The organism is Paraburkholderia sp. J67 (genome assembly GCF_905220265.1).
Taxonomy (GTDB): Bacteria; Pseudomonadota; Gammaproteobacteria; order Burkholderiales; family Burkholderiaceae; genus Paraburkholderia.
This window is the reverse complement of sequence record NZ_CAJMZK010000026.1, coordinates 57,672-115,342: the sequence shown is the minus strand read 5'-3', so window position 1 is coordinate 115,342 and position 57,671 is coordinate 57,672. Positions and strand designations below refer to the sequence as shown.

At 63.2% G+C, this 57,671-nt stretch carries 45 protein-coding genes (2 of these 45 cut by a window edge); 35 read left to right on the top strand and 10 right to left on the bottom strand.

Going from position 1 to position 57,671, the window contains the following annotated elements; genetic code table 11:
- From U5782_RS32535 to U5782_RS32520, 4 genes are all read left to right on the top strand, one after another.
- Positions 1-1,393: the 3' portion of an amidase gene (locus U5782_RS32535; RefSeq protein ID WP_322047989.1), read on the top strand. 137 nt of this gene lie to the left of the window's left edge; the window shows 1,393 of its 1,530 coding nt (coding positions 138-1,530); its start codon lies beyond the left edge, outside the window; the stop codon is at positions 1,391-1,393.
- A 7-nt stretch (positions 1,394-1,400) separates the two neighbouring features.
- A complete protein-coding gene (gene dsdA / locus U5782_RS32530; RefSeq protein ID WP_322047988.1) occupies positions 1,401-2,762 on the top strand; it encodes a D-serine ammonia-lyase in 1,362 nt (453 codons plus the stop codon).
- A gap of 429 nt (positions 2,763-3,191) precedes the next feature.
- On the top strand, positions 3,192-4,523 hold the full coding sequence (locus U5782_RS32525) for an MFS transporter (protein ID WP_322047987.1): 1,332 nt from the start codon (positions 3,192-3,194) through the stop codon (positions 4,521-4,523).
- Positions 4,524-4,611: 88 nt separating this feature from the next.
- Positions 4,612-5,799 (top strand): porin, encoded by a 1,188-nt coding sequence (locus U5782_RS32520; RefSeq protein ID WP_322047986.1) that lies wholly within the window; start codon positions 4,612-4,614, stop codon positions 5,797-5,799.
- 96 nt (positions 5,800-5,895) lie between these two features.
- Here U5782_RS32520 and U5782_RS32515 read toward each other — a convergent pair whose 3' ends face one another.
- The gene (locus U5782_RS32515) at positions 5,896-6,948 is read right to left on the bottom strand and encodes a LacI family DNA-binding transcriptional regulator (protein WP_322047985.1); all 1,053 of its coding nucleotides are present in this window, start codon (positions 6,946-6,948) and stop codon (positions 5,896-5,898) included.
- Positions 6,949-7,100: 152 nt separating this feature from the next.
- Between U5782_RS32515 and U5782_RS32510 the strand changes: the two genes are divergently transcribed.
- The 10 genes from U5782_RS32510 to U5782_RS32465 all read left to right on the top strand — a co-directional run bounded on the left by U5782_RS32510 (position 7,101) and on the right by U5782_RS32465 (position 21,766).
- Positions 7,101-8,648, top strand: a complete 1,548-nt coding sequence (locus U5782_RS32510; RefSeq protein WP_322047984.1) for an altronate dehydratase family protein — start codon at positions 7,101-7,103, stop codon at positions 8,646-8,648.
- 57 nt (positions 8,649-8,705) lie between these two features.
- Positions 8,706-10,040: an MFS transporter gene (locus U5782_RS32505; RefSeq protein ID WP_322047983.1), complete on the top strand. Its 1,335-nt coding sequence runs from the start codon at positions 8,706-8,708 to the stop codon at positions 10,038-10,040.
- Entirely contained in the window at positions 10,015-10,806 is a 792-nt protein-coding gene (hpaI, locus tag U5782_RS32500; RefSeq protein ID WP_322047982.1) for a 4-hydroxy-2-oxoheptanedioate aldolase, read from the top strand. Before U5782_RS32505 ends, hpaI begins: the two co-directional genes overlap by 26 nt.
- Before the next feature lie 36 nt (positions 10,807-10,842).
- On the top strand, positions 10,843-12,132 hold the full coding sequence (locus U5782_RS32495) for an MFS transporter (protein ID WP_322047981.1): 1,290 nt from the start codon (positions 10,843-10,845) through the stop codon (positions 12,130-12,132).
- A gap of 33 nt (positions 12,133-12,165) precedes the next feature.
- Positions 12,166-13,218, top strand: coding sequence for a cyclase family protein (locus U5782_RS32490; protein ID WP_322047980.1), 1,053 nt, complete (start codon positions 12,166-12,168; stop codon positions 13,216-13,218).
- Between the two features lie 51 nt (positions 13,219-13,269).
- Positions 13,270-16,239, top strand: coding sequence for an FAD-binding and (Fe-S)-binding domain-containing protein (locus U5782_RS32485; RefSeq protein ID WP_322047979.1), 2,970 nt, complete (start codon positions 13,270-13,272; stop codon positions 16,237-16,239).
- A 17-nt stretch (positions 16,240-16,256) separates the two neighbouring features.
- Positions 16,257-17,753 (top strand): NAD-dependent succinate-semialdehyde dehydrogenase, encoded by a 1,497-nt coding sequence (locus U5782_RS32480; protein WP_322047978.1) that lies wholly within the window; start codon positions 16,257-16,259, stop codon positions 17,751-17,753.
- Between the two features lie 146 nt (positions 17,754-17,899).
- Positions 17,900-19,456 carry a methyl-accepting chemotaxis protein gene (locus U5782_RS32475; RefSeq protein ID WP_322047977.1) on the top strand — a complete coding sequence of 519 codons (1,557 nt, stop codon included), beginning with the start codon at positions 17,900-17,902 and terminating at the stop codon, positions 19,454-19,456.
- A gap of 366 nt (positions 19,457-19,822) precedes the next feature.
- A complete protein-coding gene (locus tag U5782_RS32470) occupies positions 19,823-21,037 on the top strand; it encodes an acyl-CoA dehydrogenase family protein (RefSeq protein WP_322047976.1) in 1,215 nt (404 codons plus the stop codon).
- 90 nt (positions 21,038-21,127) lie between these two features.
- Positions 21,128-21,766 (top strand): peroxidase-related enzyme, encoded by a 639-nt coding sequence (locus U5782_RS32465; protein WP_322047975.1) that lies wholly within the window; start codon positions 21,128-21,130, stop codon positions 21,764-21,766.
- Between the two features lie 91 nt (positions 21,767-21,857).
- On the opposite strand, the gene U5782_RS32460 is transcribed toward U5782_RS32465, so the two are convergent.
- Positions 21,858-22,709, bottom strand: coding sequence for an IclR family transcriptional regulator (locus tag U5782_RS32460; RefSeq protein ID WP_322047974.1), 852 nt, complete (start codon positions 22,707-22,709; stop codon positions 21,858-21,860).
- A 184-nt stretch (positions 22,710-22,893) separates the two neighbouring features.
- On the opposite strand from U5782_RS32460, the gene U5782_RS32455 reads away from it, so the two are divergent.
- The 3 genes from U5782_RS32455 to U5782_RS32445 all read left to right on the top strand — a co-directional run bounded on the left by U5782_RS32455 (position 22,894) and on the right by U5782_RS32445 (position 27,514).
- Entirely contained in the window at positions 22,894-24,609 is a 1,716-nt protein-coding gene (locus tag U5782_RS32455) for a thiamine pyrophosphate-binding protein (RefSeq protein WP_322047973.1), read from the top strand.
- A 120-nt stretch (positions 24,610-24,729) separates the two neighbouring features.
- A complete protein-coding gene (locus U5782_RS32450; RefSeq protein ID WP_322047972.1) occupies positions 24,730-26,205 on the top strand; it encodes a carbohydrate porin in 1,476 nt (491 codons plus the stop codon).
- Positions 26,206-26,284: 79 nt separating this feature from the next.
- Complete coding sequence (locus tag U5782_RS32445; RefSeq protein ID WP_322047971.1) at positions 26,285-27,514, top strand: MFS transporter; 1,230 nt, start codon at positions 26,285-26,287, stop codon at positions 27,512-27,514.
- A gap of 154 nt (positions 27,515-27,668) precedes the next feature.
- Here the strand turns inward: U5782_RS32445 and U5782_RS32440 are convergent, their stop codons facing one another.
- Entirely contained in the window at positions 27,669-28,397 is a 729-nt protein-coding gene (locus tag U5782_RS32440; RefSeq protein WP_322047970.1) for a GntR family transcriptional regulator, read from the bottom strand.
- Between the two features lie 165 nt (positions 28,398-28,562).
- Between U5782_RS32440 and U5782_RS32435 the strand changes: the two genes are divergently transcribed.
- The 6 genes from U5782_RS32435 (at position 28,563) to U5782_RS32410 (ending at position 34,555) form a co-directional block, all read left to right on the top strand.
- On the top strand, positions 28,563-28,988 hold the full coding sequence (locus U5782_RS32435; RefSeq protein ID WP_322047969.1) for a heme-binding protein: 426 nt from the start codon (positions 28,563-28,565) through the stop codon (positions 28,986-28,988).
- Positions 28,989-29,001: 13 nt separating this feature from the next.
- Positions 29,002-30,030 (top strand): amidohydrolase family protein, encoded by a 1,029-nt coding sequence (locus tag U5782_RS32430; protein WP_322047968.1) that lies wholly within the window; start codon positions 29,002-29,004, stop codon positions 30,028-30,030.
- A gap of 1 nt (position 30,031) precedes the next feature.
- Positions 30,032-30,943: a VOC family protein gene (locus tag U5782_RS32425; protein WP_322047967.1), complete on the top strand. Its 912-nt coding sequence runs from the start codon at positions 30,032-30,034 to the stop codon at positions 30,941-30,943.
- A gap of 65 nt (positions 30,944-31,008) precedes the next feature.
- A complete protein-coding gene (locus tag U5782_RS32420; RefSeq protein WP_322047966.1) occupies positions 31,009-31,884 on the top strand; it encodes a fumarylacetoacetate hydrolase family protein in 876 nt (291 codons plus the stop codon).
- A complete protein-coding gene (locus U5782_RS32415; RefSeq protein WP_322047965.1) occupies positions 31,881-33,476 on the top strand; it encodes a bifunctional 3-(3-hydroxy-phenyl)propionate/3-hydroxycinnamic acid hydroxylase in 1,596 nt (531 codons plus the stop codon). The genes U5782_RS32420 and U5782_RS32415 overlap by 4 nt, the downstream gene beginning before the upstream one ends.
- 167 nt (positions 33,477-33,643) lie before the next feature.
- Entirely contained in the window at positions 33,644-34,555 is a 912-nt protein-coding gene (locus tag U5782_RS32410) for a LysR family transcriptional regulator (RefSeq protein ID WP_322047964.1), read from the top strand.
- 29 nt (positions 34,556-34,584) lie between these two features.
- Here the strand turns inward: U5782_RS32410 and U5782_RS32405 are convergent, their stop codons facing one another.
- From U5782_RS32405 to U5782_RS32395, 3 genes are read right to left on the bottom strand one after another with little or no spacing between them, the layout of a single operon-like run.
- A complete protein-coding gene (locus U5782_RS32405; RefSeq protein ID WP_322047963.1) occupies positions 34,585-35,496 on the bottom strand; it encodes an alpha/beta hydrolase in 912 nt (303 codons plus the stop codon).
- Positions 35,493-36,770 carry an amidohydrolase family protein gene (locus U5782_RS32400; protein ID WP_322047962.1) on the bottom strand — a complete coding sequence of 426 codons (1,278 nt, stop codon included), beginning with the start codon at positions 36,768-36,770 and terminating at the stop codon, positions 35,493-35,495. The genes U5782_RS32405 and U5782_RS32400 overlap by 4 nt, the downstream gene beginning before the upstream one ends.
- A gap of 35 nt (positions 36,771-36,805) precedes the next feature.
- A complete protein-coding gene (locus U5782_RS32395; RefSeq protein ID WP_322047961.1) occupies positions 36,806-37,972 on the bottom strand; it encodes an MFS transporter in 1,167 nt (388 codons plus the stop codon).
- A 371-nt stretch (positions 37,973-38,343) separates the two neighbouring features.
- Here U5782_RS32395 and U5782_RS32390 point away from each other — a divergent pair, with 371 nt between their 5' ends.
- Complete coding sequence (locus U5782_RS32390) at positions 38,344-40,974, top strand: alpha-L-rhamnosidase C-terminal domain-containing protein (RefSeq protein ID WP_322047960.1); 2,631 nt, start codon at positions 38,344-38,346, stop codon at positions 40,972-40,974.
- Positions 40,975-41,059: 85 nt separating this feature from the next.
- Here U5782_RS32390 and U5782_RS32385 read toward each other — a convergent pair whose 3' ends face one another.
- The gene (locus U5782_RS32385; RefSeq protein ID WP_322047959.1) at positions 41,060-42,211 is read right to left on the bottom strand and encodes a porin; all 1,152 of its coding nucleotides are present in this window, start codon (positions 42,209-42,211) and stop codon (positions 41,060-41,062) included.
- A gap of 393 nt (positions 42,212-42,604) precedes the next feature.
- On the bottom strand, positions 42,605-42,904 hold the full coding sequence (locus U5782_RS32380) for a hypothetical protein (RefSeq protein WP_322047958.1): 300 nt from the start codon (positions 42,902-42,904) through the stop codon (positions 42,605-42,607).
- 370 nt (positions 42,905-43,274) lie between these two features.
- Here U5782_RS32380 and U5782_RS32375 point away from each other — a divergent pair, with 370 nt between their 5' ends.
- The 5 genes from U5782_RS32375 (at position 43,275) to U5782_RS32355 (ending at position 48,831) form a co-directional block, all read left to right on the top strand.
- Positions 43,275-44,366 (top strand): porin, encoded by a 1,092-nt coding sequence (locus U5782_RS32375; RefSeq protein ID WP_322047957.1) that lies wholly within the window; start codon positions 43,275-43,277, stop codon positions 44,364-44,366.
- 8 nt (positions 44,367-44,374) lie between these two features.
- On the top strand, positions 44,375-45,748 hold the full coding sequence (locus tag U5782_RS32370) for a glycoside hydrolase family 1 protein (RefSeq protein WP_322047956.1): 1,374 nt from the start codon (positions 44,375-44,377) through the stop codon (positions 45,746-45,748).
- Positions 45,749-45,979: 231 nt separating this feature from the next.
- Complete coding sequence (locus tag U5782_RS32365; protein WP_322047955.1) at positions 45,980-46,789, top strand: SDR family oxidoreductase; 810 nt, start codon at positions 45,980-45,982, stop codon at positions 46,787-46,789.
- Between the two features lie 40 nt (positions 46,790-46,829).
- A complete protein-coding gene (locus U5782_RS32360; protein ID WP_322047954.1) occupies positions 46,830-47,801 on the top strand; it encodes a fumarylacetoacetate hydrolase family protein in 972 nt (323 codons plus the stop codon).
- Between the two features lie 139 nt (positions 47,802-47,940).
- On the top strand, positions 47,941-48,831 hold the full coding sequence (locus U5782_RS32355) for an acetoacetate decarboxylase family protein (RefSeq protein ID WP_322047953.1): 891 nt from the start codon (positions 47,941-47,943) through the stop codon (positions 48,829-48,831).
- A gap of 74 nt (positions 48,832-48,905) precedes the next feature.
- Here the strand turns inward: U5782_RS32355 and U5782_RS32350 are convergent, their stop codons facing one another.
- On the bottom strand, positions 48,906-50,123 hold the full coding sequence (locus U5782_RS32350) for a GntR family transcriptional regulator (RefSeq protein ID WP_322047952.1): 1,218 nt from the start codon (positions 50,121-50,123) through the stop codon (positions 48,906-48,908).
- A 317-nt stretch (positions 50,124-50,440) separates the two neighbouring features.
- On the opposite strand from U5782_RS32350, the gene U5782_RS32345 reads away from it, so the two are divergent.
- The 4 genes from U5782_RS32345 to U5782_RS32330 are packed head-to-tail and all read left to right on the top strand — an operon-like array spanning position 50,441 to position 54,662.
- The gene (locus tag U5782_RS32345) at positions 50,441-51,658 is read left to right on the top strand and encodes an acyl-CoA dehydrogenase family protein (RefSeq protein WP_322047951.1); all 1,218 of its coding nucleotides are present in this window, start codon (positions 50,441-50,443) and stop codon (positions 51,656-51,658) included.
- Positions 51,659-51,687: 29 nt separating this feature from the next.
- Positions 51,688-52,662, top strand: a complete 975-nt coding sequence (locus tag U5782_RS32340) for a hypothetical protein (protein ID WP_322047950.1) — start codon at positions 51,688-51,690, stop codon at positions 52,660-52,662.
- Positions 52,659-53,783, top strand: coding sequence for a 3,4-dihydroxy-2-butanone-4-phosphate synthase (ribB, locus tag U5782_RS32335; RefSeq protein ID WP_322047949.1), 1,125 nt, complete (start codon positions 52,659-52,661; stop codon positions 53,781-53,783). Before U5782_RS32340 ends, ribB begins: the two co-directional genes overlap by 4 nt.
- A gap of 18 nt (positions 53,784-53,801) precedes the next feature.
- Entirely contained in the window at positions 53,802-54,662 is an 861-nt protein-coding gene (locus tag U5782_RS32330) for a hypothetical protein (RefSeq protein WP_322047948.1), read from the top strand.
- Between the two features lie 58 nt (positions 54,663-54,720).
- Here the strand turns inward: U5782_RS32330 and U5782_RS32325 are convergent, their stop codons facing one another.
- The gene (locus U5782_RS32325; protein ID WP_322047947.1) at positions 54,721-55,743 is read right to left on the bottom strand and encodes a VOC family protein; all 1,023 of its coding nucleotides are present in this window, start codon (positions 55,741-55,743) and stop codon (positions 54,721-54,723) included.
- Here U5782_RS32325 and U5782_RS32320 point away from each other — a divergent pair.
- Complete coding sequence (locus U5782_RS32320; protein WP_322047946.1) at positions 55,742-57,310, top strand: carotenoid oxygenase family protein; 1,569 nt, start codon at positions 55,742-55,744, stop codon at positions 57,308-57,310. The two genes, U5782_RS32325 and U5782_RS32320, sit on opposite strands and share 2 nt — an antisense overlap.
- A gap of 27 nt (positions 57,311-57,337) precedes the next feature.
- A protein-coding gene (locus U5782_RS32315; protein WP_415914441.1) for an aldehyde dehydrogenase family protein crosses the window boundary here: on the top strand, positions 57,338-57,671 show its 5' portion. Its footprint extends 1,160 nt past the window's final position; only the first 334 of its 1,494 coding nucleotides appear in the window; the start codon lies at positions 57,338-57,340; the stop codon falls past the right edge of the window.

The following is a 57,671-nucleotide window of genomic DNA, read 5'->3' as shown; positions in this document are numbered from 1 at the left end:
CATCACGGCAACGAGTTTCGAGCGCGCGCGCATCGAGGCACGCGCCGCCGACGCGGCCCTCGCTCGCGGCGATTCGGTGGGCGCGTTGCACGGCTTGCCCATCGGCATCAAGGATCTCGAAGAAACCGAAGGCTTGCTGACCACGTATGGCTCGCCGCTTTATCGCGCGAACGTGCCGGCGCAGGACAACACGCTGGTGCGCCGCCTGCGCGCGGCGGGCGCGATCGTCGTCGGCAAGACCAACGTGCCGGAAATGGGCGCGGGCGCGAACAGCTTCAATCCCGTGTGGGGCGCAACGGGCAATCCGTTCGATCCGCGTCTGAACGCGGGTGGGTCGTCGGGCGGCTCGGCCGCCGCACTCGCGCTCGATATGGTGCCGCTCGCGAGCGGTTCCGACACGGGCGGCTCGCTGCGCATTCCGGCGGCGAAATGCGGCGTGGTCGGTTTGCGCACCTCGCCGGGCCTCGTGCCGAGCGACCGCAAGCCGCTCGGCTGGACGCCGATTGCGGTGGTGGGGCCGATGGGCCGCAATGTCGAAGACACCTGGCTGCAACTCGCGGCAACGGTCGGGCAGTCGGGCAGCGATCCGCTCGGTTATCCGTTCGCGATGAACGCCACGATGGAAGGCCGCGCGCCGACGGACCTCTCGAAACTGCGCATCGGTTACACGGAAGATTTTGGCGTCTGCGAAGTCGACGACGATATCCGCGCCGTGTTCCGCCGCAAGATCGATTTTCTGCGCCGCGAAGTGGCCGTGTGCGAGCCGATCGAAGTGGACTTCGAAGGCGCGCATGGTTGCTTCGATGTCCTACGTGCCGAGGCCTTCGTCGCGGGCCTGCAAAAAGCCTACGAAACCGATCCCAATCTGCTAGGGCCGAATCCGCGCGCGAACTATGAAATGGGCATTGGTCTGGGGCTGGCCGATTGCGTGCGCGCCCATGCCGACCAGACGCGTTTGTTCCGCCGCTTCCAGACGCTGTTCGAGCGCTACGACGTGATTCTCTCGCCGACGACGCCGGTTTCGCCGTTCCCCTGGGCGCAGCCGTATCTGAAATCGGTGAACGGCGTCGCGCTCGAAAACTACTATCGCTGGCTGTCGCTCACGTATGTCGTGACGCTCGCGACGAATCCGGCCTTGTCGTTGCCGTGCGGCGTCGATCATTGCGGCATGCCGTTCGGCTTGCAGATGATCGGCGCGTTCCGCGGCGATCTCGCGCTGCTCGATGCGGCGCGCGCGTTCGAAGCGCTGTTCGAGTCGTCCGACGAAACGCGCCGACCGATTCCCGATGCCGATAAATTGCGCGCATCGGATGTGGATCTGAAGTCCATCGTCACGCATCCGCCTGTGCTCGATGCCGTGTCGTCCCCCAATGCTTCCGCTTCTGCTGTCTGACTGAAACATGATCGAATCTATTTACGGCAAGCCGCTCGATGCGTGGCTTCGCGACTATCCTCTGCTGCGCCCGCTCATGGCGCTTGAACCGGTCGAGTGGTTCAACCCGGCCGTCGCGCCGTTGGCCGAAGCGCGCCACGATATTGCGCTCGACGCCTCGCATATCGCCGATGCCAGCGCGCGCCTGCAACGATTCGCGCCGCTGCTCGCGGAGTGCTTCGCCGATGTGCGCGAGGCGGGCGGCATCATCGAATCGCCACTGACCGAGGTGCCAGATTTCGCACAGGCGTTGAGCCAACGCTACGACGTCGAGACACCGCAGCGTTTGCTGCTGAAGCAGGACAGCCATCTGCCGATTTCCGGCTCGATCAAGGCGCGCGGCGGCATCTATGAAGTGCTGTTTCAGGCCGAACAACTCGCGATGCGTCACGGTCTGCTCAAGGAAGGCGACGACTATCGCGTGCTTGCAAGCGACGCATGCCGCGCGCTCTTTCGCGAACACAGCATCGCGGTGGGGTCGACGGGCAATCTGGGCATGTCGATCGGCATCGCGAGCGCGACGCTCGGCTTTACGACGACCGTTCATATGTCGGCTGACGCGCGCCAATGGAAGAAAGACCGCCTGCGTGCGCATGGCGTGACGGTGGTGGAATACGCGGGCGATTACGGCGAAGCGATCGAAAGCGGCCGTCGTCTCGCGGAGAACGATCCGATGTGCCACTTCGTCGACGACGAAAACTCGACGACGCTGTTCCTCGGCTACGCGGTTGCGGGCGAGCGCCTGAAGCGGCAACTCGATGCCGCCAATGTGCGCGTGGATGCGGAGCATCCGTTGTTCGTGTATCTGCCGTGCGGCGTGGGCGGCGGCCCCGGTGGCGTTGCGTTCGGTTTGAAGCTCGCATTCGGCGACGCGGTGCACTGCATTTTCGCGGAACCGACGCATTCGCCGTGCATGTTGATGGGCGTGCTCACGGGACTGCACGACAAGCTCGCGGTGCAGGATTTTGGCATCGACAATGTGACGGCCGCCGATGGCCTCGCGGTCGGGCGTCCTTCCGGCTTTGTCGGCCGCGCGATGCAGCGGATGATCGACGGCTATTACACCGTTGAGGATAGCGAACTATATGCGCTGCTCGCGTTGATGGCGCAGACGCAGGACATCCGGCTGGAGCCGTCCGCGCTGGCCGGGGCGCCGGGATTCGCGCGGGTGTTGAAGCATCAGCAAGACTATCGCGCGCGTATGGGACTCGACGATACAGCGATGCGCCGCGCGACGCACGTGATCTGGGCGACAGGTGGAGGAATGGTGCCTGAAGCGGAGATGAGCGCGTATCTCGAGAAGGGGCGACAGGTGCTGGCTGGAGCCTGAAGCCTTGATACTTCTAAGGCTGGATCGCGAACTCATCGCAATGACAATTCAAAACAGAGTTCGTGGTCCGCGTCCTTACGGACTGGACGAGACCGGCCACTGCCCCTCAGGTGTAAATTGCGACTAACGGTCTGAAATTTTTCCCACCTGCGAGTGACTTCCACGCGCGACCTTGCCACCAGGCGATCGATCTCGCCTTCGCGCACGCCGAATCACTCCGGCTTGATCCCAGCGCAAACCTTGCGCGCTGAAAGGTTGGGAATCGGCATTTACCCCAAGCTAAAGATGCTGGCAAAACTCTGCCGCGCATACTAGCATTGCGTCCAATGTTACCGGTTACAGTCAGCGGTAACATGCAGTCAGTACAAGCCGTGCTTTTCCCCAGCGCGGCAAAAAGACGCCCATTATTACTACAACAGGAGACAGACGATGAATCAGGCCGCCGAAGTGCGAAAGCGCTCGCGGGTGCGATGGTGGGTTGCGGGCCTCATGTGGGCGGCGATCGCCATCAACTACATCGACCGGACGGTGTTGTCTGCCGCTGCGCCGCGCATTCAGTCGCAGTTTCATTTAAGCGCGGTCGAGATGGGCGTCGTGATGTCCGCGTTCTTCTGGTCGTATGCGCTGCTGCAATTGCCGGCGGGCTTTCTCGCGGATCGCTTCGGCCAAAAGAAGGTTCTGGGCTTCGCCGTGGTCTGGTGGTCGCTAGCAACGGCGGCGACTGGTCTTGCCAGCGGTTTCAAATCGCTCGTCGCGCTGCGCGTGGCATTGGGCGTAGGCGAGGCGGGCGCGTACCCCAGCAATGCCGGCATCGCATCGAAATGGTTTGCGCGTAGCGAACGCGCGACGGTCGCGGGCATCTTCGACAGTGGCTCAAAGCTGGGCGGCGCGATTGCGCTGCCGCTCATCGCTGCGATGCTTGCCGCGTTCGACTGGAAACTCACTTTCGCGCTGACGGGGCTGCTCGGGCTGATCTGGTATGTGGTGTGGCAATTCACGTTCACCGACTCGCCACGCGATCACAAGCAGGTCAACGCCGCGGAACTCGCGCACATTCAAGGCGATTCGTCAGCACACCAAAGCGATGAAACCGCACGCCCGTCGCTGCGCACGCTGTTCGCGCACCGCAATATCTGGGCGATGTGCATCGGCTTTTTCATGATCAACTACAACTCGTACTTCTTCATCACGTGGCTGCCCACGTATCTCGTGAAGGAGCGCGGCATGACGATGATGGAAATGGGCTGGATGGCGTCGCTGCCGCTGCTCGCGTCGATCGTCGTCGAGATTTTTGCGGGTTGGGCGTCGGATCGGGTATTTGCAAGCGGCAAACTTTCGCTGACCGCCACGCGCAAGCTGTTTCTCGTGATCGGCCTGTTGATGGCGTCGAGCATCGGCTTCGCGGCGTTCGCCGATTCGGCGCTCGTGGCCGTGCTGCTCCTGTGTATCGCGAAGTCGGGCACGACGGTGGCGGCTTCGCAGGTCTGGGCGCTGCCGGGCGATGTCGCGCCGCGCAATGCGGTTTCGATGGTGGCGGGCATCCAGAACACCGTGTCGAACATCGGCGGCGTGGTCGGCCCGATCGTCACGGGTGCAATCGTGGGCGCAACGGGTTCGTTCGTGGCGGCGCTCGTGGTGTCGTCCGCGCTGATCGGCGTGGCGATCCTCAACTATCTGTTCCTGCTCGGCAAGGTCGAACCGATCACGATCGACGATCGCGCCCTTGCACACGAACACAGCCATATCGATATCGCTAGCTAGGTCCGTCAGTCTTTCAATTTTGGTACTTCTCGCGAAGTTTCAATGCGTAGTAATCCTTAGTTAAATTATAAATATACAGGTCACCTGGATGAAAAAAGCACTTTTCGCAGCGGCTGGAATCTTGTCCGTCGCACCGGTCCTGGCGCATGCCCAGAGTTCCGTCACACTGTATGGTCTCGTCGATGCGGGCATCGGCTATGTCAACAACATCAAGGGCGGATCGGCCGTCCAGCAGACCAGCGGGCGCCTGAGCGGCAGCCGCTGGGGCTTCAAGGGCAACGAAGATCTGGGCGGTGGCCTGAGTGCGGTCTTTACGCTCGAAGGCGGCTTCAAGCCCAACGACGGCACGGCGGGCCAGGGCGCACGCCTGTTCGGCCGCAGCGCGTTCGTTGGCGTGGCGAAGAGCGGCATCGGCACCTTCACGCTGGGGCGCCAGTACGAACCACTCGCGGATCTCGTCGCGCAGTACGCGGGCCCCGGCTTCTGGTCGCCGTCCACGCACATTGGCGACAACGACAACCTCAACCAGACGTTCCGCATCAACAACGCCGTGAAGTTCCGCAGCGACACCATTGCGGGCTTCACGGTCGATGGCATGTACGCCTTCAGCAACCAGGCGAGCGGATCGGCTGGGCAAGGCTTCGGCAACAACCGCGCATGGGGTATCGCGGCGAACTATGCGAACGGGCCGTTCTCGATTGGCGGCGGTTACGTGCTGCTCGATCATCCGAACACCACAGGCAACACGAGCGGCGCAATCGGCGGCGCGTCGACCTCGAGCGGCGACGACTACAGCAGCGCGTTCTTCTATAGCCTCGATGGTGGCGTGAGCCGTCAGCAGATCGCGGCGGCGGGCACGAACTACAAGATCGGCGCGGCGACCGCGGGCTTCGCATTCAGCCACACTGAGTTGAACTACAACGATGGCTCGTCGCGCAAGTTCAACAACTACGACGCGAATCTGCGCTATCTGCTCACACCCGCGACAACGCTGATCGGCATCTACACGTTCACGGATGGTCGCGCGAACGGCCTGCCGGGAACGGGCGGCGCAACGCTCAAGCCGAAGTGGCACCAGTTCACGCTCGGCGTGGACTACGCGCTCTCCAAGCGTACCGACCTCTATGTCTCCGGCACGTATCAACTGGCCGCAGGCGATGCTTCCACGCGCGTGGGAAGCGGGTACAGCAGGATCGCGGCGATTGCGTATGCGGGCGGCGCATCGTCGACGAATCGTCAGATCGACATTTTCACGGGCATTCGCACGAAGTTCTGAGCGTGTCTTGACGCTGTAAAAGCAAAGGCCTCGCCGTGATGATCGGCGAGGCCTTTTTGCGTTCAGACGCTCAGGCAGCGAGCCTTCGCATCACTATCACGCCGACGCGCGCTCGATCAGCGTGAACCCCACATCGACCTTGGCGCGCTTGCTCGCGCCGGTCTCGATCTTCTCGATCAGCATGGTCGCCGCAAGCTTGCCGATCTTCGTACCGTCGATGCGGATGGTCGTGAGCGGCGGATCGGTGTCGGCGGCGAAGTTCTGGTCGCCGTAGCCGATCACCTTGAGCTGTCCCGGCACGTCGAGACCCCGCGCGCGCGCTTCCATCAGCACGCCCAGCGCCATGATGTCGGCGCCGCAGAAAATGGCGTCGATCTGCGGATGCGCGTCGAGCAGGCTCGCGAGCGCGCGGCGGCCGTCGCCGAGATGCGCGGGCGAGGGCATCGCCGCCACGGGGATCTCGTGCTCGCTGTCGAACGCCGCGATAAACGCATCGGCGCGGATCCTCGCGCGGCGATCGCCTGGCGTGACGATGGCCGGATAACGCGCGCCGCGCTCTCGCAGATAGCGCGCGGCCGCTTCGCCCACGCGCGTGTGCGAGAAGCCGATCAGCATGTCGAGCGGCGAGCGCGTGATGTCCCACGTCTCGACCACGGGTATGCCCGCCGCGCGCAGCTTTTGCCGCGACGCTTCCGAGTGGATCACGCCTGTGAGCACGATCCCCGCCGGGCGTCGGCCGACGATGGCGTCGAGCAGTGCCTCTTCGCGCGATTCGTCGTAGCCGCTCTGCCCGAGCAGCAACTGGTAGCCGGCGGCAGCAAGTTCCGCAGTGAGCGCGGCCACGGTTTCCTGGAACACGCTGCCCGCCATGGCGGGAATCAAGGCGACGACAAGATGGCTGCGATTGGACGCCAGCGAACCCGCGATCAGATCCGGCGTGTAGCCCGTCTGCCGCACGGCTTCGCGCACGCGCTCGAGCGTTTCGGCGGAAACGAGTTCGGGATTGTTGAGCGCGCGGGAAACGGTGACCTTCGTGACGCCGGTCAGTCGGGCCAGATCGCTGAGCGTGACACGGCCGGTGTTCTTGCGGGCGCGCCTGGCGGTGACGCCGGCGGCGGGCGGGTCGAGTTCTGTCGAGGGTTTGGTCACGGGGCGCGGGCATTCCTGCTGCAAATAGGTGTTGGCAATTATCCCAAATCTGTACTACGATGGCATCAATGTTACCGGTTACATTAACCGGTAACTTGAATCCAGAACGAAAAGGTTGCGCGATCCCCGGCGCAATCATCGGAGACAGGCGAATGCTCCAGTCCAACAAGAGCTATAACGGGCCGTTGATCCGGCTCAACCAGAACGACAACGTCCTGATCGCGCGCGAAGCGCTGACGATCGGCCATCAGGTGTCCATCGAAGGCGAAGTGATTCGCCTGCGCGCCCAGGTGGCGGCGGGCCACAAGGTGGCGGCGCGGCGCATCGAGGCGGGCGAACCCATCCGCAAGTACGACACGGTGATCGGCGTGGCCGCGCGCGATATCGAGCCCGGCGACCACGTTCACACGCACAACATCGAGCTGGTCGACTTCGACCGCGATCCCGGCTTTGGTCTCGACGTGAAGCCTGTCGATTACGTCGCGCCGGAGCAACGCGCGACGTTCAACGGCATCGTGCGTCCCGACGGCCGCGTGGCCACGCGCAACTTCGTCGGCATCATCGCATCGGTCAATTGCTCGGCCACCGTCATTCGCCATATCGCCGACTGGTTCACGCCGGAGCGCCTGCGCGACTATCCCAACGTCGATGGCGTGGTGGCGTTCGCGCAAACCACGGGCTGCGGCATGTCCTCGCCGAGCGAGCATTTCGACGTCCTGCGCCGGACCATCGCCGGTTATGCGCGACATCCCAACCTTGGCGGCGTGCTGATCGTCGGACTCGGTTGCGAGCGCAACCAGGTGGGCGATCTGCTCGATTCGCAAGGCTTGAAAACCGGCAAGGCAGTGCACGCGCTCGTCATGCAAAACGTGGGCGGCACGCGCGCGACCATCGAGGCGGGCATCAAGGCCGTGCAGGAGATGCTGCCTGCCGCGAACGACATCGTGCGCACGCCCGTGCCCGTCAGCCATCTCAAGATCGGTCTGGAATGCGGCGGCTCGGACGGCTTCTCTGGCATCACCGCAAATCCCGCGTTAGGTGCCGCGATGGACTTGCTCGTGCGCCACGGCGGCACCGCGATCCTTTCGGAAACGCCCGAGATTCACGGCGTCGAATACATGCTCACGCGCCGTGCCGTGTCGCCCGAAGTCGGCCAGAAACTGCTGGATCGTCTGGCCTGGTGGGAGCGTTACACGCACGGGCATAACGGCCAGTTCAATGGCGTGGTTGGCCCGGGCAACCAGCAAGGCGGCCTTGCCAATATCTTCGAGAAGTCGCTCGGTTCGGCGATGAAGGGCGGCACCACGCCGCTGCAAGCGGTCTATGAATACGCCGAGCCCATCGATCGCGCGGGTTTCGTTTTCATGGATTCGCCGGGCTACGACCCCGTTGCGGTGACGGGCCAGATCGCGAGCGGCGCGAACCTCATTTGCTTCACGACCGGGCGCGGCTCGATGTTCGGCTCGAAGCCTGCGCCGACGCTCAAGCTCGCGAGCAACACGCCGATGTTCACGCGCCTCGAAGAGGACATGGACATCAATTGCGGTCGGGTGATCGACGGCGAGCGCACGATCGAGGAGATGGGACAGGACATCTTCGATCTGATCATTCGCGCGGCTTCGGGCGAGCGCACGAAAAGCGAGTTGCTCGGCCTGGGCGACAACGAATTCGTGCCCTGGCACATGGGCATCGTGAGCTGAACGCGCCAGATTGCGCGTGGCATCGACATCAATAGAACATAACGACGGAGACAGCAGATGAGGCGATCTGCGCAGCGGCCTGGCCGCTCGAACATGCGCTGGTGGGTGGCGGGCTTCATGTGGGCCGCGATTGCGATCAACTATATCGATCGCACGGTGCTGTCGGCGGCTGCGCCCAGAATCCAGTCGGAGTTTCATCTGGACGCGATACAGATGGGCATCGTCATGTCGGCGTTCTTCTGGTCATATGCGCTGCTGCAATTGCCCGCGGGCTTGCTCGCCGACCGCTTCGGCCAGAAGAAAGTGCTGGGCTTCGCGGTGCTTTGGTGGTCGATTGCCACCGCAATGACGGGCTTTGCAAGCGGCTTTCGTTCGTTGGTGGGTTTGCGTGTGGCGCTGGGCGTGGGCGAGGCCGGTGCCTATCCCAGCAACGCCGGCATCGCAACGCGCTGGTTCCCTCGCAAGGAGCGTGCGACCGTCGCCGGTATTTTCGACAGCGGTTCGAAGCTCGGCGGCGCAGTGGCCATGCCCCTGATCGCGTGGATGCTGGCGGCGTTCGACTGGAAGATGACCTTCGCGCTCACGGGGCTGCTGGGCGTGGCGTGGTTCGTCGTGTGGCAACTGAGTTTCTCGGATTCGCCTGCCGATCATCGCCGCGTGAGCGCGGCCGAACTCGCGCATATCGAAAGCGACAAGCTCACATCGCGCACGCAACATCCCGCGCGTCCGCAATGGCGCAAGCTGCTGGCGCATCGCAATGTGTGGGCGATGTGCATCGGCTTCTTCATGATCAACTACAACTCGTACTTCTTCATCACGTGGCTGCCCACTTATTTGATGAAGGAGCGCGGCATGAGCGTGCTGCAAATGGGCTGGATGGCCTCATTGCCGCTGCTCGCCTCGATCGTCGTGGAGATTCTCGCGGGCTGGGCCTCCGACCGTGTGTTCGCGAGCGGCAAGCTTTCGCTCACCGCCACGCGCAAGCTCTTTCTCGTCATCGGGCTCGTGATGGCATCCAGCATTGGATTCGCAGCGTTCGCGCAATCGGCCTATGTGGCCGTGCTGCTGCTGTGTATCGCCAAGTCGGGCACGACGGTCGCCGCCTCGCAGGTGTGGGCACTCCCTGGCGACGTCGCGCCGCCCAATGCCGTTTCGATGGTCGCGGGCCTGCAAAACACGGTGTCGAATCTGGGCGGCGTAGTCGGCCCGATCGTCACGGGCGCCATCGTTGGCGCGACCGGCAAGTTCGTGCCCGCGCTGCTGTTCTCGTCGGCGCTGATCGTGATCGCGATCGTCAACTATCTGTTCCTCCTCGGCAAGGTGGAACCCATTCAATTCGACGACTCTTTATCAGTGAGTGACATTCATGGACAAGCAGACCTCCGCGCTTAACCCGTTCAAGGCGGCACTCGCCGCGCGCCGCAAGCAGGTCGGTTTCTGGCTTTCGATGGCCGACCCGTATCTCGCGGAAGTCAGCGCGACGGCAGGCTTCGACTGGCTGCTGATCGACAGCGAGCACGCGCCCAACGACCTGCGCACGATCCTCGCGCAATTGCAGGCCGTCGCGGCCTACCCGGGCGAACCGGTGGTGCGCCCCGTGAATGGCGATCCGGCTTTGCTCAAGCGCCTGCTCGATATCGGCGCGCGCAATCTGCTGGTGCCGATGGTCGATACCGCCGACGAAGCGCGTGCGCTGGTCGCCGCCGTGCGCTATCCGCCGCATGGCATTCGCGGTGTGGGCAGCGCCGTGGGCCGTGCATCGCGCTGGAGCCTGCGCACCGATTATCTCGATGTTTCGGATGACGAAGTGTGTCTGCTGGTGCAGGCCGAAACGACCACTGCGTTGCAGAATCTCGAAGCGATTTGCGCCGTGGACGGCGTCGACGGCGTGTTCATCGGCCCGGCCGATCTCGCGGCTTCGATGGGCTATCGCGGCAAGGCGACCCATCCTGAAGTGCAGCAGGCGATCGACGGCGCGATTCGCACGATCGTCGCTTCCGGCAAGGCCGCGGGCACGCTCACGTCCGACCCGGCGCTCGCGCGTCATTACCTCGAACTCGGCTGCACGTTCGTCGCGACCGGCGTGGACATCCTGATGTTCGCGAACGCGGCGCGCAAGCTTGCGCGCGATTTCGCGGACGTGCGCACGGCAGGCTGAGGGCGCAGCACATAACGACTGAGGAGGAGACACCTCATGAACGACCGTACACAGAATGCCCCTGCGAATACGCCTGTCCAGGCGCTGCGCGAGAACTGGCGCATCATCTTTGCCGCGACGGCGGGATGGGCGCTCGACGCCTTCGATTTCACGATCCTGCTGTTCCTGATTCCCCATCTGGGCAAGGTGTTCAACGTCGGCTTGCCTGCGATGGCGTTCGTTGTAACCGCAACGGGTTTCGCCAAAGTCGCGGGCACGATCGGCTGGGGTTTCGCCGCCGATCGCTTCGGGCGCAAGATCGTGTTCATGGCTGCCGTGCTGTGGTTTTCGTGCGCAGCGGGACTGAGCGGCCTCGCGTGGAGCTACGCGTCGTTCATGGCGATGCGCGTGCTGTTCGGCATCGGCTTTGGCGGCGAGTGGACCGCGTCGGTCGCGCTGCTGATGGAGACCGTGCCCGCGAAGATCCGTCCGCTTGCGTCGGGCATCATGGTCGCGGGCTATGAGTTCGGCTATCTGTTGGCGGCGCTCGCGTTTCACTTCCTGTTTCCGGTGGCGGGATGGCGCTGGATGTTCTTCCTCGGCGTGCTGCCCGCGCTGCTCACGCTGTTCATGCGTCGTGGCGTAGGCGAGTCGCCCGACTGGGAACGCGAGCAGCAACGCAAGGTTCGCCGCAGCGCGCGCGAAGCCTTCATCTTCAATCCGGCCGTGTTGCAGGCGTGGCTTTTTTCGGCGGCGATCAACTTCATGCTGTGGGCCGTGCAGGTGCTGTACCCGACCTTCCTGCTGACCGTTCAGCACCTGGATTCGAGCCAGATATTCCCGTTCGTGATCGCGTATTCGGTGGGTTCGGTGATCGGCAAACCGCTTTCCGGTTATAGCGCGAGCCGCTTCGGCGAACGCCGCACGATCTGCCTGTTTCTTGGCGCGGTGATTCCTTCGACGGTGCTCTACACGCTGGTGCAAAGTCACCTTTTGCTCGGCGTTGGCGCGTTGTGCATGGGCCTGTTCGCCAATGGCCTGTTCGGCATCATGCCGCTCTATCAGTCGCGTCGATTCCCGGTGGAAGGTCGCGCGACCGGCATCGGCATCAGCTATGCGATGACGTCGGTTAGCGTGGTCGCGCCGTATGCGATCGCGCTCGTCGCGCCGTCGCTTGGCCTCAAGTTCGGCATGGCGTCGTTTATCGCAGGCGGCGCGCTGTTGCTGATCGCGATCAGCGTGTTCGATACGTCGCGCTGGATGCCGCGCGGTGAAGCGGACGAAGTCTCCGCACAAGACAGCGAAGGCGAAGCGCCGATGCTGGCGACCGGCAACGCCGCGCGTTGATGTGGTCCATAGCGTAATTACCGGGACATTTCGATGAACACATCCGCACGCCGCTGGGTCAAGCGCCCCGACGATTCCACATGGGGTGACTGGGGCGCCGACGACCAGCTTGGCCGTCTCAACCTGATCACGCCCGAGAAGGTGCGTGAAGGCCTGCGCGAAGTGCACGAAGGCCGTACGTTTTGCCTGAGCCTGCCGCTCGACTGTCCCGGCAATCGCGTGCTGAATCCACGTCGCGCGCCGCCGCGCGTCGAACCGACGATGCGCGGCGACATGCCCAACATGACGTACCCGCTCTCACGCGACAACGCGAGCCTCACCGACGTGATCTGCGACGACACCGTCACGCTCGCCTTGCAATACTCGACGCAGTGGGACAGCCTCGCGCACATGGGCCAATGGTTCGACGCCGACGGCGATGGCCAGCCGGAAATGTGCTTCTACAACGGCTTTCGCGCAGGCGAGGACATTGTCGGGCCGATCGACTACCGCGACGCATCGTTGCCCGCGACCGATCGCGCGCCGGGCGCGTACCGGCTCGGCATCGACAACATGGCCGCCGCCTGCGTGCAGGGTCGCGCTGTGATGGTCGATATCAAGCGGCAGTTCGGCGCGGGGCCGCTGCGCGTGGGCTATCGCGAGTTGATGACGGCGATGCAGGCGCAGAACGTGACGGTCGAGCCGGGCGACATGCTCTGTCTGCGCACCGGCATGGACGAGGCGCTGCTCGACGTTTATCGCACGCAGGACGCAACGGCGCTCGAAGTCGGCTTCGCTGGACTCGATGGCCGCGACCCGGCGCTCAGGCGCTGGATCGTCGAGTCGAACGTGGCCGCGCTCATCTCCGATAACGTAGCCGTCGAATTCCTGCCTGCTGCCCCGAGCGATGACGCGCGCTATCCCTCGCATCCGCTCCATGATCTGTGCCTGTTCCGTCTGGGCGTGCACCTGGGCGAACTCTGGCACCTGAGCGAACTCGCCCACTGGCTGCACGCGCACGGCCGCAATCGCTTCCTGCTCACCGCGCCGCCGCTGCGCTTGCCACGCGCGGTCGGCTCGCCGGTGACGCCGGTCGCCACGGTCTAGGCGCGCGTCGCCGCACACACTCAGAAAACTTAGCCCCACGATTTCGATGTCATGAATTCAGCAAAAGACTTGCCCCGCCCCGATATCAACGCCTTGCTCGCGCTCCAGCGCCGCCTCGCCAGCCAGACGCAGGCGGAGGTCCGCTTCGACGCGGGCACGCGCGCCGCGTATGCATCGGAGGCCTCGAACTACCGGCAGGTGCCGATCGGCATCGTCGTGCCGCGCACGATCGACGACGTGGTCCAAACCATGCGCGCGTGCCGCGAGTCCGATCTGCCGGTGCTCACGCGGGGCGCGGGCACTTCGATGTGCGGGCAATCGGTCAATGCGGCCGTGATCATCGACACGTCGAAATATCTGACGACAATCGAGGCGATCGACGTGGCGGAGCGCGTGGCCACGGTGCAGCCGGGCGTGATCTGCGACCAGCTCAAGGATGCAGCGGCGCAAAAGGGCCTCACCTTCGGGCCGGACCCGGCCACGCATAGCCGCTGCACGCTCGGCGGCATGATCGGCAATAACTCGTGCGGCGCGCATTCGGTGATGGCGGGCAAGACCGCGGAAAACATCGAAGCGCTCGAAGTACTCACCTACGATGGCGAACAGTTCTGGGTCGGCCCGACCGATGCCGACGCGCTGCAAGCGCATCTTGCAGCGGGCGGACGCCGTGCGGAGATCGTTTCGGGCCTGCTTGGCCTCGTCGAGAAATACGGCGACGCGATTCGCGAGGGCTTTCCGAAGCTCAAGCGCCGCGTGTCTGGCTATAGCCTCGATCAGTTGCTGCCCGAAAACGGCTTCAATATCGCGCGTGCGCTCGTGGGCTCCGAAGGCACCTGCGTTTCCGTGCTGCGTGCGAAGACCACGCTTGTGACCAACCCCGTGCATCGTCTGCTCGTGGTGTTCGGATTCCCAACTATCTTCGATGCCGCCGATTGCGTGCCGCAACTGTTGCCGCTGTCGCCAATCGCGATGGAAGGGCTCGACACCGGCATCGTTGGCGGCTTGCGCGAACGCGGCCTCGCATTGGCCGATATCGCCGAACTGCCTGAAGGCAACGCGTGGCTGATGGTCGAATTCGGCGCGACGAACAAACTCGTTGCGATGGAGTTCGCGCAACGCGCGGCGGCGCTCGCCCCTTCGCTGCCGGGCAATCCGTCGGCGCGCCTGGTGGACGACGCGGCGCTCATGAAGCGGCTGTGGTCCGTGCGCGAAACGGGCGCATCGGCGACTTCGATCGGCGACGATATGACGAAGCCCGATCCCGTGGTCGGTTGGGAAGACGCCGCCGTGGAGCCGCGCCATCTGGGCGCGTATCTGCGCGAATTCTCGGCGCTGGTCGAATCGTACGGCTATAAGACCAACATGTACGGCCACTTCGGCGATGGCTGCATCCACTCGCGCATCACGTTCGATCTGCGCAATCCCCAAGGCGTGAATACGTGGCGCGAATTCCTGTTCGACGCGGCGAAGCTCGTCGTGAAGTACGAGGGCTCGCTCTCGGGCGAACATGGCGACGGCCAGGCCAAGGGCGAACTGCTGCATCTGATGTACTCGCCGGAACTGATGGAAGCGTTCCGTGCGTTCAAGGCGATCTGGGACCCGCGCGGGCGCATGAATCCGGGCAAGCTGGTCGATGCGATGCCCGTCGATCAACACCTGCGCCTCGGGCCGACGTACAAGCGCGTCGATGTAAAGAGCCCGTTCACCTTCGGCGATCTCGGCAAGCCCGACACCTTCGCGCGTGCGACCGAACGCTGCATCGGCATGGGCAAGTGCCGCTCGCTGAGCGGCGGCACGATGTGCCCGAGCTATCGCGCGTCGCGCGAAGAGAAGTATTCGACGCGTGGACGTGCGCGCCTGCTGTTCGAACTCCTCAAGGGCGAGGTGATCGAGGACGGCTGGCAGAGCGAAGCCGTGAAGGATTCGCTCGATCACTGTCTCGCGTGCAAGGGTTGCCGCAGCGATTGCCCGACGCATGTGGATATCGCCAAGTACAAGAGCCACTTTCTTTACGAATACCACAAGCACAAACGCCGTCATGTGATGGATGCGATGGTCAGCCGCATCGGCAACTGGCTGCCGGTGGCGACCCATGTGAGCGGTGTCGCGAATGCGCTGATGCGCAATCCGGCATTCCGCAAGGTGAGCGCGAAATTCGGGCTGGCGGAAGACGTGAAATTTCCCGCCATTGCCGCGAAGACGTTCCGCAACGGCGCGCTCGCGAAGCGCCTGCTCGCGCAACCGGCAGATAGCGCGCGCAAGAGCGGCACGCCCGTGCTTCTATGGACCGATACGTTCAACAACGGCTTCACGCCTGACGTAATGGAAGCGGCCGTGCGCGTGCTCGAATCGAAGGGCTTCGCCGTGCGACTGCTGCACAAACACGTGTGCTGCGGACGCCCGATGTACGACGCGGGTTTGCTCGACGAAGCGAAGCGCAACCTGGAAACCATCATGGCGGAGATGGCGGAAGTCATCGACGCACAGTTGCCCGTGGTCGTACTCGAACCGAGTTGTCTCTCAGTGTTCCGCGATGAACTGCGCGCCTTGTTCCCGAACGATCAACGCGCGCACGCGCTCGCCAAAGCGGTGAAGACACTCGCGGAATTGCTTCAGGAGCACGGCGTCACGCTGCCGAAACTCGACGAGGACGTGCATGTGCATGGCCATTGCCACCAGAAAGCCTGCGGCGGGATGAAGGCCGAAACGGCACTGCTCAAGCAGGCGACGAGCAAAGGCACGGTGCTGCCCACGGGTTGTTGCGGTATGGCGGGCGCTTATGGGTATCACAAGAAGACGGCGGACCTCGCGAAGAAAGTCGCGCAGTCGGAACTCGTGCCCGTGATCGACGCGCTGCAAGAGAACGCGGTGATTGTGAGTGATGGTTTTAGCTGCCGCTCGCAGATTCGCAATACGACGGGCCGCGAAGCGCTGCATCTCGCGCAGTGGCTCGATCGTCAGCGCGACGAAGTGCAAGCCGAGACAGCTTCGCTGGAAGAACCGGTCGCGTCGAATCCCTAAAGATTCGGGCGCTGAAAATGGATTATCGAAAGGAGAGCGAAGTGAGTCTGGAGTTGACGCGAGGCGAACTGCTTCGACAAGAGAATTTCATCGACGGCAAGTGGATTGCCGCCTCTGGAAACCACCGCTTCGCGGTGACGAATCCGGCCACTCAGGCCACGCTCGCGCAAGTCGCGAACAGCACGGCCGCCGACGCGCGTGCGGCCACCGACGCCGCCTCGCGCGCGCTTCCCGCATGGCGCGACAAGCTGCCTCGCGAACGCGCGCATTTCCTGAACCGCTGGCACGCGCTCATCGTTGAGAACACCGAGGACCTTGCGCGCCTGATGTCGATGGAGCAGGGCAAACCGCTGGCGGAAGCGCGCGGCGAAGTGGCCTATGGCGCGTCGTACGTGGCGTGGTTTGCCGAAGAAGCGACGAAGATCTACGGCGACATCATTCCGCAGACGCAGCGCGGCAAGCGCATGACCGCCATCAAGGAGCCGATCGGCGTGGTGGCCGCGATCACGCCGTGGAATTTCCCGCTCGCCATGATCGCTCGCAAGATTGCGCCCGCGCTCGCAGCCGGTTGCACGGTCGTGGCCAAGCCCGCCGAAGATACGCCGCTCACGGCGCTCGCGCTCGCCGCGCTGGCGCAGGAAGCGGGCTTGCCCGACGGCGTGCTCAACATGATCTCGGCCGCGCGCGACGAAGGCATCGCAGCCGTTGCGGACTGGCTCGCAGACGAGCGCGTGCGCAAGATCACCTTCACGGGCTCGACGGCGGTGGGCAAGCATCTTGCACGCGAGTCGGCGGGCACGCTCAAGAAGCTCTCGCTTGAACTCGGCGGCAACGCGCCGTTCATCGTGTTCGACGACGCCGATCTCGATGCGGCGGTCACGGGCCTGATGGCGGCCAAGTTCCGCAATGGCGGTCAAACCTGTGTGTGCCCGAACCGGATCTACGTTCATGAGTCGGTCTACGAGCGATTCGGCGATCTTTTGGCGAAGTGCGTGGGCGCACTGCATGTTGGCCCCGCGACGGATGCGAAGTCGCAGATCGGCCCGATGATCAACGAACGCGCGATCGAGAAGATCGCGAAGCATGTGGACGATGCCGTGGCGCACGGCGCGCGCGTGCTGGTTGGCGGCAAGCGGCTCGAAGAACTCGGCCCGAATTACTATGCGCCCACGGTGCTCGCCGACGCAACCGATCGCATGGTGCTGTGCTGTGAGGAAACGTTCGGCCCTGTTGCGCCGCTGTTCCGCTTCACTGACGAAGACGAAGTGATACGGATTGCGAACGATACGCCGTTTGGTCTTGCGGCTTACTTCTACTCGAACGACGTGCGCCGTATCGATCGGGTTGCGCGCAAGCTTGAAGCGGGCATCGTCGGGATCAACGAGGGCGCGGTCGCCAGCGAAGCGGCGCCGTTCGGCGGCGTGAAGGAGTCGGGTTACGGGCGCGAGGGCTCGAAGTACGGTCTCGACGATTATCTGAGCATCAAGTATCTGTGCCAGGGCGGCCTCGATTGATCTGATGGCCTTATGCGGGGCGCTGGTTGCCGGAAAGGGCCCCGCATTTCGCTTACGACTGCAAGCCAGACGCTAAAGCTGGTGCCGATTATTGCCGTTATCGGAACTATCCTCTCGACTCTTCGGCGTTCGCCGGCACCCGCAGCATGCGCAATGTAACCGTTCGGGCCAGCTTGCTGGCTGTCCTCGCGATTTTCTCGACGATGATTCTGCTGGGTGGCCTGGTGGGCATCGCGGCGCTTCATGGTGCGAATAGCCAGACTCAGTCGTTGCGAGAAATGGCGCGTCAGACCATTCTCGTCAACGATGCCTACAAAGACACCGCCCGCACTCGCTCGGCGCTGATGCGCGCCTACACGGCGCTCAAGGAACGCAACGACGCCGCCGGGCGCGACGCCGCGCTCAAGAGCGCGCAGCGCACGCTCGATCTTTCCGCAAACGAGACGCAGGCATTCCAGAATGCGGCGCCGTTCGATGGCATGGACGCCACGCTCAAGGCGAAGCTGCTCGATTCGGCGCGGCAACTCGCCACGAATCTCGCTGGCGCGCGCGACGCACTCGCAAGCGGCGATACCACCGCTTACGCGACGCTCAACGACACGACGATCACCGCTTCAGGTGCCGCCTACTCGGCAGACGTGGAGAAGTTCCAGCAGCTAGCGAACCAGTTGTCCGAAGCGGGGTTGGCGAGCGCCAACACGCAATATCAATGGATTGTCGGCATGGTGGTGCTGGGTGTCGGTCTTGCGCTGGCGCTGGTCGTGGCCACGCATTTCGCGCTGCGCCGTGTGGTCTCGGCACCGCTCGCGCTAGCTGCAGACGTGCTCGACCGCATCGCCTCGAACGACCTCACGGTACGTGTTCCGCCGGCAAGCGGCAACGAAATCGGCCTGCTTTTCGCGGCGATGCAACGCATGCAGTCGGGACTCACGCAAACCGTGAGCGGCGTGCGCGATAGCTGCGAAGCGATCCATACCGCCGCGCGCGAGATCGCGGCGGGCAATCTCGATCTGTCGAGCCGCACGGAAGAACAGTCGGCCTCGCTCGAGGAAACGGCGGCGAGCATGGAGCAACTCACCTCGACGGTGCGCCAGAACGCCGAGCACGCGCGCGAGGCCAGCACGCTCGCGGGTGGCGCGGCCGACCTCGCGCAGCAGGGCGGCGAAGTCGTGAGCCGTGCCGTACGCACCATGGCGGAGATCAGCGCAAGCTCCAGGAAGATTGCGGAAATCACCGGCATGATCGATAGCATCGCGTTTCAGACGAATATTCTTGCGCTCAACGCAGCGGTGGAATCGGCGCGTGCGGGAGAACAGGGGCGTGGCTTTGCGGTGGTGGCGGGCGAAGTGCGCACGCTCGCGCAGCGTAGCGCGGGCGCGGCGCGCGACATCAAGCAACTGATCGGCCAATCGATTGAACGCGTAGAGAGCGGCAACGCACTCGTGACGCAGGCAGGCAACACGATGGGCGAGATCGTCGGCGCCGTGCGCAACGTCGCGACGCTGATGGGCGAAATCACGACCGCCACCGCCGAGCAAAGCGATGGTATCGAGCAGGTTGGGCATGCGGTCAGCCAGATGGATCAGGTGACGCAGCAGAATGCGGCACTGGTCGAAGAGGCGGCCGCCGCTGCTAGCGCACTCGAAGCGCAGTCGCAGCGTATGCGTGAAGCGGTGTCGGTCTTTCGTCTTGCGCGTGCATAAACGCGCAGGCGAATACGAGAGCCGGTAACGGGAGTTCAATCCAGCGACGATTGCGCCGATGCGGCAACCACAGCAGTTGCTGCATCGGCGCACGCGTTTAGATTGCGAATTTAATCGGTCATCCTTATTGATCTAAACGATATCGATTTCGTAAATCGATATTGGCGCACGCATTCGCGTCGCGCCACTATTTCCCTGTGCCGGTCAGGATCACTTCGAAGCGCACCAGACCGCGCGCCCGCGTACGGATTCGCCGTTAGCAAACGGCCAGCATCCAACGCTCACTCACAACCGCAAGATGATCGCAGCAGGCATGACGCCGGCCGGCAGACGGTTCGCGTATGTGTCGCTGCCGGAGGCATCGCCTTGAGTACCGTACTCGAATACGACACAGCGCACGCGTCGCCAGATCAACAACGCAGTCAAGCCACACCGCTGCTCACCGAAGCGCTGCTCGAACGCGTTGGCGCGCGCGCGGCGAACTACGATCGCGATAACGCCTTCTTCGCCGAAGATCTCGAAGAACTCAAGGCGGCCGGATTCCTGCGGGCAAGCGTGCCGCGCGAACTGGGCGGACTGGGGCTGACGCTGCCGCAACTCGTGCGCGAGCAGATTCGTCTTGCGTATCGCGCCCCCGCTACGGCGCTCGCACTGAACATGCATCTTTACTGGGCCGGCGCAGCGCTTTATCTATGGCGCCGAGGCGACCGCAGCGCCGAGTGGATTCTGCGCGAGATCGGCGTGGGCCGCGTATTCGCAGCCGGGCACGGCGAACCGGGTAACGACGCAGGCCTCGCCGATTCGACGGTCAAGGCAACGCCGCTGCCGGGCGGGGCATGGCGTTTCGACGGCCACAAGATCCTCACTTCGTTGGCGCCGGCCTGGGACTGGCTCGGCATTCATGGCCGCGACGATAGCGACCCGGCCAATCCGCGCATCGTCCATGCCTTCATTCGCCGCAGCGCAGAAGGCCATCGCACGGATCAAACATGGGATGCGCTAGGGCTGCGCGCGACCCGTAGCGACGACACGTGGCTCGAAGGCGTCATCGCGCAGCCCGAGCACGTGACGCGTATCCTGCCGGCCGGACCGCCCGACGATCCCTTCGTGGACGGCATTCTTGGCGCGGTGCTGCCGGGTCTCGGCGCGGTGTACTACGGCATTGCGAAGCGCGCGTTCGACCTGGCGCTGGAAGCGGCGGGTAGCCGCCGCTCGCTCGCGCTTGGCGGCCGGACTCACGCGTTCAAACCGCTCACCCAGGCGCACGTGGCCCAGGCGGCAATCGAACTGGAGAGCATCGAAGCCTTGCTCGAACGCACGGCGCAACGCTGGTGGCAGGGTTATGCCCCAGGCGAGCCGTGGCTTGCGCAACTGCTGGCGACCAAACAGCACGCCGTGGATGGTGCATTGCGTGTCGTGAACCTGGCCTTGCAGGTGGGCGGAGCGGCTTCGCTGTCGCGCCGCAACGAACTGGAGCGTTTGTTCCGCGATGTGCGTGCAGGCGCTTTTCACCCGCCTAACAGCGATGCAACGCTCGAATTGATCGGGCAGTCATGGTTGGGCGTGCTGGGCGCAGTATGAACGACGTGCTGTCGAAGTCATTCGCATTCGATCACGCCTCTTCGTGACGGCGTTCGCCGTCTATTCATTCTCCTCAAAGGAGTTTCGAACGTGTCTGCTGTTATTGCTCAAAACGGCGCCGCGCAGCGCCCTACCAGGCCAACTGTCACGCTTCATGAAACGGAGCACGAACCGCTATCGCGCCTCGGCGTGCCCGACGAAGCCTCGTTGCCTGCGCACGTCGCACAGCTTTACGACAAATTCCGTCGCCACTATGGCTTCGTGCCGAATTGGCTCGCGGCGCTCGCCATCAATCCCGATACCGCATATCGGCTCGTGACGTTCTACGAGCATCTGTTCGATCCCAATCGCAGTCATCTCACGGCGGCCGAACGCGAGCTCATCGCAGTCGTGACTTCAGCGGCTAATCATTGCAGCTACTGCGTGTTCAACCATACCCAGGCGCTGGCGGTTGCACTCGATGACGCCGTACGCGCGCAGCGCATTGCTCACGGCTTTCACCACGTGCGCCTCACGCCGAAGGAAACGGCACTCGCGCAGTTGGCGCAACAACTGACGCTCGATCCGACGTCGGTGGGCGAGGATGTATTGCAGTCGCTCGCGGAGATCGGGTTCACGCGTGAAACGGTCGTCGAGATCCTGGAGATCACCGCGTTCTTCAACTACGCAAACCGGCTGACCATTGCACTGAACGTCGTGCCTGACGATCAGTTCTTCGCGAAAAATTAATCGCGGGGAGGGCGCTTGCGCGAGCCACGGATTCACATGGCCGGGCAAGCGCCGCCAATTCGCGCGGATTCTCCCTTCACCCGCGCAGCCACTAGCCCGTGACCCGTCTGCCAGCGGCGCTCGCGATCAGCCGCTCCGTTGCAATCTCCGACATCCCCTCCGTCATCTTCGCGATGCGCTCGCTGATGCGAGTCGCCTCGGCCTGTAGCCATTGCGCGATTGTTGCGATTCGCTCGGGCTGCATGCGGTCGGTGACCGCCGCGATGCCGATCGAAGCGTGCGAGGGTCGGCCCGCCATCGTGAGGATCGGCACGGCCACCGCGGACATCCCCTGAATCACGCCACCATTGTTGATCGCATAGCCGCGTCTGCGCGTGGCCTCGATCTCTTCGTACACGCGTGACGCGCTCAGACCGGGGTAGTTCTTGAAGCGCTCGCCATTATTGGCGACCACGAGTTGCGTTTCCTCGTCGGGCAGGCTTGCAAGCAGCGCCATACCGTTTGCGCCTGCGCCCAGCGGCCGCCTGTCGCCGACATCGAGCGTGAGCACCTTGATCGGAAAGCCGCCCTCCACGCGATCCACGCAGACGGCGTCGTAGCCGGCGCGCACCGTGAGGAACGCGGAGTCGTCGGTTTGCTGCGCGATGCGCTTCATCGACTCGTGCGCGATCTCGGCGATACCGAACCGGTTGATCGCCCCCGAGCCCAGCACATACAGATCGAAGCCCAGATAAAACGAGGCCGTTTCTTCGTCCTGCTCGACGAGGCCGGCTTGCACGAGCGAAGCCAGCAGCCGATGCGTGGTGGCTTTGCTCAGGTCGGTCGCGCGCGCGACGTCGATGAGACGCAGTCCTTGCACGCCGCCCTTGCGCAGCGCCCAGAGCACCGAGCAGGCGCGCTCCAGTCCTTGATTGCCCACGCCATCGCTTGTCTTGTCGGTCATCGCGTACCTGATCGGAGTTGGTTTCAGTGAGTGAAACCTAAGTTACCAGTTAACCCGCAAAGGGGCAAATTTCTCTGGAACATGGGAAATCAAGTCCATAGAATTCCGTTCAATGGAACCACGGTTCCAAATAATTTGAAACCTGAGGCGCGCGGCGCGCGCCTTTTCGAATGGAAACCTGAACATGATTTCGATGAGCGGCGGGGCGGCACTCGTGCGGTTGCTGGCCCCGGAGCGGGTGCCTTTTGTATTCGGCGTGGCGGGCGGCAAGCTGGTGCAGTTCATGCGCGCGCTGGCGCAGCAAGACGCGATCCGCTATGTCGGGACGCGTCATGAAGCGGCGGGCGGTCATATGGCGGCCGCCGTGTATGCCGCAACCGGTCGCATGGCAGTGGCGATGGGCGAGGTGGGGCCGGGTGCCGGTAATCTGCTCGCTGCCGTGGCCAGCGCCTACAACAACAACGTGCCGATGCTGGCCTTGACCTCGAATAATCAGCAGTGCGCGAGCTATCCGGGGCGCGGCATGCTGATGGAGATGGATACGGCGGCCGTGTTCCGTCCGGTGACGAAGTGGAACGCTGTCGTGCACGATGCCCGCCGCCTGCCGGAACTGGTGCGCACGGCGTTTCGCGAAGCGCTCACGGGGCGTCCCGGGCCGGTGCATCTGGACGTGCCGCAGGACGTGCTCAACCGCATCCACGAATTCGACGAAGCGGTGTTCGAGATGCCGCCTTCGCGCTACCGGGTGCTTTCGGCGGGCGGTGCCGCGCCTGAGCAGATCGACGAAGCCGCGCAACTTTTGCTCGGCGCGCGGCGAGTTCTGGTGGTGGCGGGCGGCGGCGCGTCGATGGCCGACGCCTCCGGCGAATTGCGCGCCCTGACCCACGCGCTGGGCGCGGCGGCAACCGCGACGCAAATGGGCATCGGCGCGATCGATTCCGAGGCGCCAGGGTTCGTCGGCCACGGTGGCGTGATCGGCGGTCCGGCCATCGTGCAGGCATTCGCCGAGGCCGATGTGATCCTCGCCGTGGGTTGTCGCTTCTCGTCGTGGCTGTGGAACGAACACGGTGCGATGGTGCGCCCCGACCAGAAGCTCATTCACGTCGATAGCGACCCGGGCATCATCGGCCGCAATGCCGATATCGCGCTCGGCATCGTGGGTGACGCCAAAGTGGTGACTCGCCAACTCGTCGCGGCGCTGGGCAAGGGCCGGGGCGCAGCCGATCCCGCGTGGCTCGACAATCTGGCGCACAACTGGCGCGCTTATCGCGAGCAACTGCATGCGCTGGCCGCGAGCCCGCCGTCCGCCGCCGGCCTCATGCATCCCGCCGCGTTGGCCGCCGCAGTCGGCGAGGCGCTGCCGCATGACGCGCTGGCGACTTTCGATGGCGGTCATACGTCTTTCTGGAGCAACGACCTCACGCCCGCCCGTGCGCCGCGCACGCGCTTTCACGAACCGGGTATGGCGCAACTGGGTTTCGGGCTACCGGCCGCGCTCGCGCTCAAGCTCGCGTTCCCGGATCGGCCCGTGTTCAACCTGACTGGCGATGGCGCGTTCGGCTTCTCCATTGCGGAACTCGATACGGCGCGCCGTTATGGCCTGAACGTCATCAATGTGGTCCACAACAACAGCGCGTGGGGCGTGATCCGCGCCGGGCAGCAGCGCAATGAGTTCGAGCTGGGTTGTGAGTTGGGCGGCACCGAATACGCGCGCATTGCCGAGGGCTTCGGCTGTCATGGCGAAATCGTCACGTCGATCGAACAGTTGCCCCACGCGCTTGAACGCGCGATGACGAGCGGTTTGCCCGCCGTACTGGATTGCCGTGTGAGCTTCGAACCGCATCCGAGCTTTGCTGCGTTTGGCCGCAGCACGTCGCTGGGCATGCACGCCAAATCCTGACGCACCGCTCGCGAGCACCGCGACGCGATGGTTTCAATTTGATTCGCACTACAAAAAGACGGACGGAAGCAGGCACGCCATAAAAACGCAGTCATTAGAGACAGAGGTTGGAGGAGACACATGAAAAAAACCTTGCTGGCATTGAGCCTCGCCGCCGCGTTGGCGGCGAGCGCGGGCACGGCCTTCGCGCAACAGACACCGGATGCATCGCCTGCCGTCAAGCTGGCGCAGGGCGCGACCAGCGTGCCGGGCCTGAACGAAAATAGCGGCGCACCCACAGGCACGCCGCCGCAGATTGCCGCGCGGCCGAGCGATCGCGATCTGCTGCCGTTTGCCGCCACGCTCAACGGCCTGGGCATCGACATGCATGCGCTGTTGCTGAACTTCTTCATGACCAATCCGAGCACCGGTGTGAACACCGGGCGCACGGGCAACAGCGGCATCCTGATCCTGGGCAGCGACGTCGATCTGGGTAAGCTCGCGGGCCTGAACGGCGGCTTCTTCCATATCGAAGAAGCGTTTTTCGTGTTCAAGCACAACGTGGGCTCGGCGCCCAATTCGTTCGCGGGCGATGTGGGCAGCTATATGGCGGGCCAGCCGTTTCCGAACAACACGCCGCCCAATTACCTTTCGTTGCTCACCTACGAGCAACATCTGATGGGCGATCGCCTGCAACTGGAAGCGGGCCGCATGAACGCCTCGCGCTATTTCGAGTTGCAGAACTGCGAGAACATCGCGACCTGTCTCGACCCGATCGCGCAATTCACGGCCGACATCGCGCCGCCGCCGTTCGCGACCTGGGGCGGGCGCGCGAAGTATCTCTTCAACGACAAGCAGTTCGCGCAGTTCGGCGTCTTCGAGGACCACTTCAGCGAGGTGAACACGCAGGGCTGGGACTGGACCACGCGCAACGCCACCGGTGCGCTCATCATGGGCGAGTACGGCTATCGCAGCAGCTTCGCGAATGCGCGCTTTCCGTTCAGCTACGAGTTGATCGGCTTCTACAACACCTCGAACCAGAGCGATCCCGCCTATGGCGCATTCGGCCGCTCTAAGGTGCTGTTTCCGGGCAATCCGGCCGATACGCGGCGCGGGACGGGCGGCGCGATGTTCCGCTGGCAGAAGTTCGTCTGGCGCGACGACGATGGCGCCACCGCCGATCTCGCGCCGCGCAGCCTGGCGTTGTTCGGCACCGTCTCGGGCACCCCCGATCCGATGCAGCCGTACCGGGCCTATGCGGAGGTGGGCACGACGCTGTTCGCACCGTTCGCGCACCGGCCGTTCGATCGCATCAGCGCGAAGGTGAGCTATGTGCGCGTGGGCGGTCACGAGCTGGACTTCCAGCAAGATGCCCGCGCGGTCTCCGGCGGCCCCGACGTGCGCACCTCGCCCAACGAGTTCCGCCTCGAAATCGACGGACACTTCGCGATCGCGAAAGCGGTTGCGCTGGAGCCGATGGTGCAGTACATCGTCAATCCGGACACGTTCAACAACCCGTTCTCGGCGCATGTGCCGCACAGCGGCTTTGTCGTGGGCGTGACGCTGATTGCATCGCTTGGCGACCTGCTTGGCATCTCGATGCCGCCGCCGCACTGAGCGCGGCGCGCATCGCAAACGTATAGAACGCGCCCGCAGCGGGCGCACCTTATTCCTTGATCGACAGGTTCATCCAGCCATGACACGCAATTCCGCACCTTGGGGCGTCGTAGCGATTCTGTTCGCGACCTTCGGCACGCTCATGCTCGACCGTATGTCGCAACTCTTCCTCGGGCCGTATCTCGTCGAGGCCATGCATCTCACGCAAGCGCAGATCGGGCTGCTCGCCTCGGTGGTCGGGGTGTGCTGGGCGATTTCCGCGCTGGTGTTCGGCGCGGTGTCGGACCGCTTCGGCCGGCGGGCCGTACTGATTCCCGCCGTGCTGGTGTTTTCGGCGTGCTCCTGGCTGTCGGGTCTCGCCAACGACTTCGGGCAGTTGCTCGCCATCCGCGCGCTGCTCGGCCTCGCGGAAGGACCGTGCTACTGCGTGATCATGGCGCTTGCGGAAGCCTATGCGCGCGGCGACGCGCGTGGGCGCACCGTGGGCATCGTCAACAGTGCAGGCGCGCTGGTGGGCTCGGCCATTGCGCCCGTGTTCACGACGCAGGTGGCGAGTGCTTTCGGCTGGCGCTGGGGCTTTTTCGCGGCGGGCATCCCGGGTCTCGTGCTGGCCGTGCTGATCTGGGTCTTCGTGCACGAACCGGCACACGTCGAACGCGGCGCGCGCGAACGCCTTGGGTTCGGCGAATACCGGCTGCTGCTCACCAATCGCAATCTCTGGTGTTGCCTTGTCGCGAACTTCGGCCTTGCCACCTATATCTTCGCGTTCAGCGTGTTCTCGCCGCTCTATATCACGCAGCGCATGGGGCAGGCGCCGACCGTGGCCGGCTTTCTGCTTGGCGCCTCGGGGCTGGGCGGGTTTTTGTGGAGCTTCTTCGGCACGGGGCTGTCCGACCGGATCGGCCGCAGGAAGACCGTGTTGGGCGCGGCATTGCTCTGTTGCCTGCAACCGTTGCTGTTCATGTACTCGCCGCTCTACCAAAGCCCCTGGTTGCTGGCTGCGCTCGCGCTGGCGACGATGGCCGCGCCTGCATGCGCCGCATTGATGATGGTGCTGATTCCGGTCGAGAGCGTACCGGGACGCTTCGCAGCGGCGGCGATCGGCTTTGCCGGGCTAGGTACGGACTTCCTGGGCGGCACGGTCTCGCCCGCACTCGGCGGTGGTCTGGCGCAACGCTTCGGACTGGGTGCGCCGATGATGCTCTCGCTGGCGGGTGCTTTGCTGCTGTTTGCGATGGCGCTGCTGCTACGGATGTCGGCTAGCGCACAAGCCGCGACGGTCGACGAGGGACGTCTGCTGGAGGGCTAAGTCGCCTTTCCGCAAAAAATATATACAAAACTAGAGAAATCGACAAACTATGTCTTGAGTCAGCGGATCTAGCGCGAACGCACTCCCGCCCGCGCCGAATGGCGCGCGCGGGAGTGAGGACAAAGCAGGGAGACAAAGCGCCAGGCCGGACGGCTTAGCGCGAAGGCGGAAACAGATCGGCGTCCGCGAGGATGATGTCCGCCGTCTGGCGGTAGTGCGTCGTGAGCAGCTGGATCGCAAGCGCGGCGTCGCCGGCCACCACGGCGTCGAGCATCGATTTATGCTCGGCGCCCTCGTGCCGCTTGGGAAACACGCGCCGCACCGAAAGCTGGCGGTAGCGGTACAACTGATCAGCCAGTTGCTCGCAGAAGTTGATGAGCCAGCGCGACTGGCAGCCGCCGATCAGCGCGCGATGGAACTCGCGGTGACGGCGTTCCCACTCGGGGTTCTCCTTGTATTCGGTGTCGCTGAGCGAGCGCGGCACCTTGGAGAGCCGGTGATAAGCCAGCACGACCTCTTCTTCCCACTCCACGGAGCGGCTGGCGAAGGCCTCGCGCAGCGCGACTTCTTCCAGCCAGCAGCGGGTCTTCGTGATCTCTTGCAGGTCGCTCGCGCTGATGCCGGCCACCGCGAAGCCGCGCTGGTCGCGCCGCTCGACGAGGCCATCCGACGTCAGGCGGTTGAGCGCCTCGCGCACGGGAGTCTGCCCGGCCTGATATTGGTCGCACAAAAACTCGATCTGGAGCTTGCGCCCCGGTTCGAGCTTGCCGTCGAGCAGGTCGGCCCGGATGCGGTCGTACAGGTTCGTGGCCAGCGTGGCGGCGCTTGCGCCGCCCGCGCCCGCGGCCGTCGCGGGATGAGTCACTGTGCGGGACAAGTTCACACCTCTGCAATGTTTCGTCTGGCGGAAATTATATCCGATCTGGCGCTGTTCACTTTGGTTAGGGATGGCAAGGCAATTTTACTGTCTAAATATACAAAAGAATCGACACGTATGTTTTGTATATATTATGATCATCCACAGATCGAACCGCAGGAGACAAACAGGATGGAGACGTTGACGCTGGATCAAGCCAACCGTATCGCGGCCACTGCGTTGAGCGCAGCGCGCCGCGACGGCATGCGGCCGATGGCGCTCGTGGTGCTCGACGAATCGGGCCAGTTGAAACTGGTGTTGCGCGAAGACGGCGCCACACCGTTGCGCGTGGAGATCGCGCACGGCAAGGCCGCCGCGGCTTTCGGCATGAGCGTGAATACGCGCACGCTGCACGAACGCGCCAGCGCGAACCCGGTGTTTTTCAACGCCATCGCGCCCGCAAGCGGCGGCAAGTTCATCGCGCAGACGGGCGCGGTCGTGATCGTCGCGGCGAGCGGGCAAGTGCTCGGTGCCATCGGTGCGAGCGGCGGCACGGGCGACGAAGACGAAGCCATCTGCATCGAAGGCCTGCGCGCAGCGGGCCTCGCGCACCGGTAAGGCGAGCCGCACGATGCAAACCGCTTACCGCTGCGCCTGCCACGGCATCGACATTCACACGCATATCGTGCCGGCCGAGTTTCCGCGCTATCTGGGCGCACGCGCCCCGCGCGAGTGGCCGTCGATGCAGGCCGCGCACGCTTGCCACCGCCACGTGGTGATCGACGAGAAGATCTACCGTACCGTGTCCGATCTTTGCTGGGACACCGACAAGCGCCTCGCCGACATGGATACGCAGAACGTGGCGATCCAGGCGATCTCGCCGATGCCCGAACTGCTTTCGTACTGGATGTCGGCGACTGATGCGTTGCCGCTGCTGCAATACCTCAACGACACGATCGCGCGCATGGCCGACGCGAGCGCCGGCCGCATCGTCGGACTGGGCGCGGTGCCGCTGCAGGACGTGGACATGGCGATTGCCGAACTCGAACGGCTGATGCGCACGCCGGGTTTCGCGGGCGTGGAGATTGGCAGCAATATCAACGGCGCGCCCATCGGCGCCGCGCAATTCGACGCCTTTTTCGAGGCCTGCGCGGCGCTCGGCGCGGCCGTGTTCGTGCACGCGTTGCGCCCTGCGGGCAAGGAGCGTCTCGTGGGCCCCGCGCAACTCGTGCAGGCGCTCGCGTTTCCCACCGACGTGGGGCTCGCGGCGGCCTCGGCCATCACGTCGAATCTGATCGTCAGGCATCCGAAGCTTCGCATCGCGTTCAGTCACGGCGGCGGCACGCTGGCTTCGCTGCTGCCGCGTCTGGAGCAGGCGAGCCAGGTATTCGCGCCGCTGCGCGAGACGCTGGAGATGACGCCGCGCGAGCAGGCGCGCCGTCTCTGGTACGACTCGCTCGTGTTCGACACCCCTACGCTGCGCCATCTCGTCGAGACCTTCGGCGATACGCGCGTGATGCTGGGCACCGATTACCCGTTTGCGTTCCGCGAGCGCGACCCCGTGGGCAGCGTGCAGGCGCTGGGCCTCGACGCGGCCGCCGCCGAACGACTCATCTATCGCAACGCCCGGGAATTCCTGGGCATCAGGAATGGAGCATGACATGACGCAGAGCCTCGTCACGGGCCTCAGAGGCATCGAGATCGGCGTGCCGGATCTCGAACTCGCCGCGCGTTTCTACGCGGACACCTGGCATCTCACCGAACTCACGCGCCGCCCGGAAAAGGTTTATTTCCGCGGCACGGGCGCGGCGCATCACATCCTCACGCTCACGCAGAGCGACACCGCCGACGTGCGCGCCATCGAATTCAGCGTGGCCGAAGCCGCGCATCTGGACACGCTCGCGCAGTCGATCGTCGAGCACGGCGGCACGGTGGTGTCCGCTCCCGCTCCGACGACGATGCCCGGCGGCGGCACGCTGCTAGAAGCGCTCGACCCGCAAGGCCGCTTGCTGCGCTTTATCGCTGGCGACCGTAGTCATGCGAATACGGAAAGCGTGAAGGACCGTCCGATCAAGATCACCCACGTCGTGCTCAATAGCGAGAATGTGGCCGTGGCGCAGGCGTTTTTTGAAAACGCACTGGGTTTCAGGCTGTCGGATCGCACGCGCATCATGGCCTTCATGCGCTGTTCGAGCGATCACCACAGCATCGCGCTCGCCGACGCGCAGGAAAACAGCCTCAATCACATCGCCTTCGTGATGCCGGATCTGGATTCGGTGATGCGTGGCGGCGGACGCATGAACGACGCGGGCTATCCGATCGAATGGGGCGTTGGCCGCCACGGTCCCGGCAACAACGTGTTCGCCTATTTTCTCGGGCCGTTCGATTTTGTCATCGAATACACGGCTGAAGTGCAACAGGTGGACGACACCTACCGCACGGGTGGCCCGGACGACTGGAAATGGCCGCCGGGGCGCATCGACCAGTGGGGCGTGGGACGCAATCCGTCCGAGCGGCTCAAGACCGCGCAGAAAACGATTTTCTTTCGCGCGCCACAAGCCGTCTCTAACTGAGCCGACGCGTCGTTTGCCAAATCATTCGCAGCACAAATCCATTCAATCCAATAGCTGAGAACATCATGAAACTGGTCACATTCAAATCGGGCGATACCACGCGACTGGGCGTACTGGACGGCGACGACGTCGTCGACCTCAACAAGGCCGATGCGTCGGTGCCCGCCGATCTGCGCGCGGCGCTGAAGGCTGGCGTCGACCTGCACGCCGCCGCGCAACGCGCCATTGCAAGCGGTGAACATCGCGCGCCGTATGCATCGCTGGAACTCGCGCCCGTCGTGCCGGAGCCGGGCAAGATCGTCTGTCTGGGCCACAACTTCTATGACCACGCCAAAGAAGGCGGCAATCTCAAGCCCGTTTATCCGCTGATTTTCTTCCGTGGCGCGTCGTCGCTGATCGCGCACGAAGATCCGGTGATCCGTCCGCGCGTGTCGGAGAAGCTCGACTACGAGGCAGAACTCATGATCGTGATCGGCAAGCGCGCACGCCACGTCAAGCGCGAAGACGCGCTCGACTATGTGTTCGGCTACGCATGCTTTAACGACGTGTCGGTGCGCGACTATCAGAAGCGCACGTCGCAATGGACGATCGGCAAGAACTTCGACGGCACTGGCGCATTCGGCCCGTGGCTCGTGACGGCCGACGATCTGCCGCCGGGCGCGCAAGGCCTCTCGCTGCGCCTGATCCTCAATGGCCAGGTGATGCAGCAGGCCAGCACGAGCGACATGATCTGGGGCGTCGCCGAGACCATCGAGTTGCTCAGCGAGTGCCTCACGCTCGAACCTGGCGATGTGGTGGCGATGGGCACGCCCGCTGGTGTGGGCTGGGCGCGCGAACCTTCGGTGTGGCTCAAGCATGGCGACCGCGTGGAAGTCGATATCGAGCACGTGGGCCGTCTCCAGAACACGGTGCAGGACGAGCCGCAAGCACTGAGCGCATGACCATGACGGCGAACAACCATTACGAAGTGGTCGTAGTCGGCTTCGGGCCGTCGGGCGCCGTCGCCGCGGGCCTGTTCGGCCAGCGTGGCCGCAAGGTGCTGTGCGTCGACCGCGCGCGCGAGGTGTACGACAAGCCGCGCGCCATCGCCGTCGATCACGAAATCATGCGCGTGTTCCAGGGCATGGGCGTGGTCGAGCGCATCGCCGAACACGTGGCCGTATTCCCGCCCTCGGAGTATTACGGCGTGGATGGCCAGCTCATCAAGCGCATCGACACCGTGCCCAAGCCCTGGCCGCTCGGCTACATGCCGACGATGGTGTTTACGCAGCCGCCCGTGGAAGCGGCGCTACGCGAACATGCGGGCGCTTATGAAACGGTTGAGGTTGCGTTGGGCACGGCGCTGGTGAGCTTCGAGGAAAGCGCGCAAGGCGTAAGCGTGCAACTCAAGGACGACGAAGGCAACACGCGCACCGTCACCTGCGATTACCTGATTGGCTGCGATGGCGCGTCGAGCACCGTGCGCACGCAACTGGGCATCGCCTACGAAGATCTCGTGTTCGACGAACCGTGGCTCGTGGTCGATGTGCGCGTGAACGAAAGCGGTCTCGCGAAGCTGCCGAAGGTGGCGATCCAATATTGCGAGCCGTCTCGGCCCTGCACGTATATCGTCGGCCCGGGCGGCCATCGTCGCTGGGAAATCATGCTGAACCCGGGCGAAGATCCGCGCGAGATGCAAGGCGAGGAGCAGGTGTGGAAGCTGCTCTCGCGCTGGCTCACGCGCGAGGACGGCGAGTTGTGGCGCGCCGCGAGTTATCGCTTTCACGCACTGGTCGCCAAGGAATGGCGGCGTGGGCGCGTGTTCATCGCGGGCGACGCGGCGCATCAGCAGCCGCCCTTTATCGGCCAGGGCATGTGCCAGGGCATTCGCGACGTGGTGAATCTCGTCTGGAAGCTCGACGCCGTGATGCAGGGCGAGGCGCAGCCCGCGCTGCTCGACAGTTACGCGGCCGAGCGTGGCCTGCATGTACGGCGGCTCACGACGCGCATCAAGGAGATCGGCAAGCTGATCTGCGAGCGCGATGTAACGGCGGCCCGCGAGCGTGATGCGCGTTTGCTGCGCGAGGCGGGCGGCGAGGTCAAGACGATTGCGCGTCAGGACATCGTGCCGAAGCTCGAAGCCGGTCTGCTCGCCGGCGCGGCGCACGCAGCCAACGGCACGCTGTTTCCGCAGCCGCGCGTGCAGCATGAGGGTCATGTCGATGAGGGCGCGTTGCTCGACATCGTCGCGGGTGGCAACTGGCGTGTCGTGACGCAAGGCGGCGAAGTCGTGAGCGATGCCGTCCAGCAGGCCGCGAAACGCGTCGGCGCGCAACTCGTTGTGCTCGCATCGGATGGCAACGCGCAAGAGGTGGCGCTGCTGCCCGGCACGCACCACATCGTGGAGATCGACGGCGTGCTGGCGGCCTGGTTCAAGCGCAACGAATGCCGCGCGGCGATCGTGCGTCCCGACCACTACGTCTATGGCGTGGCCGACGATGCAACGGCGCTGCTTGCCTCGCTCGTTCAACTGGACACGGCGTTACACGGTTGAGGCACAGGCAAAAAAGGGCATGACAGTCGGGTTGAACCGGATAGGCGGTGGACCCGAGCCTGTTATCGTGTGCGTCGTCGGGTCGATCCACCCGCGATCCGATATGAGCCTTTGAATAAAGACAGGCCGCCCCACAAGGCGGCCTTTTGCATGGAGAGACGCACGCGATGCGCTTCAACAGACTGGACCTGAATCTGCTCGTCACGCTCGATGCGCTGCTGGACGAGCGCCGCATCACGCGTGCGGCGGAGCGCCTGAACCTGAGCCAGTCGGCAATCAGCGGCATGCTCGCCAAGCTGCGCGAATATTTCGACGACGAATTGCTCGTGCCGGTCGGACGCAATCTCGAACTCACGCCGCTCGCGCTGGAACTGGTGCAGCCGGTGCGCGATCTGCTGCTTCAGGTGCAGACGATCGTGGCGATCGATCCGACATTCGATCCGGCACACGCGCGCCGTCACTTCACGATTGCCACCTCGGACTATGTGATCAACGTGCTGATGCGACGCGTGATCCCCGCGCTCGAACAGCGTGCACCGAATGTCACGCTCGAATTCATGCCCCTGGTCGAGGACTCGGCGGACAAGCTCCGTCGTGGCGAATACGACCTGCTCATCATTCCGGAACCGTTCCTCGCCCAGGATCATCCGCATCGCCCGCTGTTCGACGACGGCTATACGTGCGTGGTGTGGGAGGGCAACGAAGCGGTGGGCAAGCGGGTGAGCGTGGAAGAGTTCGAACGTCTCGATCACGTGGCCGCTTTGCTGGGATGGCCGCGCGCACCCACCTACGACAGCCGCTATCTGGAAGCGCAGGGAATTCGGCGACGTGTGCGCGTGACGACGTCGGACTTCGGCTCGATTGCGTCCGCGCTCATTGGTACGCGGATGATCGCGACCATGCATCGCCGGCTGGCGGCTGAACTTTCATACAGGCTGCCGCTGCGACTCGTGGAGCCGCCGATTGCCATTCCGGCGGTCAGGGAGTTTCTGCAATGGCACGAGTACCGTGAGAAGGACCCGTGCCATCGCTGGCTGCGCGAATTGCTGGTGGAAGCAGCCGCCGGGCTGCCGGATTGAGCGCGCAGCGCGGCGTGTACGCTTGAGCGTCAATGCCGCTGAAGAAAGTCGAGCATCACGCGGGGCAAGATGTCGTCGACCGTGTTGATCGCTTCCAGCTGTGACAGATGGTTGTGCCCGCGTATCACCGCGATATCGGGATCGAAGCCATGCTGTGTGGTCAGGCGCGCGAACAACTCACCTGCCTGAACCTGCATCTGCGGCGGGTCGAGTTCGGCCCAGCTGATCAGCAGCGGGAACGGCGCGCTATCGACGTTTTCCACTGTCGACATGGCGGGATAGCGCGCGAAGTCGGCACCGAAATAGGCCTCGTTGCGCGGGTCGGGGCTCGGAATGCCGAACTGCCGCCGCGCGAGCTTTTCCAGTTGCGCGTTATAGACACCCGATATCAGCAACGCCGCACGCGGCGCGGGCACGCCCGCTGGCCGCAGACGCTGGATCAGCGTGGCGGCCGCCGCGTGCGCGGCGCCCGCGGATTCGCCCGCCACGTAGATGCGGTTGAGATCGGCGCCTAGTGACTCCGCATTCGCGTAAGCCCATGCCCAGGCCGCCGCGATATCCTGCGCACCGGCAGGCCACTGGTGCGCCGGTCCCAACCGATAGCTCGGCAGCACGGTGACGAAACCTTCGCGCGCGAAGCGATAACCCACGTTCGCGCGATCGCGACGGTCACCGCGCACGAAGCCGCCACCGTGAACGAAGAGCAGCAACGGACGGCCCTTTGTGTCGCCCGAGGTCGGCAGATAGACGTCGAGCTTGTGTCGCTCATCTTCGCCATAGGCGATATCGGCGCGCACTTCGGCGCCGTCGCGCCGCTGTGTCTCGCGAAAGGGCGCGTACCAGCTTTTCACCAGCGGCGGATCGATGACGGCACCGGTATTGCGGATCAACTGATCGAGCTGCTCGACCTGTTCGGCAGTCGGAAGATCGGCGTGGCTCATCGCGTGGTCTCCGCGCGCTCATGCGCGACGCGCAGCGCGTGCGGGGTCTTGTGGAAGCGGCCGTCCTTCATGATGCCGGTCAGGCGTTGCTTGTCCTGGAGAATGGCGATGTCCGCCGTTGGGTCGCCGTCCACGATCAGCAAGTCCGCGAGATAGCCAGGCGCGATCTGGCCCAGTTCATCGGGCAGGCCCATCAGCGCGCCGCCAAGCGCCGTGGCGGCGTGCAGCGCCTGGGCGGGCGTATAGCCGAACAGCTCGACGAAAAGCTGAAGGTCGCGCGCGTTGCGGCCGTTCGGATTGAACGGGAAGCCGTAGTCGCCGCCCGGCAGCACGCGCACGCCGCGCCGCACCAGTTCCGGCACGAGGCGCTGCTGCAATTCACGCACTTCGGCGGCGCTGCGCTTCATGTGCGACATGTCGAAATGCGGCGGCGGTACAGCATCGAGCGTGGCCTGAATGATGCCGACGGCGGGCGCAACGAAGATACGATCGCGCGCGGCTTCGAGCATGTCGAGCGCTTCTTCGTCGGCGTAGGTGCAGTGGTAGAGCACGCGAAAGCCGTTGCGCAAGGCCATCTTGACCGCTTCGGCGGCCTGCGCGTGCGCGGCGAGCCACACGCCCGCAGCGGCGGCTTCGTCGCCAGCCGCGTGCGCTTCTTCCTCGGAATAGAGCAGTTGCTGCGAGGCGCCCGGCTTGAGCGCGTCTTCGCCCGAGAGCAGGAATTTCACGGAACGCGCGCCCATTTCGGCGCACGAGCGCACGAAGGCTCGCACGGCTTCGGGGCCCGCACCGTGCGGGTCCACCTCGCCGGGATTGAGCGCTTGTTCATCGGCCGCAACCGGCGGTGTGCGTTCGATCGACGAAGCAATGAGACGCGGGCCGGGCATGCCGTCGCTCTCGATCTGCTCACGCAGCGCGACTTCCACCCGCTTGCTGAGCGAGCCCGCCGAGTACGCGCTGGTGAAGCCGTGGTCGAGCAGGATGCGCGCGTTGCGCGCGGTCGTGAGCACGAGTTCCTCGGGCGGCAGCGCCATGCCCGGCACGAACTTCTCGACCGAGCTGGGCCAGGACAGATGGGCATGGGCTTCGACGAGGCCGGGCATCAACGTAGCGCCGCGGCCGTCGTAGATATCGTCGCCGTCCTGTGCGAGCGAAGGTGCATCGGGCGGTGCGAGCGCGGCGATGCGCTTGCCTTCCACGCGTACCTGGGAGGGAAACGGCGCGCGACCGCTGCCGTCGAAAACATGAACGTTCTGAAAAACGATGCCTGCCATGATGGGGTCTCGGTGAATTGTTGTGGAGTGGAGGATCAACGCGCCGGGGGCAACTCGAAGCACGGCTGTGCGCGCGCGAGTGCCCGCAGGCGGCTGAAGAAGAGGAAGCTGAGCAGGCCGATCACGACGGCCGCGAAGCCGAGCGCGCCAAAGCCGAAGCGCACGATCAACATGCCGCCAAGCATCGGGCCGACGGCCGAACCGGCCATGAGCATCGCGGGCGTATAGGCGACGGCACGGCCGGTCTTGTCGAGTTGCGCAAGCAGGCCGAACAGGAACGTGTGCGTAAAGATCATCGCGAAGACCCAAAGGCTGGCCGCGAACGCATACGGCGCGAAGGACGTCGTGTTGCAGAGAATGAGCGCGAGGACCGCTTGTGCGACGGGTCCGGCGAGCGCCACGTTGCGCGCATCGAGCCGGCCCTGGAGCAGCGCGGCAAATACCGGCGGCAACAGGTTGGCGAGGCCCACCGCCACCAGCACGGCGTTCACGTGCCCTTCGCCGAAACCGCGTGCGAGCCCGATACGCTGGGCGAAGCTGAACACCATCGCCTGGTTGATCGCCATGAACACGATGCCGATGATCGCGCTCCAGCAGCCGCGTTCAAGCCGCATGCGAGGCGCGCGGCGAACAGGCCGCGTGCCTTCGCTGCCTGCTGCCGCTGCGGGCCACGCCAGCGCGAGCGTCAGTGCCGCGGCGATCGACAACGCGACGAACACCGTGAACAGGGCCGCGCCGCCATGCGTGGCGATCAGCGTGGGCGTGGCCGCGAAGTAGACGACGCCGAAGAGCGCCAGCGCGAGATGGCCAATCGCAAACAGACGATGCGGATTGCTCGTCCTGCCGATGGCGCCGTGCGCGACGGACAGCCCGCAACCCACGCCGAAGCCAGCGATGGCGTGGGCGACGAGCATGCCGCCGAAGCTCGTGGCGTGCGTCGCCAGCGCAAAGCCGCACGCAGCAACGGCGAAACCGCTTGCGGAGGTGAACCGTCCCGGCAGCCGCGTGATCAGCGGGGCGATGCAGACCGAGCAGATGACCGCGCAGGCGAGATAGGCGGTGGCGAGCGCCCCGGCGCGCTGGGCGTCGAAATGGAAGCGCTCGATTAGCGTATTGACCCAGACCGGCAGGGCGACCAGGTCGATCATTCCCGCTACGTGAGCGGCGACTAGCGCGAAGGGGGAGCCGCGTCGGGCTGGCATGTCTGTCTCCGGAGTTTTTGTGATGTGATGCGAGGTGCTGCGTTTGCGGAAAGTGTAGGGGCTCGACGCACAGCGAGCGGACGCGTTTCGCGATACGCCCTATCACGTTTCGCGAGGGCTCGCCGGTGTTGGCGCGTGCGTGTTCTGCGGTGGGTATTGCCACCTTCGCCACCTTCGCCACCTCAGCTATCGCGATTCGCGATAGCACGTATCGCCAAACAAGGCGTTACGGACCAGGGAGCGGCATCTAGAATCCGTGCGATCAGTTTGATATGGCGCGACAGGCCGGCCCGCAATGCGGGCCACGGCGCCGCAAAAAAATTCAACCGGCACCCCTGCGTGGACGGGCGGTCCGAATACACGGAGACAACATGACTACGCGGTTCAAATCGTCGATGGGCGCATGCGGCGCCACGGCGCTCCTGCTTTCTCTCGCCCTCCCTCCGTACGCAGCGCTGGCTGTTGCGCCCGCTACCATCGCCACGACGCCGTGGCCCGCAGAGGCCGCCGTCGCTTCATGGCGCACGGACACGGGCCGCGTGCGAGCCGCGCGCATCGTGAGCGTATCGGGCGACGTCACGAATGCGCAGGCGTTGATTTCGGGCGGCGTGACGGTCTTGCGCTATAGCGCGGGCGGAACCGCTCCCGTCGTCGTGCTCGAATACGCGCGTGAAGTGGGCGGCGTGCCATATTTCGACGTGACGGCGCACACAGGTGCACCGACGATTGCCGCGACCTTCAGCGAGAGCCGCGCAAACGCGAAGAGCGGTGACGTCACGGCGGGGCTGACCGTTGCGGTGGACCCGGCGCGCACGAGTCAATTCCCGGTGCTGCGAAACGGGATGCTCTCGCATCCGGTCGTGCAGGGCGGCGAGCGTTATCAGGTGATTTCGCTTTCGACGCCGGGCACGGTTTCCCTCTCGGGCGCAGGCATCCGCTCCCTGAACGACGCTCATGCCGACACGCTCGCTGGCGCGAATGAGGGCACGTTCGTATCGAGTTCGGACGCGCTCAATCAGATCTGGAACGCGGGCGCCTACACGGTCGAACTCACGCGTCTCGATGCGAAGGCGCTGCCGTCGGCGTGGCGGATCGGCAAGACCGGCGTGACGCTGGGCGCGACCGGCACTGGCATCGTGCAAAAGAGCGGTCACTGGCCCGCCGACTATACGATGTCATTCGATGTGCGCGTGGATCGCGACAGCGCGGGATGGGTCATGCGGGACATGTCGAACCTGAGCGCGCTGCGCTTCGTGCTGCATGCCGATACGGCGTCGAAGGACATCGCGAACACCCTCGAATTCAGCGCATTCAGCACGTTTGCTGGCGGCAACAAGCGCGTTGCCGTGTTGCAGTTGCCCGAGGCCGTAGCGCCGGGGACATGGCATAGCGTACGCACCGACATGCGTGGCCCGCGTTTGAATGTATTCGTCGACGGCAAGCCGGTAGGGTCGCTCGACGCCGATGCATTGGGCGCTACCAGCATGCTGCTGGCGCCGGTGGGCAGCGCCGGATTCTTCAACGAACCTGGGGCGCTCGCGACCTACCGCAACCTGTCGATCACCGATGCCACCGACAAGGTCCTGTACTCGAACCCGCTCACGAGCGCGGACGCCTTGAAGGACTTCTCCGCGGACACCAACGACGTTGCTTTGCTCGTGGATGGCGCCAAGCGCGATCGCACCGTCTGGTCCGCGGACCTTGCTGTCGCCGCGCCCACGTTGTTCTATACGTCCAATCGCGTCGACGCCATCGAGGGATCGATTCGGCTGCTCGGCAGTTACCGGCTGGCGAATGGCGAAGTGTCGACCACACATAGCTCGCAGGACCCGCTGATCGATGCGCCTGCGGACGCCTACGGCATGACCGGCTTCTATTCGACGCAGTACTCGATGTACTTCGTGAAGTTGCTGCGCGACTACTACCAGTACACCGGCAATCTCGCGCTCGTGCGTGCGCAGTGGCCAGCGCTTGAGGGCGAGTTGCGCTACCTGCGGGATCATGCGGATGCAAACGGATTGATTTCGGTGGACGCGCACGAAGCACAGGACTGGCTGCCTGACTTCGCGCATCCGGTGACGGGCGTGGTGACTTCTACCAATGCGATCTATTACGGCATCCTGAACGATGCGGCGTATCTGGCCGGCGCGTTGGCGAAACCCGACGAGCAGACCGAATGGCAGCAGCAGGCCGCGCGCGTTCGTCAATCGATCAACAAGCAGCTCTACAACGAACGGGCTGGATTCTACGCGATGAGTGAGAACCAGCCGCAGGCGCTCGCCCAGGACGCTAACGCGCTGGCTGTGCTGAACGGCGTGGCGTCGCCGGAGCGCGCGCGCCAGGTGCTGGCGAACGTGGCGACCGGGTTGGCCAATGAGAATGGCCGCCTCGCATTCTCCAGCGACAGCGGGCGTCCTCCGGTCATCAGCCCGTTTGCGACCGATGCCGAGTTGCGTGCGCGATTGACCACCGGCGATACGACCGGTGCGCTGAACCTGATTCAGGCGCTGTGGGGCAAGATGATTGCGCCGGGCGAGCACTACACCGGCACGACATGGGAGGCCATGAACGCAAATGGCGAGCCCGTCAGCCCGCAAACGAGCCTGGCGCACGGCTGGTCATCGGGGCCGACCTCGGCGCTTTCGCAATACGTGCTGGGGATTCGCCCTGCGAGCCCGGGCTATGGCCACTGGCTCGTCAAGCCGCAAATCGGCGATCTGCGCTGGGCGCAGGGTAGCGCGCCAACGCCGCATGGCGCCATCGATGTGAAGTGGGGCATCGACGCGCAAGGCGGGATTGCGATGCATGTCGTCGTGCCGCAGGGCACGAGCGGCACCATTGCGGTTCCTCTCACACGCGGTGGCGTGCGCCTGAACGGCGAAACCGTGGCGACGTCCGCTGTTTCGGCGCTCGACCCGGACGGCGTGCATAGCGATGGCCGTGCCTATGCCTATATCAACGACGTGGGGCCTGGCACTTACGACATCGAAGCCCGAAATTGATCGGACATTGATCTGACATTAATCGAACCACGACAAGAAGCCCGCCTCGCAGCGGGCTTCCTGTTTTTCAGGCAGCGTTGCCGCGTCAGAACTTGTGACGGATACCGAGCATCACTGCCGTCTGCGTATCCGTGCCGTTGTAGCCGAACGAGCCAATCGATGCCTGGGCGCTCTGCCTCACGCCATCGACAAGCTGAGTGCCGTTGGCCTTCTGGTACGCGCCAACCGCGTAGATGTCCGTGCGCTTCGACAGCGAGTAGTCCGCGCCGATGCTGAACTGGTTGTAGTGCGCGCTCGTATTGCCGCTCGCCGCCGTGTAGGCGTAGCCGACGCCAGCGATCAGTGCCGGGGTAAACTGGTACAGCGCGAATGCGCGACCGGTGTTGTATTTTTCCGTACCCGTGAACGCCGACCAGCCATCCGACTTGTACTGCGCATTGCTGTAATCCAGCCCCACCGTGAACGAACCGAGGACATACTGGCCGGACAGTTGTGCGATGCCGACCGACTTCGCCGTTTCATAGCCCTCGTTGATGGCGCTGTCGAAGAACGAATCGGCGGTCCCGCTCGACCATGACGAGCGCACGGCGCCGTCGTTGCTGCCGTTCGTCGCGAGCAGGTAGCCGCCGGCCAGCGAAAGACCGCCGGTCGAATAAGACACGGCGCCGCCGTAGGTGTAGCCCTGACCGGTCTGGCCCGCTACGCCGCTGAACGCGTACATGCCTTCGAATTGCAGGCCGTTGATATTCGGCGACGTGTACTTGACGGAATTGTTGAAGCGCGCGCTGTCGTCGTTGTTGTCGACGTCACCCGGCGTGCCAAAGAAGCTCGCGAAATAATTGTCGCCCGTGATCGGCTGCACCAGATCGACTTCCGGATCGTACTGGCGGCCGAGCGTCACGGTGCCCCACTTGTTGTCGCTCAGACCAACGAATGCCTGGCGGCCGAACAGACGGCTGCTCTGGCCGCTCTTACCCGTGTTGACGTCGAACCCGCTTTCGAGCTGGAAGACGGTGGACAGACCGCCGCCCAGGTCTTCCGAGCCCTTCAGGCCAAAGCGCGAACCGCTCAGGTTGCCGGAGCTCAGGCCGGTGAGGTTTGAACTACCCGAAGCGTGATTGGCGTACATCACGGCTTCATCGATCAAACCATAAAGGGTGACGCTATTCTGCGCGTGAGCCACGCCCGAGATACCCGCGAGCGCGAGCGACATTGCACCAAGACTTATCTTTTTCATCTATTCCTCGACTGTTGTGTGTGACTGCCAGCACAGTCTAAGGATCGAGTCCCCGTGCCAAATTCATGTGTTGGTTACAATCCACCGGATTCTATTTATATTCATTTCAAGGAAAGCGCCTGCAATTTGCATGGGCAACTCGTTCCAGAAAGACTCGCCCCCGGCTACAGCGGGTTCAGACGATCAATGCGAACCCAGGCAAGGAAGTCCGGGAGGTTTATTACGCAGCGTTAAAAATACGACGTAATTATCCGGAAGAAATCGGTGGAATTTCCGTCGTGAAATTGCTTGCGTCAGGCAGCGGGGAAGCGTGTTGATAGATTCCGTCAATTTTCAATATCCACGGTAATACATTATTTGAGTATGATGAATTTGCCACCAACAGGCGGCAATTCATCTTGTAATTCTCCTGCCCGCTTGCGTTGCAAGCGGGCTTTTTTTTCGGTTCGTGGGCCGTGCATGGCAACGGTTCAAGGCCAATTCCATTTCCAGATAAACATGCATCCAGTTCGGAAAATTCTCCTGGCTATCTGCGTTAGCGGGTTGCTGAGCCTGCAAGGTTGCGCCTCGACCCTGGGTAACGTCGTACTTGGGGCGGGCATTGGTGCGGTGGGTGTCGTCGGTGCGCTGGTTTGCGCGCTGGAATGTGGCGGGAAGTAAGGTTGCCGCCAGAGAGGATGCATCGCGATTCACGATAGCAGGTATCGAGAAAGAGGCGGATGGCTCAAGAGGCAACCCTATAAAATTTGCTCAAACATTGACATGACGCCTAGCGCCGAGCCACGAAACAGGTTCCGGCTCGCCGAAGAAGCGCTGACCTGACCGCGCCGCCGCACACGGCCCGGCTACCAGGAGACAACCGTGTTCCCACCGATCAAACCGCCGACCGATGTTCCCGGTAATGCAGCGAAAGGGATTTCGCTGCTGCTACATCCGCAAGGTTGCCTGCTCAGGTAGTCCCTGCCCCGAACCCCTCAAGACACTCCATTCCGGTTGACGAAGAGGCGTCGATCGCAACCACGAAGTACCGGCGATGATAAAAAACAAATACTAGGAGACAAAAATGAAGTATTCAGTATCGCTAAATACATTTGCACTGGCTTCACTGCTTGCTGCGGGCACGGCACACGCTCAATCGAGCGTGACCTTGTTCGGCATGATCGATACCGGGATCACGTACTTTAGCAACCAAAGCGGCCATTCGACCGTGATCGAGGACGGCTATGTGAACGCGCCTAGCATGATCGGCTTCTCCGGATCGGAGGATCTGGGCGGCGGGAACCGGGCGATATTCAAGCTCACCCAATCGTTCCAGTCGACCAACGGCAAGGCGATGAATTCCGGCACCGCTTTTGGGCAGGAATCGTTTGTCGGCCTGGAGAGCGACAGGTACGGGAAGGTCACGCTCGGGCGTCAGAACGATTTCATGGTCGAGATGCTGCAATACACGGGGATTGTGGGGCCCATCTATGGCTATCATCCCGGCGATTACGACCGCATCACTGGCGAGCAACTCAACAACTCCATCAAGTACGACAGCCCGGAGTTGGCGGGATTGCAGGGCGGCGTCATGTACAGCTTCGGTTCGACATCGGGAAATCCGACCAATACCGGTCGTGCTTTCGGTCTGAAGCTGAAGTACGAGAATGGGCCGTTCGCCATCGGCGCGGCCATGACCGATCTGAACGGCACGACGATCAACCCTGCCGAAATCGGTCTTGCTTACGCGTTCGGGAAATCAACCGCGTCGACTGCGGATAGCGGCATCGAGCTGCATAACCTCTCGACTTACGCTGTCGGCGCAGCCTACCAGCTGGGCGCCGCCAGACTCGTCGCATCTTATTCGTATGTCCACTTTGAGGCGCTCGATGGCGCAAAAGATCGCCTTCAAACCGGCGACGTTGGCGTGACGTACGACATTCGACCGGACTTGAACGTGGCAGCGGATTATGGCTACTCGGTCGGACTCGGTGGGCGCTGGCACGTCTACAACGCGATGATGAACTACTTGCTGTCCAAGCAAACGACCGTTTATATCGACGCCGATTTCGAGCATGTCACGGGCGCCGGACAGGTGGCGCAATTGCTTTACGCCAGCCCTTCGTCCAATTCCGATCAGCTCGCGCTCCGTGTGGGTATCACGCATAAATTCTGACGATGAAAATGAACAAGACGAGTTTCCATCTTGACCGGCGTGCCTTGTTGAAATTGATGGCAACGACCGCAGCGACGATGCCTTTCTCCAAGGTCGCGTTTTCCGAAAGCTACCAGCACCAGCCCGATTCGTTCCTGTGGGGCGTGGCGACGGCCGGCCACCAGTATGAAGGCAACAACACCAACGCCGATACCTGGGTGCTCGAACACGTCTCCCCGACGATTTTCAAGGAACCGTCCGGCGATGCCGTCGACAGTTTTACCCGGTGGCGGGAAGATCTGGACATCGCGCGCGATCTCGGACTGAACACGTTTCGCTTTTCGATCGAGTGGTCACGCATTGAGCCGGCAAAGGGCGAATACTCCATCGCCATGCTCGACCACTACCGAAGACTGATTGCGGGCTGCCGCGAGCGCGGCCTGACACCGATGGTGACGTTCAATCACTTTACGACGCCAATCTGGTTCGCCGCAGCAGGGGGATGGGAGACGAATGGCGCTGCCGATCATTTCGTCCGCTATTGCGAGCGGGTGACGCGGCACATGGGCGATCTGTTGACTTATGCGACCACGCTGAACGAGCCCAATATTCTGAAAGTCATTGCGTGGTTGCCTCTGGCATTTCCACCCGAATTTACGCAGACCCAGCAAGCGATGCTGGCGGCCGCGGCCAAGGTCAGCGGCTCGTCGAGTTTCTCTTCGGCCAATGTCGGCGACGCCGAGCCGAAAACCGCGCAGATGATTCTGGGCCATAAAAAAGGGGTTGAGGCGATCAAAAGCATCAATCCGCAGGTGAAGGTTGGGGTGAGCCTGTCGATCACGGATGATCAGGCCGTGGGCCCGGATAGCAAGCGCGATCAGAAGCGGCAGGATGTCTATGGCGTCTGGATGGAGGCTGCGCGAACGGGAGACTTTATCGGCGTTCAGAACTACGGACGGCAGCGCCTGGATCGGCATGGCGCGATGCCGCCGCCCAAAGGCGCGGAAATGACGGATAGCGGTGAGGAGTTTTATCCGGACTCCCTGGAAGGTGCGGTTCGCTATGCGCACGCGGCGACGGGATTGCCTGTTATCGTGACTGAAAACGGCATCGATGCTCTGGATGACGCTAAGCGCGTACGTTATATCCCGCTAGCTGTAGAGGCCATGCAACGAGCCATGCGGGACGGCGTTCCGGTACACGGATATATCCACTGGAGCCTGCTCGATAATTTCGAATGGTTGTTCGGCTATGGACCCAGGTTTGGGCTCTATTCGGTTGATCGTACGACTTTTAAACGTACCGCGAAGCCGAGTGCGTTAGTGCTGGCTGGCATCATCAAGAGCCAGCGTGCCCATGAGTCGAGCGCGTCGCTGACTAACTCTGGCGCTTTGCCGACCTGAATCTGATCCGGCAGCCGATTGCGTAGCCCACATGGGCGATGCGCCGGCTGTCGTCATTCTTCCACGAGATTGGCCGCCCCCCGGGGGCCGGCCGATTCTCGCGCCTGGTGCTCCCGCCCATCTGCGGCTTCTACGCGCCGCACCTGCTTAACTCCCTCTCTATCCCCTGGTTTCCGTGTCGGCTGCACGCTACTTTAGGTGCAGATTCCACACGTTATCTCAGGAAATGAAATGGATTTTGGACTGAAAGGAAAACGGGCGTTGGTGACGGGCAGCAGTTCCGGCATTGGCGAAGGCATCGCGCACCAATTGGCCGAGGCCGGCGCGACGGTGGTGGTGCATGGCCGCAACCCTCAGCGTACCTCTGCCGTTGCCAGGGCGATCAATGAGCGTGGCGGCCGCGCCATCAGCGTGACCGGCGATCTGACCGAAGACGGCGTTGCTGCGCACATACGCGAGCAGGTGGACGCTGAACTCGGCGGAATCGATGTCCTCGTCAATAACGCGGGCGGCCGGTACGCGGGATTCGATCATATGGACTGGTTTGGCATTCCGGCGCAAGACTGGCTGGGTTCATACAAACTGAACGTTGTCGCCGCCGCGCTGATGATCGAGCAATTCGTGCCGGGCATGAAGGCGCGCGGCTGGGGACGCGCCATCCAGATTTCCAGCGGCATCGCAATCCAGCAGCCGCCCGTGTTCCCTGACTATCAGGCGGCCAAGACGGCCGTCGTCAGTCTGAGCGGCAGCCTTGCCAAGGCCTTGTCGGGCAGCGGCGTAACGTCAAACACGATCAGCGCCGGGGTGATCTACACGCCGGGATCGGATGGTGAACTGGACAAGGCCGCCAGGGCGTTCGGCATGGACGACTGGCAAAAGGACGAGCGCCGTTTCGCCCTGGAGTTTTTCCACCACGCTGTGCCGCGTGTAGGCCGACCGGGCGACATCGCCGGTGCCGTGCTGTACATGGCGAGCCAGCAGGCAGACTTTATTACCGGTGCCCATCTGGTCGTGGATGGCGGCGGAGCAAGCGCGCTTTGAAGCGTATTTCAACCCCGCACGAAACTCGAATGGAGACGCCATGAAACTGGCAACCATTATTGTCAATGGCAAGGAAAAGGTCGCAGTCGTCGATCAGGCTGACAAACTCTTTCTTCTGGATGAACTGATCTCAGGCGATGTTGCGGCAGAAGGGCGCCCGCGTTCGATGCTGGAGATTATCGAATCTTCTCAAGAGCAACAAACACACTGGAGCAACGTGGCGCAAGCCGCACTGGCGGCGGGCAAGGTCCAGCCCGTGAAGCCGGAGGCATGGCTGCCGCCGCTGCGCAAACCGGGAAAGATCATCGGTGTGGCGTTGAACAACGATGCCATTGCGCGCCAGATCTACAAGTATTTCGAAAACCCCGCGTTTTTCATGAAGTCGCCTTCGGCGTTGATTGGCAATGGCCAGCCGATTCGCATTCGCCGTTCGTATGGACTGACCCATCCCGAACCGGAACTGGCGGTGGTCGTCGGCAAGCGTCTGAGCAGCGCATCGGAAGACGATATTCTCGATGCAGTATTCGGCTACACCATTCTGAACGACATCACATCGGTGGCGTTGAAGGACGAGGACAGCGTCCATCTCGAGTTCAGCCGTCCGGCCAACATCCCGTGGCGGCGCGCCAAGGCGCCCGACGATGGTGACATCTATCTCACCTACCACATGCGCTCGAAGAATACCGACACCTTCGGCCCCTGTGGGCCGTGGATCGTCACGGCCGACGAAATTCCGGATCCCAATGTGCTCACGGTGGATTCGTGGATCGACGGGCGGATGATTGCTGAAGATTCGACGGCGAACTTGCGCTTTTCTGTGCAGCGTACGCTGGCACACCTGTCGCGCTACGTCACGCTGGAACCGGGTGACATCGTGCATATGGGCACGGCTGTCGACCCCAAGCGCGAAGCGCTGCGCGAACAGGATTTCCAGAAGTACGGTGGCCCGGTGAAGATCGCTATCAGCGGTATTGGCACTTTGCTTAATCCGGTCGAATTGATCGACGACTGAAGGCGTGTGGCTTTGCCGACGCACACGCGGGTTGGGATGGGTTGCACGACGTGACGTTTGCGCCGACGCCGCCTGATCCACGCCGGCGCGTAGCTGGTCGAAGAACGTCGCGGCTTCAGAATCATGATAAGGACTATTTATGAGTTGTGAGATCAAGCAAGGGGTGCGCTACCGTATGCCGGTTCCGTTTGGGCCGGCTCCGGGTCCGCGCCAGCATCCCGAAGGACGGATGTGGACAAAAGAAGAGACGGGGCGGATGGAAGCGGAGTGGATGAAAGTCAGCTATCTCACCGACGAAGCCAGGCTGGCCAACCTGCTTCCGCCCGGGTTTTCGCTGCGCGGCGCGCCGATCGTGTCCGTATCGTGCGCCTGGTTCGACAAGCTCTATTGGCTGGCCGGACGCGGCTATGGGATCTTGTCGATCGATTTCCCGGTGACGTATCGCGGCAAGACCGAGACTCTTGAAGGCACCTTCTGCCCAGTCATCTGGGAAGGAGCGCCCGATGCGATCATGACGGGACGCGAGGAACTGGGCTTTCCCAAGATGTTTGCGAATATTCCGCGAATCTCGCGCGATTCCGAAGGCAATGCGTCGTCGCACGCCTCCTGGCTCGATTTCCGGTTCTGCGATGTCGCGCTTTCGGGGCTGGTCGAAGAGGCGAATCCGGCAAAGAATCTGCCCGGTTCGGGTGGCGGCGCACAACTCTACTTCAAGTACATGCCGCGCACGAGTCCCGGCGGACGCGAGGGCGCCGATGTCGCCTATGTGACGACTGCCGCGCCGCCGGCAGGATCGGGTGGATCGAGCGACAACATCAAATTCGCCGATTTCGAGTTCCGTCGCTGGACGGGCAAGGGAACCGTCGCCTGGCATGCTGCGACGTTCCAGCAGCTTCCGCTGGCGGCCCACGTTGTCAACGTGCTAGCGGATCTGGAGGTAATCGAGTACATCGACGCGGAACTGGTCGCCTTTTCCGGACCGGGTATTGGTATCTCGGTCGACGCTATGCGACGCGTCGAACCCGCTTGAGCTTGCCTGAATTGCGACCATGAATGCGTGCTGAGGCGAACTCGCCTCAGCACGTTGATCGAGGAATGCTCCGCTTATGCCGGAGCTGCCTGCATTGGCGCGTCCTGATGCGTCGCGTGGGCAGCCGTGCGTGCGCCGTGGAGGTACAGCATATCGGCGAGAGTTGGATTGTGAGAGCGTTCCAGGTCGCGCATGGCGCAAAATTTCGCATCATGCGCTTGAGCCGCCGCCTCTGGCGCGTGGCGAATGATGGCGTCGTAGACGCGCCGCGTTTCGTTCGCGAAGCATTCTGCGACGTCCTGCGGAATCTTTTTACCGCTTTCGTTGATGGTCAGGGCGACATATCCCCGGATGCTGCGAATGAACAGATCGATCAGCGGATTGCGGATGGCTTCGAATTGTGCGTCTTCGGTAGAAAAGAGATCGCTGAACTTCTCCGGCGTGCGGCTCATGTGCAGCTCGCGTTGAAGGCGTTGCACATCTTCAGCGTTTGCCTTGGTCGCAGCCAGCGAGACGGCTTCGACGCTCATGGCATGAAACAGTTCGAACGTACCCGCGACCGATAGCTGGCGCGATGCAAAAAGGCAGCAAATCAGGCGGCAGACCGGCCCGGAAGGCGGGCGCTGAATAATGATCCCGTTGCCGCGTCCCGGCATGGACGTCACCAGGCCTGAGCTTTCCAGCAAACGAATCGCCTGCCGAGTGATGCTGCGGTCGGCGTTGAATTGCAGCGACAGATCTTCTTCCGATCCAATTCGACGGCCAGGCTCGAATTCACGAAAGAAGAACTCCTGAATAATATTGAAGACAATCTGCCCGGCGCGAGCCTTGCGAAGCCGGTCGCGTCCCACGCCCAATGGCGGTGCGCCGGGCGTGAGATCTTCGCGCAAAAACTGAAGCAGAAAATCAAGCGCGGAACGCACTTCCTCGACGCCGCTCACGCGCGCGTCCACGCGTTCGAGAAAGGTCAGCGCTTCGGTGCGGTGCGCTTCAGTGACATCGTTCAGAAAGGCATAGCCGCGCATGATATCCACAATGAGGTCGATATCGGGCGGCGTGATTTCCAGTCCGAGTGTCACGCCGCGCTTGAGGCGAACGATGCCGCGCATGGTCAGCACGCGGGTTGCTTCGCGCACGATGCGCCGGCTGACACCGAAGCGATGACTGAGGGCCTCCTCTGAGCCGGCGAAATTGCCAACCGGCCAGCCCTGCGCGATGAATTGTTCCTCCAGGGCCAGCGCGATGCGGCAACCCAGCTTGGCGCCGCTATTGTCGCGTACGGCTTCGGACATCAATGATCGCCCGTACGTGGCGTCAGCCCCAATAGTCTCTGATTTAGGCATGGTCTCTTGCGGGCACGCATACGCCTGCATGCCCTTGTCTCTGTTGGCTTTTTTTATCGCTCATAAATTGATGCAAGTCAATTGGGGATGCCAGGGACATTCGGCCCGCAGGCCCTGTCCGGCCCCACATTCGTGCCGACACAACGTGTTCCGTCCGCCTCACACACGGATCTATCCCCTGGTTTGACATCGCCGCGCTGGCTATCTTGACGCTTGGAAAAACACCATGCGCGGCGCGGCCGCCAATATCGTTGAGGAACATTTGCATGAGAGCGAGTCAAGTTTTGAAGTCCAGCGTTGCCAGCCAGGCGGATCTCTTCGAGTCGATGGTCGAGCGAATTCGCGCGCTGGCTCCCGAGGTCGCGAGCCGGGCTGACGAGATCGAGACCGGCCGCCGGATTCCGCCCGATCTGATCGAGCGCTTGCGCGACATCGGCGTGTTTCGCAGCTGCGCACCGGCAAGTCACGGTGGTCTCGAACTGCCCTATCCGCAGACGCTGGAACTCCTGCGAGAGGTCGCCGCGCTAGACGGCTCGCTGGGCTGGGTGTCGATGCTGGGCGTGGGTCACATGCCGCACCTTGCGTTGCTGCCGCGCGAGACGTTCAACAGGATCTATGCCGATGGTCCGGACATCATCGTGGCGGGCTCAGCCGCACCGGCAGGCACGGCCGAGATCGTCGAGGGGGGCTATCGGGTCACCGGACGTTGGCCGTTTGCAAGCGGTTGTCAGCACGCGGACTGGCTGTTCGCCGGTTTCGTCGTCACCCGCAATGGCGAGCCGGTTCCCAGGTCGCCGGGCAGCCCGATGCCGCTCACGGGCCATGCGGCTCTGCCCGCGAGCGCGTGGGAAATCGAAGACACCTGGAAGGTGATGGGGCTCAAAGGCACCGGCAGCAATCACATCCGTTTGAACGACGTGTTCGTGCCGCACGCCCAGGTGTTCGGTTACAAGGACAAATCGTGCCTGCCGGGACCGCTTTATGGCTCGGCGCTGCATCTGATTCCCCCGCTGCATTGCAGCCCCGCAATCGGCATTGCGGAGGCGGCCGTTAGCCACCTGATCGAATTGGCGAACACCGGCAAGAAGCAATTGTTGATGACCGAGGCGATGCGGGACTCGGTGATTTTCCAGACCGAGTTGGGACAGTTGAACGCACGTCTGCGCGCGGCGCGGGCCACGGCCCGCACGCAAGCGGACGAACTCTGGGAACAGGCGCTCAATGGCGGGCTGCACCTGTCGAATACCAGTTTGCTGGCGGATTGCTTCCAGACCTCGACATGGGTGACCAACGAATGCGTTGACATTGTCGAGCGTTGTTATCGTCTGGGTGGCGGTTCGGCGCTGTACAGCAGCTCACCGCTGCAACGCTATCTGCGCGACGTCCACGGCGCTTCGCAGCACGCCGCCGTACAGCCGATGGCCTATACCCGTACCGGCGCGATGCTGCTCGGCCACAAGGTCGCGCATCCTGTGGCTGATTGACCCACGCGACGAGGACGGGGAGACACTCCATGAAAGTCATGATGGCTTGTGCGTCGCATTCGCCGCTGCTGTATTTCCCGGCCCGCGAAAGCGACGCGCTGATCGGCGCACGCAAGGCGATGGCCGAAATCCGCGAACAGATTGCCGGGTTCGACCCGCAGCTCATTGTCATGTTTGGCTGCGATCACTACGGCGGGCATCAGATGTATTCGATGCCGTCGTTCTGCGTCGGCCTCGCGGCGCATGCGCTTGCGGATGTCGGCGGCACGCCGGGCAAACTCAACGTGCCGGCCGATCTGGCAGCGAATGCCGTGCGCGCGCTGCGTGACGATGGCGTCGATGTTGCCGTGTCGTATGACATGGTGGTCGATCACGGCTTTTCGCAGGCCCTGCACGAACTGGCCGGGGGCCTCGCGCAATATCCTGTGCTGCCTGTCTTCGTATCGTGCCTGCACCCGCCTTTTGTGCCATTTAGCCGAGCGCGCGTATTGGGAATGGCAGTGGCCCATTACATTGCAGGGCTCGACCTCGAACGCGTTTTGATCCTCGGAACCGGCGGGCTGTCGCACGATCCGGCCTTCCTGTTCCCCACGCTCGACGCGGTCTCTCATGAATGGAAGCCCTACATTCTCAGTGGCAGCCGCCAGTCCGAGGTATCGCAGCAGTCCTGGATCGACTACGAAGTGGCCGCGCACAAGCAGGGCGCCAGGGTACTCGTCGACGAAAACATTCCGCTGCCGGCACTGGGCATTCACGAGGACTGGGACGGCACGTTTCTCGATGTGCTGACGCGCGGCGCTCTGTCCGCATTCGATACGTGGTCGCCAGAGGCACTCGTGGCCGCGCGCGGCATCGGGACGATGGAAGTGCTGACATGGATCGCAGCGACGCAGGCGATGGAGACGGCAACCGCCACGCGGCCTCACATTGTCTACCAGCGTGGCGTGCGTGAAGTGGGAGTCGGATTTGGCGCAGTGCTGGCACGGCAAGCGAGTTTGAAATGAGCAACGATATGATTGCCATTCCTGAAGAGTTGATCGAAGAGGCCCGCAACGGCCGCATGTTTATCCTCGTCGATGACGAGGACAGGGAAAACGAGGGCGACCTCGTGATGCCCGCCCAGATGGCCACGCCGGAGGCCATCAATTTCATGTCCAGACATGGACGTGGTCTGATCTGCCTTGCACTGACTCGCGCACGCGTCGAACAACTGGGCTTGCCGTTGATGGAGCAGCACAATCAGACCCTGCATGAAACGGCATTCACGGTGTCGATCGAGGCTCGCGATGGCGTCACGACGGGGATTTCCGCGGGGGATCGCGCTCGCACCATCGCGGCGGCAATCGACGCCTCGAAAGGCGCAGAGCATATTGTTCGCCCGGGACACGTGTTTCCGCTCATTGCGCGAGACGGCGGCGTGCTGGTTCGCGCGGGGCATACGGAGGCGGCGGTGGATATCGCCCGTCTCGCGGGGCTCAATGCATCGGGCGTGATCTGCGAGATCATGCGCGAAGACGGCACGATGGCGCGGATGAACGACCTGATGCCATTTGCCCGCGAGCACGGCATGAAGATTGGCACGATACGGTCACTGATTGCCTACCGGATGAAGCGCGACCAACTGGTTGAGCAGACCGCCGAAGCACAGTTCAACAGTGTATGGGGCGGCGTATGGACCGCGAAAACCTTCGTCAACAAGGCCCTTGGCACTGAGCAGATCGCGCTTGTCAAAGGGCAGATTCACGCCGATCAACCGACCCTCGTGCGCATGCATGCCCTGAGTATTTTCCCCGATACGTTTGGCGAGGCGGGAGCGGGCTGCACGGTGCTTCAGGATTCGATGAAAGCGATCGCCGCAGCAGGAAGCGGCGTTGTCATCGTCATCAATCGACCGACCGTGGACACCTTGTTCCGCGACGTTCGCGCGCGCGCCCGAAAAGAGTCCCATCCCACGCCAGAACTGCGCGATTACGGCATCGGCGCGCAGATCCTCTCGGCATTGAACGTGCAGAAAATGGTGTTGCTGACCAATAGCCATCATGCGCCGGTTGCGCTTGCCGGTTACGGGCTGGAGATTGTCGAGGAGCGGCCGGTCGTCAGCGACCACGTCGTATCGGGCCATTGAGCTTCCAGGGAATATCGTATGAATGCTGTACTTAAACCGCCTTCGCGTACTGCACGAAGGCATGCCGACTCGCGCCGCGCCCTGTTGAATGCCGTAGCGCAGAGGTTTCTGGATGCAGTCCAGGCGCATGACTTACAGCGTGCACCGCTCGCCGCCAATGTACGTGTGACGCGAAACGGTGTGCAAGTTGGCATACAGGCAGCCGACTGGGAACACATCACAACATTCGTCAGTCGACAATGTTTCGTCGACACGACGTCGGCGCAAATCATGGTGACCGGGGCCGTGGATTGTTCCGGCGTGCTATATCCCTATGGCATCCGCCTCGCGCTCGTCGATGAATTGATCACTGAAGTCGAGGTGATGATCAGTTCTTCGAACCATGGCCATTTCGCCGATGTGGACCGTCTGCTTACGCCCGACGTGCTTTACGATGCGCCGGTGCCGGTCGAACGCGGTGCGGGCAGCCGCGCCAGGCTGCGCAAGGCAGGCGATAGCTACTGGGTCGCCTTGAACGAGAGCGACGGCAGCCTTGCCCACTTCAATCACCGTTGCGACCGCTATGCCAACGGCAAGAAAATCACCAACAGTCTGGCATTGCTGCTTTCGCCGGACGCAGCGGTGCATACGCCAGCGTCGCTTATCACAGCGACGCGCGCGGCGCGCCCGCATGTGGTCGAACGGCGCTTTCCGATTCTGGATGTCGAGCTTGGGGTGTGCGGCAGCATCGCGATTGTCGAGTTCCGGAAGAACGCGGAGAGACCGGACGCGGGAGCGTTCTACATCTTCAGCGTGGTGAAAATCGTCGATGACGAAATACGCAATGTCGATCACCTGCACGTCATTCTTGCGGCCGGAACGGGATCGGGCTGGGGCTAAAGCAGGGCTGTCAATCTCCGTGTCGCTCCCGTACTCACGGAAGCGACACGCCTGCGCTTTAGCTGCGCATGATCGCCAGGCCCCACAGATTGAGCGTCGTCATCTGATGGGGCCATTGACCTGCTGGACGATCTTCCGCGCAAACCTCCAGGTCCGATGATATTTCCGCCAGGTTGCCATCGGGGTCGCGCACCATGAAGAACGTGTCATTGCCCGGGCCATGGCGACCGATGCCCCAAACGACTTCGATGGCATTGCGGCCCATGTGATCGGCCCAATCCCGCAAAGCGGTCCAGTCGGGTGCTTCGCACGAGAAGTGATCGAAGAGGGGCGTTGCTGCGCGAAACAGTGCGAGCGAGTGATGCTCGGCATCCGTGCGCAGAAAGGCCGCTGTTATCGCGCCCTCGGCGTCAAGCACCAGATCCGATACGACGAAACCCAGACCTTCCACGTAAAAGCGCAACAGTCGGGGAATATCGGGTGACCTGAGCGCGAAGTGCTGGATGCGCGCCGGGGGCGGCGAACCGACGGCGGCTTCATGCGAGCCGGCATTCGCTGTTGACACGAAGAAACGCAGGGTGCGTCCTTCCGGGTCCGTGGCCGCGATCGATTGCGAGCGGCTGTCTATCGCATACGGAACCCCAGCCGAGGCCAGCCGGTCTTCATACGACGCGAATGCGTCGGTATGCGGGAACATGAAGTGGGCTTCCGCCAATTGATTGCCCGGGCCGTTTCGCAGCCAGAGCGAGCGGTCTTGCGCTTCGCAGTGCTGATCCGCGCCCACTTGCGCCGGGCGGTAGCCGAACGCGCGTTGATAGAACTCGGCCATCGGTTGCGGCTGTGGCGTTGTCAGCACCAGGCGCTTCAATATCGCATTGATCGTCATGATGAAAAAAGTCGCTTGTCCAATAGTGTTTCGGAAAGGGTTCCGGAAGATTGGACGCTTCGCGCTGCGATAAAACCAGGCGACAAATCGAGTTGCCGTCGGCCCGCAAAATGACTCCTGGTTTCGCCAGGTCCGCGCCCCTATCCTGAGATCCGTTGCAAGAACCGAGCAATCAAATCTAAGGAGTGGAGACATGGCGGCGACTTTTCCTGCGCCAATGAAGTTTGGTTTTGATGAACCCCTGCGTTTTGAGGGTGAAATTTCCGATCTCGAGATTCTGGAAGGGGCGGTGCCCGCCGATCTCGATGGTCTCTACGTCCAGGCCGTTCCGGATTATCAGTACGCGCCCATCAGCGACATTCTTTACCCAATGGATCTGGGCGCCGGTGGCGACGGCATGGTGCGGGCGTTTCGCTTCGAGCAGGGTCGCGCGGCGTTCAGCACGAAATACATCTGCACCGAGCGATTCAACGCGCAACGCGAGGCAGGCCGCGGACTTTTTGGCCAGTATCGCAATCCCTATTCGGATGCGCCCGAGGCGAAAGGCATCGAGCGTACGACGGCCAACACGATGATCAACTTCCACGCGGGCGTGCTGCTCGCAGCGAAGGAAGATGGCGTCTCCTATGCGATCGATCCCGCCACGCTGCGGACGATCGGTCCCTGGCGCGCCAACGGCGCGATCCAGAGCCAGACGATGACGGCGCATCCGAAGTTCGATCCGGCAACGGGCGAGATGTTTACCTTCGGCTATTTCGCAGATGGCGTGGGTTCCATGAGCATCCGCTACTACGTGGTGGACGCGCTTGGCAAAGTTACGCACGAAGCGAGCTTCGACGCCCCCGAGCCGTGGATGATTCACGACTGCGCCGTCACGCCGAACTACTTCCTGTTGCCGCTGATGCAATACAGCACGGACGTCGCCCGCATCAAGGATGGTGGACCGTTCTGGATGTTCGAACCCGACGAGGAAATGATTGTCGGTGTGATTCCGCGCTATGGCTCGGCTGACGAGGTGCGCTGGTTGCGCGGTCCGAAGTGCGTGCTCACGCATACGGCGAATGCATTCGAAGAAGATGGCCTGATCAAATTCGATGTGCTGAGAGTGGACGGTAACGCCTTCGGTTTCGTCGTACCCGACAAGGATGGACGTGGCGGCCCGTTTGGCTCCGCGCCCACTTCGCTCGTGCGATGGACGATCGACCCGTGCTCGGGCAGTGACCGTATCGAGACCTGCGAGGTGCTGGCGAAAGTCACCGGCGAAGGGCCGCATGTCGATGAACGTTGGCACGCGAAAAAGCATCGCTATCTGTGGCTTCCCGAGCTCAAACAAACGACCGCGGCCGCCGATATGGCACCGCCGCCACTTCCGCCCATGCCCCCGATTCCGGGCGCATTTCCGGGCGCTATCCCGGCGCGTGGCCCGCTTCCTGCCGCACCGCAAGGCAATGAGCATGGCAGTTCGCCCACGATGTTCAACGCGATCAGCCTGTTCGATCTGGAAGCCGGCACGAAGCGTCAGTGGTACGCCGGCGACGACACCTGGGTCCAGGACCCGGTTTTCTGCCCACGGTCGGCCGATGCGCTGGAAGGCGATGGCTACATCATGGTGATCCGCAACAGGCGGGGTGTGCGCGGCGGCGAACTCGTCATTCTCGACGCGCAGCAGCTCGAAGCGGGGCCGCTCGCGGTGCTGAACGTTCCGGTGTCGCTGCGGCTGGGTATCCACGCCAGCTGGGTGACGGGCTACCGCCTGAAGTAATTTCATCGATTAATGGATCAATTCGCTATGCTAAATAATACGCAAGATAACGCACCAACCCGATCCGCTTTGCTCGACGAATCCGTTTGGGAAAAATCGACTTTCAACGGCCGTTGGCGCTCAACCCGTGAATCGCTCATCGTCACCGAACCAGCCACCGGCGAGCGCCTCGGTAGTGTTGGCGCATGCGCGCCTGCCGATCTCGACGAAGTCGTTGCGGCCGCACGCAATGGGCAAACGCAATGGGCGGCATGGACCGCGGAACAACGCGCGGCACTGATGCGGCGCGCCGCGGCGATCCTGGAGCAGGACCGCGAAGCCATTATTGGCATGATCATCCGCGAAACGGGTGGAGTGCGAG

Bases quoted from the DNA above. Each gene is read 5' to 3' on its own strand.
- U5782_RS32395 (WP_322047961.1), bottom strand. From the start codon at position 37,972: ATGCCAGCCCGACGCGGCTCCCCCTTCGCGCTAGTCGCCGCTCACGTA.
- U5782_RS32480 (WP_322047978.1), top strand. From the start codon at position 16,257: ATGGATTATCGAAAGGAGAGCGAAGTGAGTCTGGAGTTGACGCGAGGC.
- U5782_RS32350 (WP_322047952.1), bottom strand. From the start codon at position 50,123: ATGTCCGAAGCCGTACGCGACAATAGCGGCGCCAAGCTGGGTTGCCGC.
- U5782_RS32425 (WP_322047967.1), top strand. From the start codon at position 30,032: ATGACGCAGAGCCTCGTCACGGGCCTCAGAGGCATCGAGATCGGCGTG.
- U5782_RS32520 (WP_322047986.1), top strand. From the start codon at position 4,612: ATGAAAAAAGCACTTTTCGCAGCGGCTGGAATCTTGTCCGTCGCACCG.
- U5782_RS32420 (WP_322047966.1), top strand. From the start codon at position 31,009: ATGAAACTGGTCACATTCAAATCGGGCGATACCACGCGACTGGGCGTA.
- U5782_RS32445 (WP_322047971.1), top strand. From the start codon at position 26,285: ATGACACGCAATTCCGCACCTTGGGGCGTCGTAGCGATTCTGTTCGCG.
- U5782_RS32435 (WP_322047969.1), top strand. From the start codon at position 28,563: ATGGAGACGTTGACGCTGGATCAAGCCAACCGTATCGCGGCCACTGCG.
- U5782_RS32485 (WP_322047979.1), top strand. From the start codon at position 13,270: ATGAATTCAGCAAAAGACTTGCCCCGCCCCGATATCAACGCCTTGCTC.
- U5782_RS32345 (WP_322047951.1), top strand. From the start codon at position 50,441: ATGAGAGCGAGTCAAGTTTTGAAGTCCAGCGTTGCCAGCCAGGCGGAT.
- dsdA (WP_322047988.1), top strand. From the start codon at position 1,401: ATGATCGAATCTATTTACGGCAAGCCGCTCGATGCGTGGCTTCGCGAC.
- U5782_RS32475 (WP_322047977.1), top strand. From the start codon at position 17,900: ATGCGCAATGTAACCGTTCGGGCCAGCTTGCTGGCTGTCCTCGCGATT.
- U5782_RS32510 (WP_322047984.1), top strand. From the start codon at position 7,101: ATGCTCCAGTCCAACAAGAGCTATAACGGGCCGTTGATCCGGCTCAAC.
- U5782_RS32360 (WP_322047954.1), top strand. From the start codon at position 46,830: ATGAAACTGGCAACCATTATTGTCAATGGCAAGGAAAAGGTCGCAGTC.
- U5782_RS32525 (WP_322047987.1), top strand. From the start codon at position 3,192: ATGAATCAGGCCGCCGAAGTGCGAAAGCGCTCGCGGGTGCGATGGTGG.
- U5782_RS32405 (WP_322047963.1), bottom strand. From the start codon at position 35,496: ATGAGCCACGCCGATCTTCCGACTGCCGAACAGGTCGAGCAGCTCGAT.
- U5782_RS32450 (WP_322047972.1), top strand. From the start codon at position 24,730: ATGAAAAAAACCTTGCTGGCATTGAGCCTCGCCGCCGCGTTGGCGGCG.
- U5782_RS32490 (WP_322047980.1), top strand. From the start codon at position 12,166: ATGAACACATCCGCACGCCGCTGGGTCAAGCGCCCCGACGATTCCACA.
- U5782_RS32390 (WP_322047960.1), top strand. From the start codon at position 38,344: ATGACTACGCGGTTCAAATCGTCGATGGGCGCATGCGGCGCCACGGCG.
- U5782_RS32355 (WP_322047953.1), top strand. From the start codon at position 47,941: ATGAGTTGTGAGATCAAGCAAGGGGTGCGCTACCGTATGCCGGTTCCG.
- ribB (WP_322047949.1), top strand. From the start codon at position 52,659: ATGAGCAACGATATGATTGCCATTCCTGAAGAGTTGATCGAAGAGGCC.
- U5782_RS32430 (WP_322047968.1), top strand. From the start codon at position 29,002: ATGCAAACCGCTTACCGCTGCGCCTGCCACGGCATCGACATTCACACG.
- U5782_RS32365 (WP_322047955.1), top strand. From the start codon at position 45,980: ATGGATTTTGGACTGAAAGGAAAACGGGCGTTGGTGACGGGCAGCAGT.
- hpaI (WP_322047982.1), top strand. From the start codon at position 10,015: ATGGACAAGCAGACCTCCGCGCTTAACCCGTTCAAGGCGGCACTCGCC.
- U5782_RS32385 (WP_322047959.1), bottom strand. From the start codon at position 42,211: ATGAAAAAGATAAGTCTTGGTGCAATGTCGCTCGCGCTCGCGGGTATC.
- U5782_RS32505 (WP_322047983.1), top strand. From the start codon at position 8,706: ATGAGGCGATCTGCGCAGCGGCCTGGCCGCTCGAACATGCGCTGGTGG.
- U5782_RS32455 (WP_322047973.1), top strand. From the start codon at position 22,894: ATGATTTCGATGAGCGGCGGGGCGGCACTCGTGCGGTTGCTGGCCCCG.
- U5782_RS32410 (WP_322047964.1), top strand. From the start codon at position 33,644: ATGCGCTTCAACAGACTGGACCTGAATCTGCTCGTCACGCTCGATGCG.
- U5782_RS32330 (WP_322047948.1), top strand. From the start codon at position 53,802: ATGAATGCTGTACTTAAACCGCCTTCGCGTACTGCACGAAGGCATGCC.
- U5782_RS32400 (WP_322047962.1), bottom strand. From the start codon at position 36,770: ATGGCAGGCATCGTTTTTCAGAACGTTCATGTTTTCGACGGCAGCGGT.
- U5782_RS32320 (WP_322047946.1), top strand. From the start codon at position 55,742: ATGGCGGCGACTTTTCCTGCGCCAATGAAGTTTGGTTTTGATGAACCC.
- U5782_RS32340 (WP_322047950.1), top strand. From the start codon at position 51,688: ATGAAAGTCATGATGGCTTGTGCGTCGCATTCGCCGCTGCTGTATTTC.
- U5782_RS32415 (WP_322047965.1), top strand. From the start codon at position 31,881: ATGACCATGACGGCGAACAACCATTACGAAGTGGTCGTAGTCGGCTTC.
- U5782_RS32325 (WP_322047947.1), bottom strand. From the start codon at position 55,743: ATGTCTCCACTCCTTAGATTTGATTGCTCGGTTCTTGCAACGGATCTC.
- U5782_RS32495 (WP_322047981.1), top strand. From the start codon at position 10,843: ATGAACGACCGTACACAGAATGCCCCTGCGAATACGCCTGTCCAGGCG.
- U5782_RS32370 (WP_322047956.1), top strand. From the start codon at position 44,375: ATGAACAAGACGAGTTTCCATCTTGACCGGCGTGCCTTGTTGAAATTG.
- U5782_RS32375 (WP_322047957.1), top strand. From the start codon at position 43,275: ATGAAGTATTCAGTATCGCTAAATACATTTGCACTGGCTTCACTGCTT.
- U5782_RS32460 (WP_322047974.1), bottom strand. From the start codon at position 22,709: ATGACCGACAAGACAAGCGATGGCGTGGGCAATCAAGGACTGGAGCGC.